This window comes from Deinococcus marmoris (assembly GCF_001949125.1).
GTDB lineage: Bacteria > Deinococcota > Deinococci > Deinococcales > Deinococcaceae > Deinococcus > Deinococcus marmoris_A.
This window is the reverse complement of sequence record NZ_MSTI01000044.1, coordinates 1-56,689: the sequence shown is the minus strand read 5'-3', so window position 1 is coordinate 56,689 and position 56,689 is coordinate 1. Positions and strand designations below refer to the sequence as shown.

Sequence of the window (56,689 nt, the reverse complement as noted above, 5' to 3'; positions counted from 1 at the left end):
CTCGTCCGGCCCCAGCTCGAAGCGTTCGCCCGTGGGCGCAAGCACCTCGAATTGCTTGCCGTCCCGCACCGCCCGCGCGATCTCGGAGGCGTCCGCCGCTGCCAGGGCTGCACGCACCTGCGGCACCGCCTTGCCAAATTTCTTGCCCAGCAACTGAAGGTTAGGGCGCAGGGCGTAGCTGACCAGTTCGGCGTACTGATCCAGGAGTTCCACCTCCTTGACGTTCAGTTCCTCTCTGATCTGCTCACCGAAACGTCCCAACGCCGCCGTCATCTCCGGCGTGCGGGCGCGCAGCATCACGCGTGGCAGGGGCTGACGCTGGCGCATACCGCTCCTGGCGCGCACCGCCCGGCCCAGGCTGACCACCCGCAGCACGGCGTCCATCTCGCCCACCAGCGACGGCGCGGCCAGGGCCTCGTCCACCACCGGCCAGGGTGAGAGATGCACGCTTTCTGGCGCGCTGTCGTCCACACTCCGCACCAGATTCTGATACAGCGTCTCGGCCAGGAAGGGCGTGAACGGCGCGGTCAGTTGCGTGACCGTGACCAGCGCGTAATGCAGCGTGGAATAGGCACTCAGATCCACCTGTCCATCGCCGCTCCAGAAGCGCCTGCGGTTGCGGCGCACGTACCAGTTGCTCAGGTCCTCGGTCACGAAGTCCTGCAAAGCCCGGCTCGATCCGGTGGGATCGTAGTTTTCCAGCCGCTCGGTCACGGTCTCGATCAGCGCCTGCACCTTCGCCAGCAGCCAGCGGTCCACTTCCGGGCGGTCTTCCAGCGGCGGCGCGGCCCGCAGGTCCGGTTTGTCCAGATTGGCGTACAGCACGAAGAAGCTGTAGGTGTTCCACAGCGTCAGGAAGTAGCTGCGGAACGCCTCGCCCACCAGATTCATCCCAAAGCGGCGGCTCAGCTCAGGCGGCGCGGACACGTACATGTACCAGCGCGCGGCGTCGGCCCCGTACTGCTCGAACACTTCCCAGGGGTCCACGATGTTGCCCTTGCTCTTGGACATCTTGAAGCCCTTCTCGTCCAGGATGTGACCGGAGCAGATCACCGACTTGTAGGCCACCGAATCGAAGACCATCGTGCCGATCTGGTGCAGGCTGTTGAACCACCCGCGCGTTTGATCGATGGCCTCCGCGATGTAGTCGGCAGGAAAGCCGCCGTTCTCGAATTTCGCCCTGTTCTCGAACGGATAGTGATGCTGCGCGAACGGCATGGAACCGCTGTCGTACCACACGTCCATCACGTAGGGCACGCGCTTATAGGTCTCACCGTCCAGCTCGAAGGTGATGTCGTCCACGAAGGGGCGGTGAGGGTCAAAGTCCGGCCCGGTCAGCTCTGGCCGTCCGCTGAGTTCCGCCAGTTCGGCGTAGCTGCCCACAACTTTGTATTTGCCGCCGTCCGCCGTTTCCCAGATCGGCAGCGGCGTGCCCCAGTAGCGGTTGCGCGACAGGTTCCAGTCGATCAGGTTTTCCAGCCAGCCGCCGTAGCGCCCGTTCTTGATGTGCGGCGGGTGCCAGTCGATGGTCTGGTTCAACTCGATCAGCCGCTCTTTCATGGAGGTGTTGTTCAGATACCAGCTCTCGGTGGCGTAGTACATCAGCGGCGTGCCGCAGCGCCAGCAGTGCGGGTACGAGTGCATGAAATTCTTGTCGCGCCACATCAGGCTGCGCGCCTTGAGGTCACGGATGATGTCCTGGTTGGCGTCGCGGAAGAACACGCCCTTCCAACCGTTTTTTCCTTCTGGCCCGTAACGGTGTTTCCCTTCCGGGTCCACGCCCACGATCACCGGGAAGCCGTAATTCTTTGCCAGCCGCATGTCGTCCTCACCGAAGGCCGGGGCAGTGTGGACGATGCCGGTGCCGTCGCTGTCGGAAACATAAGTATCCAGGCCACTCATCCAGATGGGTGCGCCGTCGCCCTCAGTCTCATACGCCTCGGTATAAAGAGGTTCGTAGCTCAGCCGGTCCAGTTCCGTCCCTTTAAACGACCTCACCACTTCCGCGCCCTCGCCCAGCACCTCGTCCAGCAGCGTGCGGGCCAGGATCAGCACCTTGCCGTCCTTGTCCCTGGCGGCTACGTACTCGAACTCCGGGTGGATGGCGACGCCCACGTTGTAGGGCAGCGTCCACGGCGTCGTCGTCCAGACCAGAAACGCCGCGCCCGCCTCCAGCCCCAGCTTTTCCGGCTGTTTCAAATCAAAGGTGATGTAAACGCTGGGGTCCTGGATGTCCTTATAGCCTTCGCTGACCTCGGCATTGCTCAAAGTGGTGCCGTCTTTCGGGCAGTAAGGCGCGACGCGGAAGCCCCGGTACAGCAGTCCTTTCTTCTCCAGCTCGGCCACACTCCACCACACCGACTCGATGTAGTCCTTGTGCAGCGTCATGTAGGCGTCGTCCAGATCCACCCAGTAGCCCATGCGCTCGGTAAACCTGCGCCAGTCGGCCTCGTACACGAACACGCTCTGGCGGCATTCGGCGTTGAATTTGTCGATCCCGTACGCCTCCACCTCGCGCTTGGAATTCAGCCCCAGCTTCTTCTCGACGCCGATTTCCACGGGCAGGCCGTGGGTGTCCCAGCCCGCCTTGCGCGGCACATGGTAGCCCTGCATGGTCTTGAAGCGCGGAAACAGGTCCTTGAAACTGCGCGCCTGAACGTGGTGGATGCCCGGCTGACCGTTGGCGGTGGGCGGCCCCTCGTAGAAGGTGTAGACCGGGCCATCCTGCGTGCCTTCCAGGCTGCGCTCGAAGATTTTCTGCTCGTTCCACCACTTGAGGGTGGTTTCTTCCATCAGGGGAAATTTGGGATTGGGTTCGACGGGATTAAACATGGACATGGGGAAACCTCGGTGGGGGAGAGTGGGGAGGGAGCGGTGCTAGTCGACGATAAAAAGTTTTGCCCCACTTGCCGTGCTGGAGCGGTGGGCCTCGGCGTGATCGGCCACCTGATAGCTCTGGCCGGGGAGAAGGGTGAAGGTGCGGCCATCTTCCAGTTCGGTGTCCAGTTGGCCGTCCAGCACCAGCAGGATGTGGCCCTTGCTGCACCAGTGATCGGCCAGATAGCCAGGGGAATACTCCACCATGCGGACGCGAATGCCGCCGAAGTTTTGGGTGCGCCAGTGGGCCACACCCGTCACGCCGGGATGTTCGGTCACCGGCACCGCAGACCAGTCGGTGACGCCAAACGGAATGTCCTGCATCTGCATAGCTTTCCCTCCCAACCACAACGAGAAACGAAAAAAGACGACACGCCTCAGCTTCACTGCTGGGACGCGCCGCCTCTTAAAAGCGTCTGCGTGGTACCACCCAACTTCGCCGCATCCTGCTCCGGCCTCGTTGCAAGGCCCTCTGTCGGGGGGCGTCCGGGCGGGTCTAATCGGCCTGTGTGGGCCTTTCTTCCGTCTGCGCGGGAGGTGATTTTCGCTTGCGGTGGCGGTGTCTGTCAGGCTTCCACCATCCCTGACTCGCTGTTTATCGACTGCCCTGCCGAAGCTACTGTCCTCGCGTTCGCATCTGTCTGCTCACCCCGTTTTCAGGAGTGGGGACATGGTAGGGCGGCGGGACCGTGCGGGTCAATGCGCCAGATGACAGATCGAAGAAAGAGACGTCCCGTCGAAGGAGGGGACGTCTCCAGGTACATCTGCCCGGAATCTCCACAAATTCGCGTTATGCTGTGGGTTGATCCGTCCGCCGCCGCCCGTTTTGCCCACGATGCCCTGTGCCCGGGGCGCTTATATTCCTTGCCAGGAAGTGCCACATGAACCTTTTGTTCCCCGTTTTATCTCAATTCATCCAGAAGACCTCGCCATACTTAGCGGGAGGCGGGCGGCTGTGACGGAAATGAGCGGAATCAACGCCTACACCGCCACGCTGCCGTTTCAGGAGCTGCAGCAGAAAATTCTGCCAGAGCTGCACCTGATCGCCGCCGGGTACGGCATCGACAACTACCGAAAGCTGAAAAAAGATGCCCTGGCGCTGGCGATCATGGAGCATCAGGCCGATGCCGAAGGCCAACTGCTGGCGCGCGGCTACCTGGAAATCAGCGCTGACGGCTACGGCTTCCTGCAATCGGACCTGCTGGACCCCAACAGCCGCACGGTGCTGGTGACGGCGGGACTGATCAAGGCCAACCACCTGCGAACGGGTGACGACGTGATAGGCCGCGCCCGCCGCCCGCGCGAGAACGAGCGTTTCGGCTCGCTGGTGCAGGTGGAGGCAGTCAACGGTCTGGACCCCGAAGCCGCCCGCCGCCGCCCCCGCTTTGATGACCTGACCCCCACCTTTCCAGAACATCAACTGGTCCTGGAAGACCCCGGCAACACGGATGGCCTGAGTCTGCGCGTCGTCGATCTGCTGGTCCCCATCGGACGCGGGCAGCGGGCACTGATCGTCGCGCCGCCGAAAGCTGGGAAAACCACCCTCCTGAAGCAGATTGCCAACTCCATCGTCAAGAATTACCCTGACGTGACCGTGATGGTGCTGCTGGTGGACGAGCGCCCGGAGGAAGTGACCGATTTCCGCGAGAGCGTGCAGGGCGCGCAGGTGGTGGCCTCCACCTTCGACGAGCCGCCACAGCACCACGTCCGTGTGGCCGAATTCGTCCACGAACGCGCGCGCCGCATCGTGGAAGACGGCGGCCATGTGGTCATTTTGCTGGACAGCATCACCCGTCTGGCCCGTGCCAACAACCTGGTCACGCCGCCCACCGGGCGCACCCTCTCGGGCGGCCTGGACAGCAATGCGCTGCACTGGCCCAAGCGTTTTCTGGGCGCGGCCCGCAATATCCGCGAGGGCGGCAGCCTGACCATCCTGGCCACGGCGCTGGTAGAAACCGGCAGCCGCATGGACGACGTGATCTTCGAGGAATTTAAGGGCACCGGTAATGCCGAACTCGTTCTCTCGCGCCGCCTGGAAGAACGCCGAATTTTCCCCGCGCTGGACATCATCAAATCCGGCACCCGCCGCGAGGAGCTGCTGCTTCAGCCCGAAGTCCTGAAAAAGATGTGGCTGCTGCGAAAGGTCATCAGCGACATGGACCCCGCCGACGCGATGGAAATGTTGCTCACGCGCATGGGCAAGACCCGCAACAACGTGGAATTCCTGCAAAATCTGGCGGGCGGCTGAGCTTTTTTCTCTGTAGAAAGCTGACACTTGTTTTTTCTTTTCTGACCCTGGATGGCTCCTGCTATCGAGGGTCTTTCTTCCTGTGTCGGGCCTTCCGCCACAAGTTCAGGCTGCCAACCCTGACCTGAACTGACCCCATTCAATATTCATTTCTGGCCCTATGCAGGGGGTCAGTCGCGGCCTATGCTGCCGTCATGAGCGATTCACAGAACGGTATGCCCCAGCAGACAGATCTCAACTTCGGTTTCGCCGAGATGTTCAAGGGCGGCGTGATCATGGACGTGGTCACCGCAGATCAAGCCCGCATTGCCGAGGCGGCGGGCGCAACTGCCGTGATGGCGCTGGAGCGCGTGCCAGCCGACATCCGCGTGGACGGCGGCGTGGCCCGCATGAGCGATCCGAAGATGATCAAGGAAATTATCGCGGCGGTGACCATTCCGGTGATGGCCAAGGTCCGCATCGGCCACATCGTCGAGGCGCAGATCTTGCAGGCCCTGGGCGTGGATTTTATCGACGAATCGGAAGTGCTGACCCCCGCCGACGAGCAGTTTCACATCCTCAAAACCGAATTCAAAGTTCCGTTCGTCTGCGGAGCAAAGAACTTGGGCGAGGCGTTGCGCCGTGTGGCCGAGGGAGCCAGCATGATTCGCACCAAGGGCGAGGCGGGGACCGGCAACGTGGTGGAAGCCGTCCGGCACGCCCGCACCATCCTGGGCGAGATTCGCAGCATCCAGGCCCGCCCCGTCGAGGAACTGATGACGGTGGCCCGTGACCTGCAAGCCCCCTACGAACTGGTGAAATATGTCCACCAGCACGGCAAGCTGCCTGTGGTGAACTTTGCTGCTGGAGGCATTGCCACGCCCGCCGACGCCGCGCTGATGATGGTGCTGGGGCTGGACGGCGTGTTCGTGGGCAGCGGCATCTTCAAGAGCGACAATCCCGAGCGCCGCGCGCAGGCCATCGTCAAGGCCGTGACCCACTATCAGAACCCCGAATTGCTGGCCGAGATCAGTGAGGATCTGGGCGCGCCCATGACCGGTATCAACATCGACGATCTGATTCCTGCCGAACGTCTCGCTTCGCGTGGCTGGTAAACCGCTCAGAATTGGCGTCCTTGCCCTTCAGGGCGCATTCCGTGAACACTGCCGCCTGCTGGACTCGCTGGGGGCGGCAGTGCGGGAGGTGCGCCTGCCCGCCGATCTCGCGGGCCTCAATGGCCTGATCCTGCCCGGCGGGGAGAGTACGACGATGGCCCGCCTGCTGAGCGAGTATGCCTTGTGGGAGCCGATCCGGGACTTTCATACGAGTGGGAGAGCCATCTGGGGCACCTGCGCCGGGGCCATCCTGCTGGCCCGCGAGGTTCAGGGTGCGCCGCCGCAATTTGGCGGCAGACAGCAGAGTCTGGGGCTTCTGGACACCACTGTGCAGCGCAACGCCTTTGGGCGTCAGATCAATTCCTTTGCCGCTCCCCTGACTGTTCAGGGCCTGGATTTGCCCTTTCCCGCCGTCTTCATTCGCGCCCCAGCCTTTAGCGGTGCTGGGGCAGATGTAACGGTTCTGGCCGAGTGGGACGGTCAGGCCGTGATGCTGCGCCAGGGCCGAATTCTGGCGACAGCATTTCATCCTGAATTGAGTGGAGATGCCCGAATCCACAAGCTCTTTATAGAAATGGCACAAGAAGCTCAAGCCGCAAATACGTAGCAAATACAAATTTCACGAATAAGATTTATCGTGAAATTATTCACTTTCTCGTTCCAAACTGTAAGCATCTGGGAATTCAGACAACTCAGCGAAGCCGGGAGCGCTCGGCAGCAGACGCCATCCGGTGGGAATCCAGCGATTCGGAGAGAGGACTGGGAAGCCCCGCCTCGCCTCGCAGAAAGGCCAGCCAGCCGCGCACCAGCCCCACATCGCCGCCACCATGATTGCCATCCGCCGCCACCGTCCAGCGCTCCACGGTGCCGTGCCGGAAATCGTGGAGTTCCAGCTCACCGCGCTCCATCTGCCCGCGCAATTCGCCGTGTGTGCCGAGCAGTTTGAGGGTGCGGGTGTTGTTGTGCGTGAAGGCGCTAACCGTCAGATCGGCAGTCACACCATTGGCAAAGGTGACAGTGACGGCCTGGTGATCGGCCACGTTGTTCAGCCCCAGGTACACGCATTGGCCATATGGACCAGTCTCCAACGCTCCAGCCAGACTCTGTCCCCCGGCGGTCAACACCGTGTTGGGCCAGCTTTCCAGCGGGCGACTGCCGTAAATCTGGCGCGCGTCGTAAGGGCAATCCACTACCGGGCAGGTTACGCAGCGGTCAGACGCTGCTGCTGGCGCGTTCTCGGGGCGAAAGTGAAACAGGCCGCCCTGACTCTGCACCCGCAGCGGCGGCGCGTCCGCGAACCAGCGCAGCAGATCCAGATCATGGCAACTCTTGGCGAGAACAAACGGTGCCGCCGGGGGAGAGGCCCGCCAGTTACCCCGCACAAACGAGTGCGCGTAATGCCAGTACGCCACGTTTTCCGCATGCTGGATGCCCACCAACTGACCCAGCCGCCCGGAATCCAGAACCTGCTTCACCTCCCGAAAGAACGGCGTGGCCCGCAGCACATGACAGACCGTCACACTCCCAGCCGACTGGGCCTCGGCCTGGAGCAACAGGTCCAGTTCGGCCTCGGCCAGACAGATCGGCTTTTCCAGCAGCACGTCGTAGCCCAGCGCCAGAGCTTGCAGGCACGGCTGAACATGCTGATCATCGGGGGTAGCGATCACCACGGCGTCGGCCACCCGCCCCAGCGTGAAGAAGTTATCCCAGTGGGAGAAACAGACTTTCGGCCCGAGGGCATGACGCCCGGCCACCTCCGCGAGTCTGCTGGCGCGGGGGTCCACCAGATGCGTGATGCGTGCGCCCTGTGCAGCCAGATGCCGGGCATACACATCTGCGCCCCGGTTGCCGCAGCCGATGACGGCGACGGTGACCTCCTTCATCCGCGCGTCACGCCCCAGCCCACGCCCTGCGGCCTTGCCAGTTCGCCCGCCGTCCACTCCAGGCCGGTAAACGGATCGTCGGCCAGCAGCAGCGCCCCGTCCAGATCGGCCCAGTCGCACAGTCCGGCCAGATGCGCGGCGGCAGAGATGCCCAGACTGCTTTCAATCATGCAGCCGATCATGACGCTCAGGCCGTGGGCGCGGGCCAGTCGCAAGGCCGCGAGCGCCTGAAGCGGGCCACCCAGCTTGGCAAGTTTGAGGTTCACGCCGTCAAAAGCTTCAGCCAGAGCAATCACGTCGCGGACATGGTGCAGGCTCTCATCGGCCACCAGGGGCACGCGCGACAGGCGGCGCAGTTCGGCGTGGCCCGCCAGATCGTCCGCCGCCAGGGGCTGTTCCAGGAGTTCCACACGGGCGGCGTCCAGCACGCCCAGCATGCGTTTGGCCTGTGGGCGCGTCCAGGCGGCGTTGGCGTCCACACGCAGGGCCACCTTTGGGGCTTCCTCGCGCAAGGCTTCCAGAATTGCCGTGTCCCGCTCCGTCCCCAGCTTGACCTTGAGAACCGTGTGCCCAGCGGCCACGGCCTCACGCGCCTGCCGCCGCATATCGGGGATGTCGGCCAGGCTGACCGTGTAACTGCTGCGGGGCAGTGGGGCGGGGGAGAGGCCCAGCAGTTTCCAGACGGGTAGGCCCACCGAGACCGCGCACCATTCCAGCGCCGCCATCTCCAGCGCGCATTTGACCGAGGGGTGATCGTGTGGCATCCGTGCCGTGAGGCCCGCGCGCAGGCCATCCCAGTCCCAGGGATCGGTCAGCGCTTCGGCCAGCAGCGGCAGCACCGCCTCCACCGTGCCGTGCGTCTCGCCGTAAAAGGCGTTGGGAGCTGCCTCGCCCCGGCCCACGATTCCATCCTGAGTGAACGTGACGATGGTACGCGGATAGACGCTGTGCGTCCAGCGGGCGATGCCGAAGGGCTGGGCGGTGTGTAGTTCCAGCGTTTCCCAGGAGACGCTCACGCCGTCCACCGTCCGAAGCCCGTGCAGCCTTCCGCCAGCTTCTGTCCGTACTCGCCCTCGCCCAACGTCTCCACCGTGACGCGCATGTGGGTGGCGTTGGCGTGGACCATTCGCCGCTCGTCCAGCATCAGGCCGACGTGGCCGGGGAAAAAGGCCAGATCGCCGCGCTGGGGCCACTCCACCGCACTCAGAAATTCCTGCTGCTGATCGGCGTCACGGGGAATGAGCTGCCCGAACGCACCGAACACCAGTTGCGTCAGGCCCGAGCAGTCCAGACCCCAGGCGCTGCGCCCGCCCCAGACATACGGCGTGTCCAGAAAGCGCATGGTGAGCGCCGCCGGATCGGCCTCGGGGATGGGGGAGAGCGTGGCCTCGCCCATCCAGCCGTCCTTGCCCCCAGGAAGCGAGACTGGCAGCCAGGGCCGCCCACCCTCGGTCACGGCTTCGCCCGACGCGCGAATGATCCTGGCCCCCAGACACAATTCCCCGACAATCGGCTGGCTGACCTTTGGCCCGGCGTAAGCGTGGGCACGCAGGGCAGTCACCGTCAGTAAATCGCCGTGCTGTGGTTCGGTCAACCCCGCTGCCGGAGTCCACCCCAGATAGCGGTCATGGACGGTGCGGACATAGGCCCAGCCACCCGCGTCGTCCCACAGCAGTTCCAGTGCCTCACCGGGCAGCGCCTCCGAGACCTGGGCCGCGTCGGCGCGGGGTCCAGAGCGCAGACTTAAACGGCTGGTGGCAGCTATTGGACGTGGAGTGATGTAGGTCCATTCGCCCTCTGAAAGCTGGCCGCGCAGGGCGTCCTCAGCCAGCCGGGAGTCGGGCTGATAGGCGTGGGTACGGGAATCGGGGAGGTGCATGTCCGACAGGGTAGCGGGAAACGGGGGTTACAGGTACGCCGTCAGCCAGCGCAACCAGTTGTTGGCCGCCACCGCCGCGCGATGTTCTTGGGGCACTTCATCCAGAAAACGCGGCAATTCCGAGTATCGCCCGATGCCCACGGGCGTCTTCTCGGATCCGAAACCGCCGTCCATGTCGCTGCCCAGCGCCACCCGGTCCCAGCCGACAAGTTCGGCGTAATGGCGGGCGTGGGCGGCCAGATCGTCCAACGTCGCGCCATTCTCCGCCCCCTGTTTGATAAACGAACTCAGGAAAACCAGCCCGATCACGCCGTCCGCTGCCGCAATGGCGCGGGCCATCTCGTCGCTCAGATGGCGGTTGCCAGAGACCAGGGTGCGGGAATTGGAGTGGGAGGCGATCATCCTCGGCCCAATTTCAGCCGCGTCCCAGAACGCGGCGTCGTCCAGATGCGAGGCGTCCAGCGCGATGCCTAGATCGCGCATGGCCGTCACCAGCACTTTGCCCACGTCCGTCAAAGGTCCCGGCGCACCCGTGCCGCCCGCATACCGTGTCGCGCCCCACGCCGGACCGATGAGCCGCACGCCAGCATCCACCCAGAAGCGCAGGTCATCAGCGTCCCGCAGCGGGTCCGCCCCTTCCATCAGCAGCACGACACCCAGCGGGGCATCTGCCTGGGCCAGATGGGCGCTGACCTCGGCCCCAGAGCGCAGCAGCCGGAGAAAACCCCCGTCCTCCCAGCGGCGGTACACGTCCAGTTGGGCCAGCGCCTGTGCCCGCGCCCCGGCATGATCGGTGTAGCCCTGCGGCGAGTCGGGCGTGCGTGGCAGCGCGAACAGCGTGCCGAAACAGACCCCCACGCCCGCTGCCCGCAACTCCGTGAAAGTGGTGGTGGCGGTCTGGCCCTCCACCGGATCAACGCGCCGCAACTCTTCCGGCGTCAGCGTCAGATCGCGCCCGCTGACCGCGTTGTAGGCGAGATCCAGATGCCCGTCGATCAGTCTCACGCGCGCACCAATTCGCCCACCAGCTCCAGCACCGCGCGCAGATCGTGGATGGCGTTCCGGTCCTGACCTTGCAGATCGATCACGGTGGCCTGCATGCCCAGCGCGCGGGCCGCCTCCACATTCTCGACCTTGTCGTCCACGAACAGCACCTCCTGCGGGCGCAGTCCCAGCGCCCCCGCCGCGTGCAGGAACGCACCCACGTCCGGTTTATGGATGCCCACCGAACACGTCGCCACCGCCACGTCCACCAGATCGGCCAGCCCCACCTCTTCCAGCGTGCGGGCAATGCTGGGCAGCGTGTTGCTCAGCACGCCGATTTTGAGGCCACGGGCGCGCAACTCCTGCAAGACCTCGCGGGCGTGCGGCACGGGCTTCATGAACCGCTCGTAGGGATAGGCGGCCATGAAGGCGGCAGCGTCGGAGGCGGGCAGGCCCAGCCGTTCCATCAGCTCCAGGCCATAGCTGTCCCAGAAGGCCGTCTCGTCGTCCTCGGTTCGCAGGTCCCACCACGTCAGCGCCCGCTCCTGCCACTGCCCCAGCATCGCCGTGCCCACTGCGCGGGCGTCCAGGCCGTACTTCCCGGCAGCCCAGCGCGCGGCCTCGGCGTAGACCTCGCGGTCCGTGTAGGCGATGGTGTCGTCCCGGTCAAACAGAACGGCTTTCAGGGGAGTGGATTCAGTCGGCGGCGTGGCGGTCATAACGTCAATCCTAATGACTTTGCACGCCGGGGAGGTGACGGCGGACTGAATCGAGCCTGAATTTGGAGGCGGGCAACCGTATTGCTCAGTTATGGCAATTCTGACGCAATAAAATTGTTTTATCTGAGTTAGAAATCTAATCTAGCGCAATAAAGTTGCTAAACTGGCTTCAAAACTCTATTCTCCTGCCATGCCCCTGGACGCCTATCCCGAACACATCCTGCTGACCCCCGGCCCCACCCCGATCCATCCGCGCGCCATGCACGCCATGACCCGCCCGATGCTGGGCCACATGGACCCGGAGGTGTTCGCCCTGAACCGCGAGATTCAGGACGATCTGCGCGTGATGTACGGCGCGGAACCCGAGGGCTTTACGGCGCTGCTGGCAGGAACGGGAAGCCTGGGCATGGAGGCCGGCTTCGCCAATCTGGTGGAGGAAGGTGACGAGGTGCTGGTCTGCGCCAACGGCAGCTTTGGCCGCCGCATGGCCGAGATGGCGGCCCGCTACGGCGCGCGGGTGCGGCTGGTCACGGCCCCACTGGGCGAGGCGATCCGCCCTGAGGATGTGGCCGCACAACTGGCCCACGGCGGCGATATCCGCATGGTGGCGGTGGTTCACGGCGAGACGAGTACCGGCGTGCTGAACCCGGTGCCCGAGATTGCCGAACTGGTGCGCGGCACGGGAGCTTTACTGACCGTGGACGCCGTGACCACCGCCGGAATGGAACCCTTCCATATGGCCGAGTGGGGCGTGGATTACGCCTACACCGGCGCGCAGAAGTGCCTGAGCGCCCCCCCCGGCGTGGCCCCGGTGGCCATCAGCGAACGGGCGCTGGCGCGCTATGCCGCCCGCCGCACGCCCACCCCGCTGTGGTACTGCGATTTCGAGGGCCTGCGCGACTACTGGACCCGCCACACCTATCACCACACCGTTCCGGTCAACCTGCATTTCGCCTTTCACGCTGCTTTACAGGCCGCGCTGGAGGAAGGCATGGAGGCCCGCCAGCGCCGCGTACAGCAGGTGGGCGAGGCGATTGTCAGCGCGCTGAAGCCGCTGGGCTTCTCGCCCTACGTGCGCCGCCCAGAGGACCGCCTGCCCACCGTGCTGGCCCTGCGGCTGCCCGAGGGCTTTGACGACGCGGGCGTGCGTCAGGCGCTGCGAAAACGCGAAATCAGCGTGACCGGCGGCCTTGGCCCCACGGCGGGCGTGATCTGGCGGCTGGGCCTGATGGGCGAGGCGGCCCGCCCCGGCCCCTACCGCGCGCTGATGACGGCCCTGGAAGACATTCTCGGCGAACGCGGGCTGGTGGGCAGGTTCGACGAGTCACTGGACGGCGTGCTGGTCTGATCTCCAAAACGAGAGGGGGCAAGTCAGAACGACTTGCCCCCTCTCGTTTCCGCCCCGCTACCCCATCCGCCCCGTCTTGATCACATCCGCAATAACGGGCGGCAGGTTCCAGGCCATGATGTCGAAGGCGCTGGAGGCGTAGTCGTAGGTCACCTTGTGCAGCGACACCTTCGGCTTGCGCCCGACGCAGTCCACGATCACCACATCTGCGCCCGGCTCATGGTTGAGGCTCAGGCCCACGCTGCCCGGATCGACGAAGGTGGTCTCGCCGATGACGCGGCTAAACGGCACATGCGAGCCGCCCACCACGATCACCCGCGCGCCCAGCGTCTCGGCCAGCTCCTCCAGTTCCCGCTCGGAGGACATCAGGTCCAGCCGCTGTTCGGGGTCATGGGGGCTGCCGTGGAAGTAGCGCACCCGGCCCACTGGGGTCACGATCCGTCCGCCCGGCGGCAGGCGGCGCAGGAAATCGGTCTGCTCGGGTGCCAGCATCTTCTTGGTCCAGGTCAGCACCTGATCGGCCACGCCGCGCCGTCCCTCGCGGTCTCCCAGATCGATGGCGACGCGCATGTCGCTGGACCCCAGGCCGGTGGGCCAGCCCTCGCGCTTGACGAAATCGATCACCGGGCCGGGGCTTGCGCCGTAGCCGACCAGATCGCCCACCACGATCACCTGATTGACGATGTTCTCGGTCAGAAACCGTTTGACTGCCGTCAGGGCATGGATATTTCCGTGAATGTCGCTGATGAAAGCCAATCTCAAAGTGCCGTCATCTTAACCCACAGCCCGCGTGAGGGACAGGCACACCCCCTGACCTTTTCATCCCCTGCCCCCTATCATGGCGGGCGTGCCATCTGTTCCCCCACCCGTTCTGGCCCTGCTGCTGGGCGCGCTTCTCGGCCTGTGTGGCCTGCCGCTGCCGTGGAGTGTCCTGAGCATTCTTCCCCTGACGGGGGTACTGGCCTACGCCGCCAGCGCCCGCACCACCGAAGGCGTGCCGGGGCGGCTGTTCTGGTCCGGCGTGGGCTACTTCACCGTGCATCTGTGGTGGCTGACCGCCTTCCTGGGCAAGCTGTTCAGCTTTCCTCCAGCGGGCGTGCTGGCCTTTGCCTTGTTCATTCTGGAAGGGATCTTTCTGGCGGTCATGGCCTATCCACTGTCCCGGCTGGTCCGCTCGCCCGTGGCCCGCGTCTGGGCGCTGGCAGGCGGCTGGGTGGTGCTGGAGTGGACGCGCTTCCTGGGGCCGCTGTCCTTTCCCTGGCCCACGCTGGGCTACACGTTGCTGCCCACCCCTGCCATTCAGATCGCAGACCTGGGCGGCGTGCTACTGGGCAGTGTCCTGGTGGCGGGCACGGCGGCGGCGCTGGCCGGAGTCGCCCTGCAAGGATGGGGGAGAGGCCGCCCAGTCTTGCTGGCTGCCGTGTGCTGGATGGCCGCCCTCGCCTACGGCCTGACGCGCACAGCAGGCGAGGGACCAGTGCAGCCGATGCTGGTGCTGAGGACCGACTTCGATTCTTTTGGGCGGGCGGTGGGCAGCCTGACGGCGGGCGAGCAGCTTCAGGTTCAGCGGGAAGCCTCAGCCCGCCGCAGCCCCGGCGAGGTCCTGGTCTGGAGTGAAACGGCCCTGACTGCCCCAGCCACCGAAGCTGTGCTGTCGGAATTTCCAGGACCGGGAATCAGTGGGCTGGGGGTTCCGCCCACCCAGACCGAGAAAGAACAGAACACGGTGGTCTCCATCGACGCTGGCGGTCAGATCACGTCTCGCAACCGCAAGGCCAAGCTGGTGCCGTTTGGCGAATATTTCGTGCTGTACGACAGTATTCTGCGCCCCGCATATGGCCTGATCGAGAATGTCATCGGCTTCAGGCTGCCCGCCGTGGAACCGGCCCAGTCCATCGCCCCTTTGACGCTGAACGGCGTGCAGTACGGCGCGTACATCTGTTACGACAGCGTGTTTCCCTGGGTGGCCCGCAGCCTGACCCGGCAGGGTGCCCAGCTTCTGGTCAATCCCAGCAACGACGGCTGGTACGACGGCTGGGGCGTGCAGCAGCACTTCATGATGGGCCGGGTGCGCGCCATCGAGAACCGCCGCTGGCTGGTCCGTAGTGTGAATAAAGGGGTGGCAGGGGCGGTCAACGATCTGGGGCAGCCGGTAGATGTGATCTCCAGCGGCGACACGACCCAGGCGCTGAGCGTGCGGCCCAGACTGCTGAGTGGGCGAACGTTGTTCAATCGCCTGGGGGACTGGCCTGCGCTGCTGCTGGCGCTGGGGATGATCGGGTATGGGGTGCGGGTGGACCGGCGGGAGGAGTGGTGATCAGTCCTGTGGCTCACGCAAGCGTTCCATCGCTTCCATCGCCTCGCGCCGCACTTCCGTGTCCATCTTGGCGTAGATGGCCGAGGTGTTGACCGACGCGTGGCCCAGTACGTCGGCAACAACGTGCAGATCACGCGTGGCGCGGTAGAGATGGGTGCCCGCCGTGCGCCGCAGGGTATGCAGGCCCCACAACTCGGGGGCCAGGCCCAGCTCCTGATAGTACGTGGCAGCAATCGTGCGTGCGCCCTTGGTGGTCAGCCGTCCTCCATAGTTGCGTCCACTCAGCGAGACCAGCAGGGCTGACGTACCCAGCTTGTTCAGGGCTTGCAATGACGAGCGCGACATCAGCCACAGACGCAGGCTGCGTTCCACCCGCGCGGTCAGGGGCACCGTCCGCCCCTTGCCACCCTTGCCCAGCACCCGCAACTGACGTTCGTTGAGGTCTATGTCTGTGGCATTCAGCCCCACCAGTTCTGCCGCGCGCAGGCCCAGGCTGCCGCCGAGTTCCAGCAGCAGCATGTCCCGGTGGGCGCGCAGGGTGTCGGCAGGGTGCATGGAGGCAGGCAGGGTCAGCAGTTCCGCATACCGCGCCACGGACAGCGCCTGTTTCTTGGCATGGGCGGGTGTCGTGTCACTGGGAGGCCGTACCCCGGCACTGGGATCGCTGGCAATCGCCCCGGCCCAGACCAGCGCCTTCATCAGGTTCCGCACACCGTAAAGATGGCGTTTGATGCTGGACGCGGCCAGACTCGCCTGCTGCATGGTCAACATCCAGACCTCGAAGTCCTCGGCGGCCAACTGGTTCAGTGCCCGTTCGGGCGTTTCCGGCGGTCCGGTGAAGGCCAGAAAGCGCCGGACCGATTCGCAGTAGTGGTCCAGCGTCATCTGACTGACCCGCGCGCCCCGGCTGGATTTCAGGCGCATATAGGTCACCAGCAGATCGGTCAGGGCGTCGGCATTCTGCTCGTGCGCCGCTCGTAAACCTTCACGCCTACGGTTGGCGGCGTTTGACCAGCGTGAGGCCAGGACCAGGGCACCCTCGGTCATTGTTGGCCCATCTCCAGGCTTCTACTTCTCATAAGTGAAATTATAGGACATAAGATTATTCTTTGGCGACGCTGGTCAATCTTGCCGCCGCCTCACGCAGCCAGTCCAGATATTCGGCCTCTGTGGAATCCCACTTGGCACGGTTGCAGCGGTCACAGCACAGCGCGATGTTGCTGAGTTCATGTGGGCCGCCCCTGGACAACGGAATGACGTGATCGAGTTGAAAGCCGCGCCCCGAATTGCCATTGGGGAGACCACAGTAGCGGCAGGTTCTCGTTGTCACCATGATCTCGACAAGTTGCTCGGGCGGTAAACGCTCCAGATCTGGAAAGCGCCGTTCCACACTTCCGTTCATGCTGTAGGCAACCTGAAGGGCGCGCCTTCGGTCATCCTGGTGGTATCTCGTCTTATATGCGGTGGCCTGACAGTCCAGACAGCGAAAAAACCGACTTCCATCAGGGCGGTTCTTTGGAAAAAGTTGCAGGAGCTTGGTCTGGTGGCAGACCCGGCAGCTTCTCTCGTCTTCGGTCACGAGAATGGAGTTCGCCACCCCTGAAACATAACGACTTGTGCTTACGTCTCCACCTCTTCCTTCCTGGCCGCCGTGATGAACCGCGCCGCGCCGGGCAGAATGCGGGCCGTGAACGGCGTCGTCTCCTCCATCAGCTCGCCGTCGTATTGCAGCGGGAAGGGATCGGCGGCCTCTACCGTGATCTCGCAGGCGTGCAGGGTCTCCAGATTGCCGCTGAACAGAGGGTCTCCCAGGTTCAGCTTGGCCCGCAGCGAGTCGATCAGGTTGGGAATCAGGCGCAGCAGATTGCCCGCTTTCAGCAACACCACCGTGAGCTGTCCGTCCCCCGGATCGATGTCAGTCGTGATCGGCATGCGGTAATTGGCCATCCCGAAGTTGGCGGCCATCACGCCGATGCCCTCGAATTCTCGCGTCTTGCCGTCGATGGTCAGCGTGAACGTCGTCTTTTTCGGGTTGAGCTGCTTCATGGCGCTCAGGACGTAGGCCATCACGCCAAAGTGTTCCTTCAGATCCTCGCTGTCGCGGATCATGGCAGCGTCCGCCCCGGCCCCGGCCAGCATGGCAAACCCGTTCTTCTTGCCGCCCACTTCGATTTCTCCCAGATCGACGGTGATGCAGTGCCCAGCCAGCACCAGATCAGCCAGTTCTGGCGCGGTGGTGGGCAGATCCAGATTCTGCGCGATCAGGTTGGCGGTTCCGGCGGGAAAGGCCAGCAACGGCACGCCACTGTCGCGGATGGCGTAGGCCAGGCTGCTCACGGTTCCGTCTCCCCCAGCCGCGACCAGGATGTCAAAGGCGTGCAGGTCATTGACCTGTTCTGCCAGCGGCGTGTCCTTTTTGGTTTCCCGCTGCACCACCTCGGCCCCGCCTGCCCGCAGCAGACGCACGAATTCCGGCAGATCGCTGTCGCCGTTGCCGCTCTTGGGATTAAAGACGACCAGCACGCGCACGGCCTTGGGAGTGTTGGGGGGGACGGGGGGGGAGGTTTGACCTGTCATCTGACCTTTCATTAGACTGTGAATTCGGAGGCTGTTGCTATGCTGCGTTTCTTGGTTGCTTCTTCACTCATGGTAGGCGCTCTGGCGTCCTGCGCGCCCTCTCAATCCACAGACCGCTTCGTGACGGTAACGCCTGTGCTGATCAAAGTCTCGGAAGCCGCCACGCGCGGCGGTTCACTCACCGTTCAGGGCCGTTATCTGGGTGGCCCTGGCACCGGGCAGGTTCGCCTGGGGGCCGATGAAACCGGGAAAGGCGGCTACGTCTTCCCGGCCTCGGCCATTCAGTCCTGGACCGACAGCGAGATCGTTCTGACCATTCCCGCCGACGCCCCGGTGGGCGGAAGCTGGCTGTTTGTGGAAGTCGCGGGTAAGCAGTCCACCGGCCTGCCCTACAGCGTCCGCCAGTAAGTCCTCTTTCCGGGGGCCGCCTTTCCTGAATGGGAGAGGCGGCCCCTCCCCTGTTTGCGCCTCCGTCTTTGACCCTTTGACCTTCAGACCCGTAGACTCCCCTCTGTTATGGCGATTACCCGCCCCAAGGGGACCAACGATCTGCTGCCACCGGGCAGTCCCAAACTCTCACCCGTCACCAGTGCCGCCGCGCATATCTGGCTGACTGAAACCGCGCGGCGCGTGCTGGAGCGGGCCGGAGCGCAGCGCATCGATACGCCCGTCTTCGAGGAAGCCGAACTGGTCAAGCGCGGCGTGGGCGACAGCACCGACATCGTCCGCAAGGAAATGTTTACTGTGTACTACTTCGGGGACCACGGCGGGTTCATCCTGCGCCCGGAGGGCACGGCGGCCATCGTGCGGGCCTACCTCCAGAACGGCCTCAAGCAGTTGCCCACGCCGCTGAAACTGTGGACTTCCGGGCCGATCTTCCGCGCCGAGAACGTGCAGAAGGGCCGCTACCGCCAGTTTCATCAGGTGGATTACGAGGTGCTGGGCAGCGCCGATCCCCTCGTGGATGCAGAGGCGATTGCTCTGATGGTGGACGTGGTGCGCGAGTTGGGCCTGAAGGAAGTGCGCGTCAAGCTGGGGAGTATCGGCGATCCAGCAGATAGAGAGGCTTACAACGCCTATCTGCGGGAGTTGTTCACCGCGCATCTCGACAGGCTTTCCGACGACTCTAAAGACCGCCTGACCCGCAACCCGATGCGGATTCTGGATTCCAAGAGCGAGGGCGATCAGGACTTGATTGCCGAGTTGAGCGTCAAGCCGATGCTCGATTTTCTGGGAGACGAGGCGCGGGCACACTTTGAAGCCGTTCAGGGCTATTTGAAGGACTGGGGCGTGCCGTATGACCTCGATCCCAGCATCGTGCGCGGGCTGGACTATTATCGCCGCACGGCCTGGGAACTGCACCACGAGGGCGTGGGGGCAAAATCCGCGCTGGGTGGGGGGGGACGCTACGACGGTCTGGCCGAGATTCTAGGCGGGCAGGCCACACCAGGGATCGGCTGGGCTTTTGGTGTCGAGCGGCTGTTGCTGGCGCTGGAGGCCGAGGGTGTTGAACTCCCTCAGACCGAGGGACCACTCCTCTATGTCGTCGCACTGGATGAGGCGAACGTGCCGCACGCGGCGAAGATCGCGATAGATGCCCGCGCCGTGGCCCGCACCGAGTTCGCCTACCGTGCCATGAAACCGGGCAGTGCTTTCAAGGACGCCGAACGCCGGGGCGTGCGCTGGATCGCTTTACTTGGTTCGCAAGAAATCGAGAACGGAACCCTGAGTCTCAAGAATTTGCAGAGTGGCGAACAGCGCGTGATTGGGGTTTCGGAGCTTGCGGCCTTTCTCGAAGCCGAGAAGCAAACCTCGAACTTTTCCCACAACCCACAACCCACGCCCCACAACCCAACTCCACAGGAGTCCCCATGAAACGCACCGCCATGATCGGCCACCTCTCCCCCACCCACGCCGGGCAAAATTACGCCGGGCAGACCGTCACCGTACAGGGCTGGGTCAACCGCCGCCGCGATCTGGGCGGATTGATCTTTCTGGAATTGCGGGACCGCAGCGGCCTGATTCAGGTGCAGGTGGAGCCAGATTCCCCCGCCTTTGCCGAGGCGGATCGCCTGCGCGCCGAGTACGTGACCGAGGTTGAAGGCACCTATCAACTGCGCCCGGAAAGCCAGCGCAAGGGTGGCGCGGCAGATTACGAGGTGATTGCCTCTCGCGTGAAGGTGCTGAATACGGCCAAAACTCCACCCTTCGAGCTGGAAAAAGGCGCGGACGTGGCCGAGGATATCCGCCTCAAGTACCGCTATCTGGACCTGCGCCGCCCGGAGATGCAGCGCTCTCTCATGCTCCGCAGCAGGGCGACGGCGGCGGTCACGGCCTTTCTGGACGCTGAGGGCTTCGTGGCCGTCGAAACCCCCATGCTCACCAAATCCACCCCGGAGGGTGCGCGGGATTTTCTGGTCCCCAGCCGTCTGAACCCCGGCGAGTTTTACGCCCTGCCCCAGAGTCCGCAACTGTTCAAGCAACTGCTGATGATCGCCGGATTTGACCGCTATTACCAGCTCGCCCGTTGTTTCCGCGACGAGGATCTGCGCGCGGACCGCCAGCCAGACTTCACGCAGCTCGATATGGAGATGTCCTTCGTGGATCAGGAGGACGTGCTGGAATTGCAGGAGCGTTTGCTCTCACACGTCTTCAAGACCGTATTAAATGTGGACCTGTCCCTCCCCTTTCCCCGCCTGAGTTATCAGGACGCGATGGACCGTTACGGCTCCGATAAGCCTGACCTTCGCTTTGGCATGGAGTTTGCGGACGTGACAGAGTTGTTTGCGGGTGGCGAGTTCGCTGCTTTCGCCAGTGCCCAGACGGTCAAGGTGCTGGCCACATCGGAACTGTCCCGCAAGCAGATCGACGAACTGGAGCGGGTGGCCAAGCAGAACGGCGCGAAGGGTCTGGCCTGGGCCAAGCGCAACGGGGAAGGATTCACCGGGGGCATCAGCAAGTTCCTGGGCGATCAGACGGCGGCGCTGCTGGAGAAAACGGGCGTGCAAGACGGCGGCACCCTGCTCTTCGCGGCAGGCGACTGGAAGCGGGCAGTCACGGCGCTGGGGGCCGTCCGCCTGAGCCTGCGCGATCTGTTTGCCCTGGCGGCGGCTGGCCCGCAGTTCCACGTCTCCTGGGTCATCGATTTCCCCCAACTGGAATACGACGAGGACAGCGCGAGCTGGACCTACATGCACCACCCCTTCACTGCCCCGCACCCCGAGGATGTGGCTCTCTTCGGCACCGAGCGTCAGGGCGAGATTCGCGCCCAGGCCTACGATCTGGTTCTCAACGGTTTCGAGATCGGCGGTGGCAGTGTGCGTATCCACGATCCGGCGGTGCAGGAACAGATGTTCGCGGCCATCGGCTTTACCCCCGAGGAAGCGCGGCGGCAGTTCGGCTTCTTTCTGGACGCGCTGGAATCCGGTACGCCTCCGCACGGCGGCATCGCCTGGGGTTTTGACCGTCTGGTGATGGTTATGGCCGGGGCAGGCAGCATCCGCGAGGTGATCGCCTTTCCCAAGAACAACCGGGGCGCGGACCTGATGGCCCTGGCCCCCTCCCCCGTTTCGGCGGCACAACTGGCCGAGGTGGGACTGGATCTGGCGCGAGGATAAAGAATGGGGAGGCGTTTGACCTCCCTTTTTGCAGTTTCTATTAGTGAATAGTTTCACGATAAATCCAGATCGTGAAAAATTTATGGACTATTGATTGACGGCTTTCAGAAAGTCCAGTGTGTAGCGGGCCACGGTGCGCGGAAAGACGTCAGTCAGAGCGTGCGTGCCGCCCCTGATTTCACAGACATACGCGGCAGGAATAGCTTTGCGGATGGCCTCCAGGGTCCACAGGCGGATCACAGGATCGGACGTGCCGTCCACAAGCAGCGTCGGCACATGGATGTGCGCCAACAGGGGGCCGGTGTCATGCCCATCCTGATCCTGTGCCAGCTTCAGCATTCGCCGCACGCCGCAGTGGGCGTAGGCACGCAGGCCAGGAATCAGCAACCCCAGCCTTTCGCGGGGCAGATCGACCAGCAGCCGGACAAGTTGGGCAGGGACGCTGGGGTTTTCGGGAATACCGGTGGGCGCGCAGGCGATCAATGCGCCCGCGTGCTTCGGATATCGGGCCGCCAGATCGAAGGCCACCTCTCCCCCCAGCGAATGCCCGAAGATGGGTGATCCTTTCAGTCCTGCCGCGTCCAGCCAGTGGGCCAGATGATCGGTAAGCTGCTCGATACAGTCCGGCAAGTGGCGCAGGCCCTGGCTGTAGCCGTGGCCAGGCGGGTCATAGACGTAAACCGTGCGGCTGCGCGCCAGCTCACGCGAGAGGCGCACGTACATCCACGACGCGCAGCCCAGGCCCGGGACGATCACCAGTGGCGGACCGTTGCCACGCACCCAGGCGTGTGTCCGCAGACCATCCACTTCCAGGTACAGCGCGTGTCCCTGACTCATCCGGCAGCCTGCGGACCATCCACGAAATCAAGCACGGCAGCGTTGAACGCTTCTGGCGCGTCCACCATGACCACATGCCCGGCGTGCGGGATGATCTCCAGCCGCGCCCCCGCAATCGAGCGGGCCAGCATCTGCCCCAGCGGCAGCGGCACCAGGGCGTCACGCTCGCCCCAGACCACCAGGGTTCTGGAAGTGATCATGGGCAGGCAGTCCTGCACGCTGTCCTTGAGGAGATCGCTTGCGTTGCGCCACAGGTTCAGCGGGCCGGCCAGCAGGGCGTCGGTCAGGATGCGCGGCACAAAACGTTTGCGCCCAGTGATCAGGGCACGCGGCAGGTTCAGGGCGGTGCGGTAGGCGCTGGCCTTGAGCAGACCACTGGCACACACCAGCACCAGATTCTCTATCCGCTGCGGGTGCCCCGCTGCCAGCCGGATACAGATGTGGCCGCCCATCGAGTGGCCGATGAGGGTGATGCCCCACAGGTCCTCGGCGTCCAGCCAGTCGGAGATCAGGGCCGCACTCTCGCGCACGGACAGGGCACGCTGGCGGCGGGACGAGCCGTAGCCGAGCAGGTCCAGGGTATAGACCCGGTGGCGCCCGGACAGGGCCTCAAGGTTCCTGCGCCACCAGCGCCCGGAGCCGCTCAGCCCATGCACCAGCACTATCGGCGACCCCTCCCCCGAGACGCGGTAATGCATCTTCACTCCTGAACGCTCATAGATACCGCTGGACACGCCGGGCAGGATAGCGCGCCGCTTCTGGCGGATTGCGGCGTAGCAGTGGAGATAAAGAAGATCATCAAGTGAAACTATTCACGATAAATCTAGATAGTGAAAGAAATGTTGTCTTTTACTTCAATGGGTTCATCATTTTTGCCACCAACTTAAAACAGCGTCAGCAGCCTCGGAGGAGGACTCCGGCGCTTCTCTACGGTCAGGTGTTCTAGCGCCCAAGCGAAAGAGTCACCCCGGTTCCATCCAGGTAAATCTGCACGTTGACTGCCCGCCCCACATCCACCAGAAAGGCGTTCCAGCCCTTTTTGAGTGCCACCTGATAGCCCTTGTTCGCGCTCACGGTAACATCGGCGCTGACCCAGGGAATGAACAGCGAGGCCTTGCCCACCATCGGGCTGACTTCGCGTAAAGCCTCGTTGTCGTCGTGGCGGGCGTTGCCATTCTGATCACGGTATACGAAGAATTTCAGCTCGCCTGCCTGTGCAGCGGCGCTGATCAGCACCGGATCGATCACGCCGGGCCAGGACACGTTCTGCGCGGTCAACACGGCCTGCGCGCGGGCGGGCGGCGCGGCGGCAGGGATGTCGAGCCGGAAACCACCGCCGTCCAGGGGCGCACTGACCAGTTCCTGCACGGGTTGCCCGAACGGCGTGACCGCAAAGCCCCCGATCCGGGACTCCGGGGTAACGCTGCCCTGCACCATGCCCGTGACGGTCAGGGCCGACGCTGCGGGCATGGTCAGGCCCAGCGCCAGGGACAGCAGGAGACGGGTATTCATAGGTTCAGTCTATGCCGTGCGGCTGATCTGGACGTGACTCCCACGTTTATCAAGCTGACCAGATCGAAGGCGACATGCCAGGAAAACCACATCAGGAAATAGAAAAAGAGACTGCCGATCCGCTGGCAGTCTCCCCTCAAACAACTTGAATTACTTGTTCAGTGCGGCCTTGACCAGATCGATGATCTCCGGCATGGTGTCGGCCACCGGCACATTGGCGTCCTTGAAGGCAGCCAGCTTGCTCTCAGGCGTGCCGACGTTGCCCATGATGATGGCTCCGGCGTGGCCCATGCGCTTGCCTGCCGGGGCGCTCCGTCCGCTGATAAAGGCCACCACAGGCTTTTTCATGTTGTGCTTGATGTACTCGGCGGCGGCTTCCTCGTCCGCGCCGCCGATTTCACCGATGACCACGATGGCGTCGGTGCCTTCGTCGGCCTCGAACATGGGCAGCACGTCGGCAAACGTCGTGCCGATGACCGGATCGCCGCCGATGCCCACGGTGGTGGAGGTGCCCATTCCAGCGTCGTTCAGCAGCTTGGCCGCCTCATAAGTCAGCGTGCCGCTGCGGCTGATCAGGCCGATGCGTCCGGGCTTGGTGTAGATCTTGTTGGGCATGATGCCAACCTTGGCTTCCCCGTTGGTCACCAGACCGGGGCAGTTGCCGCCGATCAGGCGCACGCCCTCACCGCCGTGTTCGCGGCTCTGGGCGTCCAGCATCTTGACTTCCTGCACGGCCCGCATCATGTCCACGGTGGGCACGCCCTCGGTAATCAGGATGACCAGGGGTATTCCGGCATGGGCGGCTTCCAGCACGGCGTCGGCAGCTCCGGCGGGGGGCACGAAGATGATGGACACGTTCGCGCCCGTCGCTTCTTTGGCCTCGGCCACCGAGTTGTAGATCGGCCAGCCCTCGAAATCCATGCCGCCTTTGCCGGGGGTCACACCCGCGACCACCTGGGTGCCGAATTCCTTCATGGCGCGGCTGTGCGAAGCGCCCTCGCGTCCGGTCATGCCCTGGACGATGACCTTGCTGTCTTTATTGACGAGAATGCCCATTACTTGTTCTCCACAGTTTTGGTCGATGCAGCGGCTGAGGCGGCGTTGGCTTCTTTCGCGGCCTCGGCGGCGGCGTCGAACATGTTGGGGTACATCTGGATCAGCGGGCTGTTGACCTCGGCCAGCAGGGCCTTGGCTTCTTCCTCCGCCGTTCCGGCGATCCGCATGCGGACGGGCTTGGTCAGGATGCCGTCCTTGAGGGCCTGAATCACGCCTTTGGCCACTTCATCGGCGCGGGTAATGCCGCCGAAGATGTTGATGAAGATCGCCTTGACATCCGTGTCCTTGCTGACCAGCTTGACCGCGTTGTAGACGATCTCGGCCTTTGCGCCGCCGCCGATGTCCAGGAAGTTGGCAGGCTTGGCCCCGGCGCGGTTGACCACGTCCAGCGAGGTCATCACGATGCCCGCGCCGTTGCCCAGCACACCCACGTTGCCGTCGTCGAGCTTGACATAGGCGAAGCCGTACTTGCTGGCCTCGATCTCCAGGGGGTGTTCGGCTTCCATCTCGCGCCAGTCGGCCAGATCCTTGTGGCGGTACATGGCGTTGTCGTCGATCTCGAACTTGGTGTCCAGGGCCAGAGGCGTGCCGCTGGCATCCACGAACAGCGGGTTGATCTCCACCAGCACGGCGTCACGCGCCAGTGCGGCCTGGCTGAGCTTGACCATCATGTCGGCGATCTTGTTCAGGTTGCCCTTGAAGCCGGCCTGAATGGCCACGGCGCGCGCCTCATAGGGGCGCAGGCCGGTGATCGGATCGACGCGGTAATGCACGATCTTCTCGGGGGTCTCGGCGGCCACTTCCTCGATGTCCACGCCGCCCTCGGCAGAGGCCATCAGGGTAAAGCTCTGGACGTTGCGGTCCACGATCATGCCGATGTAGTACTCGACGCCCGCATCGATATCGACGGCGCGGGTTACCAGGACCTTGTTGACGGTCAGGCCCTTGATGTCCATGCCCAGGATCTTCTCGCCGTTCTCATAAGCCTTGTCGGGGGTGGGGCTGAACTTGACGCCGCCCGCCTTGCCGCGTCCGCCGACATGCACCTGGGCCTTGACGACCACGGCGTCGCCGTAATCGCGCGCGATCTGACGAACCTCGTCAGGGGTCTTGGCGACCCGTCCTTCCTGCACGTTGACGCCGAACTGGCGCAGGATTTCCTTGCCCTGATATTCGTGAAGTTTCACGTTTCTCCCTCCTTGGGGCGGCCTGGGTTGGCCTGTGATCAAAAATCTGGTGTTGTCCCGATAGAGGAGTATAAGCGTCCTGTCAGATTGACGCGCACTTTCACGGGCGAAACCTTAACGGCGGGTTGTCTCCTGAACGGGGACAGGTTGCGGGCACGCCACGAACAGGGGAAGGGCAAAGTGTTAGCGTCCTGGGTGATGAGCCAATTGCAACAGGTGAGAGACGCGATGAAAGAGGCGGGCGTGACGGGGTTGTGGGTCAGCCACCCGGCCAATGTGCGGGCGCTGACGGGCTTCACGTCGCCCGAAGACGGCAAGGTGCTGGTCACGGCGGACGGGGCCACGCTGTACACCGACGCCCGTTACACCGTGCAGGCGCGCGAGGAATCGGGTGTGCCCCAGTTCATCGCCCGGCCACCGGAAACCTTCCAGCACGCGGCGGAGGGGGTCCGGGGTCAGAGGGTTGGGTTCGAGGCCGACAGCCTGACCGTGGCGGGTCTGGAAGACCTTAAGGAACACTGGCCGGACGCCGAACTGGTGCCTCTGCGCGGTCTGATTCAGGGTCTGCGGCAGATCAAGACGGCGGACGAGATCGCGGCGATCCGGGCGGCGCAGGATCTGGCAGATCAGGTGTTTTCGGAAGTCCGCCCCCTGATCGTCGCTGGGGCGCGGGAACTGGACATTGCGCTGGAAATCGAGACGCGACTGCGAAAGGCCGGGGCCGGGAGTGCCTTCGGCGTGATCGTGGCGAGCGGGCCACGCGGGGCGATGCCGCATGGACATGCCTCGGCGCGGGTGATCGAGGACGGCGAACTGGTCACGGTGGACATGGGCGCAAAGCTGAACGGTTACAACAGCGACATGACCCGCACGGTGGCGGTGGGCCAGCCTTCCGATGAGATGAAGCGGATCTACAACGCGGTGCTGGAGGCGGAAGAAGCCGCCATCAAAGCCGTCAAGCCGGGCGTGCGGGCCGCCGATCTGGACAAGATCGCGCGCGACATCCTGACCGGGCACGGGCTGGGCGAGGCGTTCGTGCATTCGCTGGGCCACGGCGTCGGCTTGGAGGTCCACGAGGGGCCAGGGCTGCGTGGAACGAGTGATGATGTGCTGGCAGCAGGCATGGTCATCACCATCGAGCCGGGCGCGTACCTGCCGGACGTGGGCGGCGTGCGAATCGAGGACCTGCTGCTGGTCACCGAAGATGGCCACGACGTGCTAAGCCACTCGCCGAAAGAGGCAATTTGAAGCGGCTTGCTCTGGCCCTGGCGCTGATCCTCTCCCCTATTGGCAGCATGAACCTGGGGACGGCCAGCGCTTCGTCCAGCGTGTTTCAGAGCGGTTCAGCCGTGTACTACGGCGGGCGGGCGGCGCGTGGAACAGTCATGACCGCCGCGCACCGCAGTCTGCCCTTCGGCACCTGGGTCCGGGTCACACATTCCGGCACGGGCCGCAGCGTGGACGTGATGGTCAATGACCGGGGGCCGTTCGGCAATTCGCGGCGCATCATCGATCTGTCGCGCGCCGCCGCCGCCTCGCTGGGCATGCTGGGCCAGGGCGTCGCACCCGTGACCCTGCGGATTCTGTCCAGACCCTGAAGGCACACCCCACGCGCTTTGCACCCCGGTTCAAGGTTTCGTGATGGCGGGGGGTGTTAGAATCGTTCGGGCTTGAATGTGCGCCGCCGCGCAACCGACGTGGCAAGAGTTGAGCTTCACCCTCAAGGAGATGATGAAATGACGATGGAAACTGCACTGCTGACCCTGGACACGCTGGCGAAGTACCTGAAGGAAAAGGAAGTCCAGCTCGATATGGAAGAGAACAACGGCCAGCGCTTCCTGCGCATGGGCTGGCGCTTCGAGATGGGCGACGCCGCCGTGCTGGTCAGCGTCAACGACGGCCCCAACAACACCTCGCGCCTGGAAGTCACCTGCGTGACCCAGAAGACCTACACCGAACGCCGCGAAGAAGTGGTCAACATGCTCAACGACCGCAACCGCGAGCGCGCTTTTGCCCGCAGCATCGACGCCGACGGCAATGTCTGGCTGGAATACGTGGGCTTTTACCCCACCCTGGCCGAGATGCCCCAGGAAACCTTCGACACGCTGTTTGGCGGCGTGCTGATGCACTTCCAGGACGATTACGCCACCCTGGAAGGCTTCGTCCCCGGACCGCAGTTACAGCAGCCTCAGGCCTGAGCTGACGGAGTAGGCGGGTTGATCCCCGCCTCTCTTTCATCTCTATCAAGTGAAAAGATTCACGATATTTCCTGTTCGTGAATCTTTTGTCCCTTTTGAACTGAAGCTGGGGAATCGTGGTCCTGAATACACGATTCCCCAGCTTCAGTTCTTTACTGCCGTTCTGCCAGCAACTCTTCCAACCGGTCCACGTACCCGGCCAGCGTGCGGAAAGTGGCCTCCACGGGTTCGGGGCTGAGCATGTCCACCCCGGCCTCCTTCAGCGCGTCGATGGGATCGAGACTGCCGCCGGACTTCAGAAAACGCAGGTAATTCTCGCGGGCGGCGTCCTCATCCTCGCCAAACTGTTCAAGGAGCTGATGCGCCGCGCTGATGCCGGTGGCGTACTGGTAGGCGTAAAAATTGGCGTACAGGTGGGTGGAAAACTGCGCCCACAGGATGCCGCTGCGCTCACGGTCCATCTTCACGCCGTCACCGTAGCCCTGCGAGAGCAGATCGGCGGTCAAGGTGTTCAGATCGGGGGCGCTGAGGGTGCCGCCCGCCTCGATGCGGCGGTAACACTCCAGCTCAAAGGCCGCCAGGGTGGGCATGATGAAGAAGTAGCGGTGGAAGTTGCCCAGCGCCTCCTCGATGATGGCAATTTCAAGCGTGGTGTCCCCAGCGGCGCGGGCCTGCTTGAGCAGATGCTGGCGGACCATCGCCTGATTGAAGTTGCTGGCGACCTCAGCATGAAACAGCGTGTAGCGCGGCACCGAATACGCGTGTTCGCGCATGGACAGCAGCGAGTGCATCGAGTGGCCGATCTCGTGGGCCAGGGTGCTGTAGCTGCCCAGCGTGCCGTTCCAGGTCATGAAGATGAAGGGCTTGACCCGTCCACCGCCGTTGCTGTATGCGCCCTGACGTTTGCCGTCGTTCTCGGCGTAGTCGGTCCAGCGATCTTCGGTGAGGCCGAAACGTAAGTCTTTGACGTAGTCCTCGCCCAGCGGGGCCATGCCATCGGCAATCCAGTCCACGGCCTGCGCGTACTCGACTTTGCGGGGCGGCACCAGGGAGGCTTTCACGTCGTACTCGCGCAGCTCTTTCAGGCCCAGCCAGTCGCGGCGCACCCGCCAGTAGCGGTGCCAGATGGGGGTGTTGGCGCGGTAGGTGTCCAGCAGCGTGGTCACGACTTCGGTGGGAATGCGGTCCGGGGCCAGCGAGGCGGTGATGGCGTCGGGGTAGTTGCGGGCGCGGGCCAGGAAAACGCTCTGGCGCACGTTGGTGGCGTACATGGCGGCCTGCGAGTGGCGGGCGGCCAGATGGGCGTCGGCATAGTTTTCCCAGGCTTCGCGCCTGACCTCACGGTCCGGGCCGCTGACCAGACTGTCCACATTGCCCTGCGTGACCGGAGTGCCGCCCGCCGTGCCGAAGCGCAGGTCCATGTTCGCCAGCGCCGGATGGATGCCGCGCTCGGAGGCGAAGGGGGCGGCCACTGCGCCCAGCAGTTCCTCGATTTCACCGCTGCGGACGTGGGGGCGGTTTCGCAGAATCCGCTCCAGCCGCACCCGCTGATCGGCGAAGTCGGGCTGAGACAGCCAGCCGGACACCGTGGCCTCGTCCAGCGCCAGCAGTTCGGGCCGGAAGAAAGCGGACACGCTGCCGTAGCGGGCGGCAATACTGCTGGCACGGTCCCGGCGGGCGGCAGCTTCTGCGTCGTGGCCGTCCACGCTGGCGGTCATGCTGGCGTAGGAGAAAAAGCGGCTCAGGCGCAATTCCACGTCGTCGGCCACCTTCAGGTAGGTCAGCAGGGACTCGGGGGTGTTCAGTTGCCCGGCGTAGGCGGCCAGGGCGTCGATGGACCCCGGCAGCGCCCCCGCCTCGGCTTCCCAGGCCCCAGGCGTGGCAAACAGCGCCTCGATGTCCCAGGTCTGTTCACGCGGCACGTCGGCGCGGGCGGGAAGGGGGCGGGGCTGGCCACTGGACTGTGGGCCGCTGGACTGGGTTGCTGTCATGCTCCCGAGGCTAGAGCATCCAGGATGAAAAGGTCAGCAGGGACGGGCATGGAACGTGAATCAGACGTTCAACCAATTATCCAAGTAGTCCAATCGCGTATTCGCCCATCTTGCGGGGAATGTCCACGCCCGTGGTGGACACGCTGTTCTTGAATTCCATGGTGTGGTTGATCTCGATGACCAGCAGGCCGCCCCACTCGTTCTGGCGCTGCGGGTCTTCTACCAGGTCGATGGCGACGATTCTGCCGTCCACGGCGGCGGCGGACCGCACAGCAAGGTCTGATATTTCGGGCGTAACTGCACAGTTGCTGGCCTTCGCGCCGCGCGCCGTGTTGGTGATCCAGTGTTCAGAGGTGCGGTAGATCGCGCCGATGCACTCGCCACCGATCACGAAGGCGCGGATGTCGCGTTCGGGCTTGTTGATCAGCTCCTGCACGTAGAAGATGCCGTGCTGCGGGCCGCCCAGCACTTCCTTGTGTTCAATCACAGCCTCGGCGGCGTCGCGGTCATTGAGCTTGCTGACCATGCGCCCCCAGGAGCCGACGGTGGGCTTGAGCACCAGCGGATAACCCAGAGATTCGATCTGTTCCAGCGCGGCGTCGCCGTCGAAGCTGACTCCGGTGCGCGGGGTGGGCAGGCCAGCGGCGTACAGGCGGGCATTCGTCGCCAGCTTGTCGCCGCACAGTTCGATGACGTGACCGGGGTTGATCACCTGCACGCCGAAGCCTTCCAGCGCGCGGGTCACCGCATGGCCGCGCGTCTGGCTGACGCAGCGCTCGATCGCCACCTTCCACGGCACGGCGGCTGCGCCCGCGTCATCGAAGGTCAGTTTCAGGTGGGGAACGTAGACCTTGTCGTAGGGCGTGCCCAGGGCGTCCAGCGCCTCAAACAGCATTTTTTCGTCGGGGCGGATGCGGTCATAGAGAACGGCGAGTTCGGCCATAGCAAAAGCAGGGAGAGAGCCTCTCAGCAGAGGGCGGTCAGCGCAACACTGCTCTGACCGCCCTCTGCTGAAAAAGGTTCTACTCTCCCCAGTCCTCCGCTTCCTGCGGGGCGGCTTCCAGGCGGGGTGGGTCCACCGAAACCACTTCGTATTCCACGCCAGTTTCGTCGTCGATCACCAGTTCGCCCAGTTCGGGGTTGTTCAGTTCGATGGGTGCGCCCGTATCCGGGTTTTCAAATTGAATGGCAGTCATAGTTTCTCCTCTCGTTTGATAGGTTAAAGCGTATCAGTCTTTTCGGTTGCTATTGGCTAGACAGAGGATTGGTGTCCGGCCCGTCCTCGAACTCCAGTTCGATCCCCGCCTGACAGTGCGGGCAGCTCACGATGCTGACCTCGGAGCCGTCATCGGCCTGCACGGTGGGCGCGGTGGCGAGCATGTCCTCGGTGACCTCGAACTCCTCGCCGCAGTTGGGGCAGGTGGTCAGGATGCCCAGCAGTTCCAGCTCGAAGTCCTCGCCGCCGCCGCTGCGGGTCACTTCCATCTCGGCGTTGCACGAGTCGCACACGATCACGTCGCCCGGCTGCAATTCGGCGCGGTCCTGATCGCTCAGTTCCAGCACCTCGCCGCAGACGGGGCATTCAATTTCCAGCGTTGCCATAAGGCACAGTTTACGGGGTCTGGTTACGGGGTCTGGTCTGAAGTGGGCTTCTCGCCCGGAAAGCGTCCGTGCTTCTTGAAGAAGGCCAGAATGCTGCCCTCGGCCAGTGCCTCGCGCAGAAATTCGGGCGGGGGCGGAAGCTGCACGGTGCCGCGCGGGTAGGTCAGGACGCCCGTGTCGATGTTCAGCGTGACCTCTTCCCCGTCTTCCAGCACGCCGGTCAGGTCAGCCTCGAAGGCAGGGATGCCCAGATTCAGCAGGTTGCGGTAATGGATGCGCGCGAAGCTGGGGGCGACGATGGCCCCGATTTGCAACTTCTTGAGGGCCTGCGGAGCGTACTCGCGGCTGCTGCCCAGGCCCCAGTTGCGCCCACCGATCAGGAGGTCACCGGGCCGCACCTCTGCGGCAAATTCGGGGCGGGTGTAGTGGAAGGCGAAGGTCTGGAACACGTCCTCACCGGCCATGAACGGCGCGAACTTGCCGGGCAGGATGTCGTCGGTGTTCACACTGTCGCCAAATTTCCAGACGCGGGGCATGGGGAAGTATGGCGCGCGGCAGGGATACGGGGGAATAAAGGTCTAAGCGGAGGCTGGGCTACGGCTTTTCCCACTCGATCACGTCGCGGTGGCGCAGGAAGAACAGGAACTGCGAGCCGAGCAGAATAATATTGAACAGCACCGCCGACAGCACGCGCCCGGACAGGTCATACAGCTTGTCGATGGGCGTGTAGGGGCGGATGGGCGTGATCAGCAGCACCGCCGAGAGCGCGATCACGAAAACAATCAGAATCGCGGTCACGGCGTACTTGTTGTTCTGGTAAAAGTCGCCCCAGGCGCTGCCATGCCCCGCGCGGATGCGTCCGCTGGTCAGATCGGCGCGCACGCCCTCCACGCTGACGGTCAGATTCACGCGTGAGCCGGACTGGAAGGCGAAAGCCTCTTCCCTGAGCAGGCGCTCGATCAGGCGGGCCGTCTTGTCCTGCACCTCGGTCAGGTAGACGCCAAAGACGCGCAGCACCACGAATCTGCCGCCGTCCAGGGTGCTGATCAGGGCGGGCAGATCGTGGCCCGATTGCGGCCAGGAGGTCAGCACCAGTGCCCCGGCACGCACCTCGGCGCGGTCCTGCGAGATCACCAGATCGGTGACGGTCTCGGCCTGGGGGGTCAGCGCACCATCCACTTCACGGACGGGCAGATGCCGCCAGCCCGCAAACACCCGCTCCCACAGCGCCGGATCGTGGATGTCCGCGCCCGACGTCACGGGAATCACGCAGATCGAGCGGAGGTAACTGGCAGCAGGCATGGACTGGAGGTTACTTTACGCCGCCCACGTCTGCGGCCATCCAGGCTTTCTGTGACATCCGCATTGGGACTGATATCTGAGCAGTCATTCATATATACTGGCGACTATGGATTCCTCTTCCCCAACCTCCGGTGCCGCTCCTCTGGTGTATTTCGTGGATGGCATGGACTGTGCCACCTGCGTGCAGAAGGTAGAGGGCATGGTCAACCGCCTGCCCGGCACGGCAGACGTAAAGACCAGTTTCAGCAAGCAGACGCTGAGGCTAGAACTGGACGAGACCAAGACGCCGCGCACTGTGCTGGAGAAGAACCTGCTGGCGCTGGGCTATACGCCCACGTTGCAGCAGTCGGCGCAGAGCAAAGCCGCCTCCTCACACGCGGATCATGGCGGCGAGGGACACGACCACGCTGGACACGTCCATGAGTTGCTGTCCGCCGGAACGCCGTGGTACGCGGGCAAACAGGGCAAACTGGTGATCTTTTCGGGGGTGCTGCTGGCGCTGGCCTGGGGCTTCGGATTTATCGAGCCGGGGCTGTCGGTGTACGGCTATGTCGCGGCCACGATTCTGGGGGTGTGGCCGCTGGCGAAGCAGGCGTGGGCCAGCGCGCGGCTGGGCGATCCGTTCTCGATCAACATGCTGGTGTCGCTGGCGGCCATCGGCGCAGTGGCCATCGGGCAGGCGGCAGAGGGCGCGGTGGTGGTCTTCTTCTTCGCTATCGGGGAACTGCTGGAGGGCGTGGCGGCGGGCCGGGCGCGGGCGGGGATTCAGGCGCTTGCGGCGCTGGCCCCCAAGACGGCTTTGCTGGTGGAGGGCAGCGGAACGCGCGAGGTTCCCGCCGACTCGCTCCAGATCGGGCAGACCGTGCAGGTGCGCCCCGGCGGACGGGTTCCGGCAGACGGCACCATCACGGCAGGAACCTCCAGTCTGGACGACAGCCCGGTGACCGGCGAGAGCATGCCCGTGACCAAGACCGTGGGCGACAGCGTCTTTGCGGGCAGCATCAACACCGACGGCGTGCTGAGTATCCAGGTGGACAAGGAAGCCAGCGACAACACCATCGCTCGGATTATCGAGCTGGTGGAAGAAGCCGAGGGCAGCAAGGCAGCCACCGCACGCTTTATTGACCGCTTCAGCCGCTACTACACGCCGGGGGTGGTGCTGGTCTCGGCGCTGGTGGCTGTCGTTCCACCGCTGCTGTTCGGCGCGGAGTGGTATCCGTGGCTGTACAAGGGCATCACGCTGCTGCTGATCGGCTGCCCCTGCGCGCTGGTGCTGAGCGTGCCTGCGGCCATTACCAGCGGCATCAGCGCGGGCACGCGGCGCGGGTTGCTGATCAAGGGCGGCGCGGCGCTGGAAACAATTGGCACGGTCAAGACGGTGGCCTTCGACAAGACGGGCACGCTGACGGCAGGCAAACCGCGCGTGACGGACGTGCTGGGAGCGGGCGTCTCCGACAGTGAAGTCCTGCGGCTGGCTGCGGCTGTGGAGGCGGGCAGTTCTCATCCGCTGGCGCAGGCGATTGCGAAGGAGGCCGCACGGCTGAACGTGACCGCCCCCGCCGCGCAGGACGCCAAAGCTATTGCAGGGAAAGGCGTGACCGCGACGGTGGAGGGGCGCGCCCTGTTCATCAGCTCGCCCCAGCATGCGGCCAGCACACTGAGCGTGGCCCCTGATCTTCAGGGCAAATTGACCGCGCTGGAGGAGGCAGGCAAGACGGCGGTGGTCTTACACAGCGCAGACGAGATTCTGGGCGTGCTGGCGATCCGCGACGAACCCCGCGCGGACGCCCGCGAGGCTATTGCCCGCCTCAAAGCGATGGGCGTGAATACCGTGATGCTGACGGGAGATAACGCGCGCACGGGCCGGGCTATCGCCGCCGGGCTGGGGCTGGACGTGCAGGCGGAACTGCTGCCCGAGGACAAGCTGCGCCTGATTGCCGAGCTGAAGAAACATGGCGGCGTGGCAATGGTGGGCGACGGCATCAACGACGCCCCCGCGCTGGCGCAGGCCGATGTGGGCATTGCGATGGGCGGCGGCACCGACGTGGCGCTGGAAACGGCGGACGCGGCCCTGCTGCGCGAGCGGGTGGGCGACGTGGCCGATCTGGTGCAACTGTCGCGCGACACCATGAGCAACATCAAGTGGAATATCGCCTTTGCGCTGGGCCTCAAGGCCATCTTTCTGGTCACGACGCTGCTGGGCTACACCAACCTGTGGATGGCGATTCTGGCCGACACCGGGGCGACGGCGATTGTCACGGCGAACGCGCTGCGGCTGCTGGGCTGGAACGGCGGCCCGGTCAAAAAAGCCTCAGCGCCGTCCGGCCTGCCCGCTTCCGGGAGCGTTTAACCCATGCTCGACATCACTGTTTACACCGTGCCCAACTGCGCCGATTGCGAGGCGGTCAAGCGGCTGCTGAAGAGCAAGGGAGCCGCCTTCACCGAGAAGAACGTGCAGGAAGACCCGGCGGCGCTGGCGGAGATGCAGCACAAGGCGAACGTGCGAATCGCGCCCGTGACAGTCATTGGTGATCAGGTCTTCTACGGCTTTTTTGGTGACCAGCGGCCCGGCATTCTGGCGGCGCTGGAACCTGCACAATGACGGGCCTGCGCTACACTGAACAAATGATAATCGCCTCTCAAGAAGGCACAGTTCCGCAAGAAGGCACAGTTCTGCAAGCAGGCACAGGTCCAGAGGGCATCTGCGAGGTCAATTGCGTCCATCCCGAAGCGGTGGCGGAGGCGCGGGCCGCCTTGCCGGACGGGCGCGACGTGGAAACCGCCTCCGCGTTTCTGAAACTGGTGGCCGATCCCACGCGCTTGCGGCTGCTGAGTGCCCTGAACACCCGTGAGCTGTGTGTCTGCGATCTGGCGGCGGTGGTGGGCCTGTCCGAGAGCGCCGTGAGCCATCAGCTCCGGCTGCTGCGGGCCGGGCGGGTGGTGGCCTTTCGCAAGGCGGGGCGGGTGGCCTATTACCGCCTGCTGGATCACCACGTCACCATGCTGATCGACAGCGCGCTTGAACATGCCAGGGAATAGAACTGGCCAGTGGCTCAGGCTGGGCGCATTTCTGGCTGCGTTCGCCTTGCTGGGTGCATTCGCGGGCGGCTGGCTGGCGCGGCAACTTCAGGCGCGGGGGCCGCTGTACTGCATCTCGCAGACGGGAAAACTCTGGAACGGCGTTGCCCCCGTTCCAACCGGTTTTCAGCCTGAATGCCCGCAGAGCGGGAGCTACCGGGCCGAGGTTCGTTCGGGCGATACGCGCGTGGAGCAGTACCGCATTCAGGGCTGGCAGCCCCGCGCCCTGCTGGCGGCCATGAAAGCCGGGGGCTACCTCCAGATCACCGATGATCCCATTGGACCGGGCAATTACTCGGCGTTCCTGGGCCGCGCGGGCGTACCGGAAATTCAGTATCTGGCGAATCAGGAAGGCGACACGACGCTGATCACGCTGAGCGGACGGCCTTAATTACCTTCGCCACCACGGAATTGCGGCAGACTCGGCGCGAATGACCCGGCCACCCAGATTCGATACAGCTCTAAAAACTCCAATTCAAAGTGAAAATCTGCCCCTCTCGCACCGTCTGCGTGATCTGGCCGACACGCTGGGGCTGGTGTGGCGGGCCAGCCCCCGGCACAGCGTCATTTTTGCGGCCACCACATTGATCGCAAGCGCCCTGCCTGCCGCCAACCTCTACGTGGGCAAGCTGCTGCTGGACGAGGTGGCGCAGGCGGCGGGCGGCGGCGTGACCTACGCGGCGCTGCTGACCCTGCTGGCCATTCAGGTGGCGCTGGGCGTGTTCGGCAGCCTGCTGAGTACGGTGGGCACAGCCTCGCAGCAACTGCTGGGTGACAGCCTGCAACACAGCGTCAGCCGCCGAATTCTGGACAAGGCTTCGGGCCTCTCGGTGGAAGCCTTCGAGAACGCCGAGACATATGACCGGCTGCAACAGGCGTACCGCGAGGTGGGTTCGCGTCCACTGGGCGTGGCGACGCAACTGGTGGGGCTGGCGGGGGCCGCCGTCACCCTGATCTCGGTGGGCGCGCTGATGGCCCGGCTGGGGGTGTGGGTGCTGCCCCTCGTGCTGCTGGCAAGCGTGCCGGGGGTGATCGTTAGCAACCGCTTCGGCATCCAGGGCTACCAGATGTTGCGCCGCCAGACCCACGACGCCCGCGTGCAGAACTACCTGGGCAGCCTGCTGACCTCCGACACGCTGGTCAAGGAAGTGCGCCTCTTCGGCTTCGAGGGCCATCTGCTGGAGCGCTGGCGCAGCTATTACCTGGGCTTCCGCAAGACGCTGGAGGATCTGGTGCGCCGCCGCTCGGCGTGGGGCTTCGGCGCAGCGCTGGCTTCCGCGCTGCTGATCGGGCTGGCCAGCGCGCTGATCCTGCGGCGGGCGGCGGACGGACAGATCAGCGTGGGGGACTTTTCCATCTTCGTGCTGGGCATCGCGCAGGTGCAGGCCACGGTGAGCAACCTGCTGAATGGCGTCAGCGGGATTTACCAGAACCTGCTGTACATGCGAAACCTCTTCGGCTTTCTGGAACTGCCCAGCCGCGATCTGGACGCCGGGGAAGTCTGGGCCGGGCCAATCGACACCATTGAATTCAAGGAGGTGGGGTTCCGCTATCCGCTGACGGACCGCGACGTGCTGCGCGGCGTGAATTTCACCGTGCGGCGCGGGCAGGCGCTGGCGCTGGTGGGCGAGAACGGCGCAGGCAAGACCACCCTGGTCAAGCTGCTGACGCGGCTGTTCGAGCCGAGCAGCGGCACCATTTTTCTGAACGGCATGGACGCCGCGCGCTTCAGCCCGCGCAGCGTGCAGAAGCAGATGAGCATCATCTTTCAGGATTTCGGCCAGTACCAGATGAGCGCCCGCGATAACGTCGCGCTGGCCGAGGTGGCGCGGCTCTCGGAGGAAGGCGTCGTGGAAAGTGCCGTGGAGCGGGCCGGGGCAGAGTTCGTGGACGATCTACCGGAAGGGCTGGACACGCCGCTGGGCCGACTGTTTCAGGGCGGACGGCAACTGTCGGGCGGGCAGTGGCAACGGCTGGCGCTGGCGCGGCTGTACTTCCGGGACGCCTCGGTGCTGGTCTTCGACGAGCCGACGGCGGCGCTGGACGCCCGCGCGGAATCGGAGACCATCGAGGCGCTGCGGGCACAGACCACGGACCGCATCACGCTGCTGATCTCGCACCGTTTTTCCACCGTGCGGCTGGCCGATCAGATCGTGGTGCTGGACGGCGGCGTGATCGTGGAGTCGGGCAGCCACGCCGAACTGATCGCGCGGGGCGGGCAATACGCGGCGCTGTACAACTTGCAGGCGCGGGGCTACGGCGTCACGGAGCAGGGGGCGGCGGAGGTCAGCGGCCCGGCTTGACGTCGTTGCGGGTGTCTTCCTCCTTCCATTCTGTGGCAATTTCGGCGGCCTTGCCCGTGACCCAGGTCAGCGCGTCGCTGTTGGGAAACGAGATGGCGCTGTGGTCCTCGCGCGAGGAGATGAAGCGCTCGATGCCCGTGCGGGAGCCGTCCAGGCGCACATTGGGTGTCAGCTCGAACAGGTAGTTGACCGGCCAGCCGCCGCTGACGCCGGGGCGGGCGGGCAGGCGTTTGCTCTGCACCTCCAGATCGCGGGCGACATTGGGCCAGACGATGTCCTTGACCCCCACCGTGCGCCCGGCCACCGAGAAGGCGTCGCAGGCGTGCATCGGGGAAGGCTCGCTGCCGTACACGTCGCCCAGCGCCCGGATGCCGTTTCCGAAATCGCCCTTCCAGGCCACGCAGATGCCGTCCAGATCGACTTGCAGGGCAATCGGCACCCCCGGATTGACGCGGCTCAGGTGATGCAGCCACACCGATCCCTGCGAGTGGCCCAGCAGCACCAGCCGGGGCGGGTGGGCCGATTTCATCCAGGTGTTTTTGACCCTCTCGAAATCTGAACGCAGCGCCTCGTAGCCACGCTGCGGGCCGCCGATGTACTCGGAGGAAAACGCGGCGGCGGCATTGCTGGCATACCCCGAAACCTCGACGCGGTAGCCCGCCGCTGTGAACACGTCGGCCAGACGGTCCAGCGTGCCACGCGATCCCAGGTAATCCCAGTTGTCGCGCGGGGCCAGACAGGGCGGCGCGCAACGGCCCGACATGGCAAAGATCACCACGTCCGGCGGCGGGCCGTTCAGATTCAGGGCCGGGGTGCGGGCCGGGTGGATCACGTACAGCGGTGTGCAGCCCACCAGCGCCAGCACGCACAGCAGCGGGGCCAGCAGACGGACGGGCAGGCGCAGGGACACCTTCCAGTTTAGGCACGAACAGGCAGCCTGGATACGGGCGCGGCTTCCCTTTGCGGTCACACCCGGCGGGGGCAGACCGTTCCCACGGCCCCCGGACGGACGCTCCCTCTTTCTCGGAAGTGCGCGTTGCGGGTATTCTGGAGGGCAATGACGCTCGATCAGGCCGAACCTTCCACACTTTCCACCGAACCTTCCACCGCCCGCCGGGGCCTGCTGATCGTGATCACGGGCGCGTCCGGCGTCGGCAAGGGCACCCTGCGCGAACGCTGGCTGGCCGGGCAGGACGTGTTCTACAGCACGTCGTGGACCACCCGCGAGGCCAGGGCCGGGGAACGTCATGGCGTGGATTACGTCTTCGTGCCGCCGGAAGTTTTTGAGAGCAAGGCCAGGGCGGGCGGTTTTCTGGAACACGCCGCCTTCGTGGGCAACCGCTACGGCACGCCCATCGAACCCATCGAGGCTGCGCTGGCACGCGGGCAGGACGTGGTGCTGGAAATCGAGGTCGAGGGGGCCATGCAGGTCAAGGCCCGCATGGGCGCTGAGGCCGTGCTGGTCTTCATCATGCCGCCCAGCCTGACCGAGTTGCGCCGCCGTCTGGAGGGCCGCGCCACCGAGACCCCCGAGCGCGTCGAGAAACGCCTGCGCCGCGCCCGCGAGGAGATTCAGGAGGCCCACGCCTTCCGCTACGTGATCGTGAACGACGATCTGGACCGCGCCGTGGCCGAGTTGCTGGCCGTGCAGCGTGCCGAGCGGGCCGCACAGGTGCCGCGTGAAGAGTGGAGCGAAGAGGACCGGGCGGCGGTGACGGCGGCGCAGGCCGTGAAAAGTGAGGGGCTGAACGCGGCACACCTGCAACGCGTCGTGGATTCTTAAAAGGGGAAGGCATGCCGCTTGAGATTGTTCAGGGCGACATCGCCGCGCAGGAGTGCGCCGCCGTCGTCACAGCCGCGAATAAGGAACTGATGGGTGGTGGGGGCGTGGACGGCGTGATCCACCGCGCCGCTGGGCCAGGGTTGCTACGGGCCATTCGCCAGCTTGGGGGGACGCCTACCGGGACGGCAGTGATTACCCCGGCGTTTGAATTGGAAGAACGCGGCGTGCAGTACGTGATTCACGCCGTCGGCCCGATCTGGCGCGGCGGCAGGAGCGGAGAGGCCGAGTTGCTGGCCGGAGCGTACCGCCGCAGCCTGGAACTGGCTTCCGCGAACGGCTGCGCGTGCGTGGCCTTTCCCTCGCTCAGCACGGGGGTGTATGGGTATCCCATCGAGAAAGCCGCGCCCGTGGCCCTGGCGACAATTCTGGAATTTCTGAGTGGGCATCCAGAGCTGGAGGTCCGCATGGTGCTGTACGACGTGGGCAGTCTGCATGTCTTTCAGCGGGCGCTGGCACGGCTGGCGGGCTAGTCGGGCAGCGCAGTCAGCCGCCTCAAAGTAGACGCTCATGCGCGGCGCATAGCATGCGGCCATATGTCCCCGCACTCCAGACTGCCCCACCTGTCCTTCCGGCGAACCCCCGCGCGGGCGCTGCTCCTCAGCGCGGCCCTGAGCCTCGGCGTCCTGCTGCCGGGGACTGCCTCCGCGCAGACCGCTGCACCTGCGCCCAAACCCGCTGCGTCGTCCGCCGCCACCACCGAAGCGGCCAGCGCGATTGCCATCGAGGTCAGCGCCGCCGTGAAGGGGCAGATCGTCAGTTGCCCGACTGGCCTCAAACTCAGCCCGCGCGCGGTGTGCCTGTACGTGCCCAGCAGCGTGGCGTCGTTGCGTCCGCTGATCGCGGGCAAGCTCAGCGGGCGCACGGCGGGCGGCTGGAAGACCAGTGGCAAGGCCAGTACCCTGCTGGTCAGCCAGAAGGCGGGCGGACCGCTGGGGGCCTTCGTGCTGCTCAGCGCCCTGAACGACAAGGAAAGTCTGGTGGTGGTGGACGCCGCGCAGGCCAAAGTGGCCGCCGCCAAACCCGCCACCCCGGCAGGCGTGACCAAGGGACAGCCTTACGTGCTGGGCCGCGATCTGGCCGGAGTGGTGAACGTGACCAGCCAGGGCGGCGGCAACTACCGCCTTACCACCGAGGAAGGCTCGGTGCTGGCCGTCACGGTGGGGCGCAAGTCCGCGCAGACCAGTAGCGGCACGGTGGAACTGCCCCTCGCGCCCGCCACCGACGGCACCAACCTGATCTTCCCGCTGGACGGCCTGCGCTCGCTGGGCTGCACCGTCACCCCCGCCGGGACCAACCTGACCGTGGCCTGTGGGGCAGACAGCGTCGGGTTGCGGCCCATCGTTTTCTAGGTTGAGTGGAAAGAGGAGGCGGGCGTGTCAGACACGGTTCCCGCCTCCTCTTCTATTTTCCAGACGGCCCCAAAAAACCTTCAGATGGTCTTAGGGTCCGGCTCATGACGCCTGTGGGGGCAACCCGGCGGGCGTGAAGTGCGTAATCATAGCTGCAATCGCCCGCCACACAGAGGGGCGTTGTCCGCACTCTCAAGGAGGATTTACCCATGAGCATTCTCGACCGACTGTCCCGGCTGCTGCGCTCCAATGTCAACGACATGATCAGCAAGGCCGAAGACCCTGGCAAGATCATCGAGCAGGCCCTGCGCGACATGCGCGCCGCCTACGGCGAGGCCCGCAGTGAAGTGGCCGACGCCATGAGCCAGAACGCCAAGCTGGAGCGCGAGGCCGACACCAACCGCCGCCTGGCCGACGAATACGGCAAGAAGGCCGAGGAAGCCCTGCGCGGCGGCAACGAGGACCTGGCCCGCGAGGCGCTGCGCCGCGCCCAGAACTCTAAGGATCTGGCGACGGGCTTCGACGAGCAGCGCGCCACCCAGACCAGCACCGTCGATCAGCTCAAGACCCAACTGCGGGCGCTGGAAGCCAAGATCGACGAGATGGAGTCCAAGAAGTCGCTGCTGGCGGCCCGCCAGAAGACCGCGCAGGCCAGCGAAACCCTGGACCGCGCCACGGGCTTCAACAAGGCCGGGGGCGCGATGGACGCCTTCGAGGAAATGGAGCAACGGGTGTCGGGCATGGAAGACCGCAACAAGGCCATGACCGAGCTGCGGACCGACAACGACATCGACGCGCAACTGAAAGACCTGGGCCGGGACCGCGATATCGACGACGCGATGGCGGCGCTGAAGGCCAAGGTTCAGGGCGATTCGGGGGCCAAGAGCTAAACCCGCAATTCCGCTCACCTCTCCCCTGCTGAACATGGCGGGGGAGTTTTTTTATTGGGCGCGTGACCTCGCCGTAACGCCGGGCCGCTAGACTGGGCGGCACATGAATAAAGTGTTTCCCAGCGCTGCCGAGGCGCTTGCAGATGTGGTGGCCGACGGGCAGACCGTGGCCGTGGGCGGCTTCGGCCTGTGCGGCATTCCCGAGGCGCTGATCCTGGCCCTGCGAGACAGCGGCGCGAAAAACCTGACCGCCGTGAGCAACAACGCGGGCGTGGACGGCTTCGGCCTGGGCCTGCTGCTGGAAACGCGGCAGATCAGCAAGATGGTCAGCAGCTATGTGGGTGAGAACAAGGAGTTCGAGCGCCAGTATCTGGCCGGGGAACTGGAACTGGAATTCACGCCGCAGGGCACGCTGGCCGAGCGGATGCGCGCAGGCGGAGCGGGTATTCCCGGCTTCTACACGAAGACCGGCGTGGGCACGGTGGTGGCCGAGGGCAAGGAAGAAAAGGAGTTTGACGGCGAACGTTACATCCTGGAACGCGGCATCGTGGCGGATGTCAGTCTGGTCAAGGCGTGGAAGGCTGACACCAGCGGCAATCTGGTGTACCGCAAGACGGCGCAGAACTTCAATCCGGTGGTGGCGACCTGTGGGCGGGTGACGGTGGCCGAGGTGGAGGAAATCGTGGAAGTCGGCCAGCTCGATCCCGACAGCATCGATACGCCCGGTATTTACGTGCAGCGCGTCGTTCTGAATGCCACACCCGAGAAACGCATCGAGCAGCGGACGGTGCGGGCAGCAGCTCCGGCCTCGTCCGCCGCTGGAGAGGAGGTCTAGAGATGCCCTGGAACCGTGACGAGATGGCGGCCCGCGCAGCAGCGGAATTGCAGGACGGCTTTTACGTGAACCTGGGCATCGGTCTGCCCACGCTGGTGGCCAACCACATCCCAGATGGCGTATCGGTGATGCTGCAATCCGAGAACGGCCTGCTGGGCATCGGCCCCTTTCCCACGGACGATCAGGTGGACGCTGACCTGATCAACGCGGGCAAGCAGACGGTGACGGCGCTGCCAGGGGCGAGCTTTTTTTCCAGCGCCGACAGCTTCGCCATGATCCGGGGCGGGCACGTCAACCTCGCCATCCTGGGGGCCATGCAGGTCAGCCAGACTGGTGACTTGGCGAACTGGATGATTCCCGGCAAGATGGTCAAGGGAATGGGCGGCGCGATGGATCTGGTGGCCGGGGTGCAGCGCGTGGTGGTGCTGATGGAACACACCGCGAAGGGCGGCGCGCACAAGATTCTGGAGGCTTGCAACCTGCCGCTGACCGGCGTGGGCGTGGTAGACCGCATCATCACCGATCTGGGCGTGCTGGACGTGACTGAAGGCGGCCTGAAGCTGGTGGAACTCGCGCCGGGCGTGACGTTGGAGGAAATGCAGGAAAAGACCGGCGCGCAGCTTCAGGGCTGAGATTGGCCTGACTAAAATTCAGAACCAGAGAAGGGTGCATGCCGCGTAAATCGACGCGAGGAACTTATGCTCTCGCTTATTACCTCTGTTGACGATCGCCCTGAAGTGCTTGGGGCGATTGCAGCCGCATGCGAGGACGTTTCTACAGACAACATTCACTGCATTGGCCCCCGAGATGACACCAGATGCCTGTAATTTCACGTCCGAGTACGGCTTGAGAAGGTAGGGTCAGAGGCCAATGACTCCGTATCCGGTTGGACAACGCCCTCTTCCGCGATCTGCCGCGCTGTTCGCCGGGACACCCTAAGCCGCGTGTCATGATTCCACCGAACGATCTCCCCTTTCTGCGCCTGCTCAGCAGGAGTGTCGAGCCACTTGCTGTCGTTGACGCCCAGACGCTGCTGATTCTGGCTGCCACCCCAGCGCTGGGGCACATGTTCGGGCAGCCGCCCCAGGCCCTGACTGGCCTGGCCTTCTCCAGCCTGCTGGCCCCACACGAACAGACCGGCGTCACGGCCCTGCTGCTGGCCTTTACTGCCGACGGAGTGCTGCCGCCCCGGCGCAGTTACCTGTTCGTCCGCGCAGACAATATGCCCCTTCCCAGCGACATCCGGGGTCTGCGGTTCACCCTTCCGAGTGGGCGGCCAGTGGCCCTCATGACCCTGCGTCCGGTGCAGGAGTTGCTCGGCAGCGTGTCGTTCTACCAGCAGGTCCTCGAAGAGCTGCCCCTGGCACTGACGGTGCAGGACGCAGAAGGCCGTTACGTCTATATCAACCCGTATGCCCTGGCCGACCCGGAACTGCGTGGGCGGGCCATCGGCCTGACCGTCCGCGAGGTCATGGCCGCCGAGGGCCGGGCTGAAAGCACCGCCCTGGAACGTGAGGCCCAGTTCCGACTGGCCGCTCAGACGCGCACGCGGGTCGAGTGGCAGGAGCAGTCCACCCGCCCGCGCGGCGACATCCCCCGCCTGACCCACCGGGTCGCGGTGCCCATCTTCGAGGAGGACGGTGGGCCGCTGAGCCTGATGTTGTGTTTTGCGCGGGACATCACCCTCACGGCCTGGCAGGCCGAACAGATTCAGTTGCTCGACAGTCTGATCCAGGCGACGGAAGACCCGATGGCCATCCTGGACGTGCGGCCTGGACCCACCTACCAGCAGGTCATTCACGCCAATCTGGTCCTGCGCCAGCTCGACGACGCCCCACCCGACGCCCACACCCGTCCATTTCATTCCGATCCACTGGCCTGGGTCAGTGGACCGCGTGACCGGCAGGCGATCAGGGCCGCGCTGGAGCAGCTCCGTCATCACACCACCGCCACCCGGATGGAAGAGGTTCATCTGCCGGACCTCGACATCTGGTTCGAGGTGTCGTTCACGCCGGTCTACCTGACGCCGGATCAGCTCACGCACTGGGCCGTGGTGCTGCGCGACGTGACCAGGCGCAAGCGGGAGCGGGCCTTCCTCCAGGAATTCATGGCGGCCACCCTGCTGGCGCTGCGGGACGCCCCGCTGAGGGTGGTCGTGAGCCAGATGCTGCGGGGCATGGAGCAGATCCTGCCGTCCTGGACTGCCGTGCTGATCCTGCCTGAAGGTGAGGCGCTTCAGGTCTACGGTGACCGGCTGCCTGCCCCCCTGCGTGACTGGCTGGAGAACCGCTCGGCGGACCAGTTGCGAGACCTGTGGGCACAGCGCGATCCACAGCGCCTGGGCCGCGCCTTGACCCTGCAAGATCCCTTCGGCCCCCACCAGCAGGACGCCGGGGCGCAGACACGGACCTCTGTCGAACTGGCCCTGTATGACCCACAGCAAACGCTGCTGGGGGTGCTGGCACTCCTGCATCCCAGCCAGACGGTCCTTCCCACCGAGGCCACCGAAACGCTGGGGGCCAGTGCGGGCCACATCGCGCTGGTGATCGAACGCCACCATCAGCGGCAGCAGCTTCAGCAGCTGGCCTACCACGATTCGCTCACCGGGCTGCTGAACCGGGACGGCTTTTCACGGGACGTCTCGCTGGCGCTGACCGGGGCGGCGCGGACCGGCGCTCCACTGGCCCTCGGTGTCCTTGACCTCAACCGGTTTAAAACGGTCAACGACAGCCTGGGGCACGCTGCCGGAGACCGACTGCTCCAGGCGTTCGCGCGGCGCTTGCAGGCGGTGGGAGAAAAGCTGAGCCTGCACCTCCTGACCCGGCTGGGCGGCGACGAATTCGCCTTTGTGCTGGGCGACCCCAACCAGATGGACGAGGTCGACACCACGCTGTCACAGATGCTGGCCGAGCCGTTTGCGCTGGATGGCCGTTCGGTCCACATCGGTCTGGCCCTCGGCTGGAGTGTCTATCCGTACATGGCGGCAGACCTCGACACGCTGCTTCAGCAGGCCGACAGCGCCATGTACGTCGCCAAGCGCACGGGCCGCCCCTTTGGGGTGTATGCGCCCACCACCCGTCCGTGTATCTCCGGCTTCGAGCTGGAAAGCGCGCTCCAGACCGCTATTCAGGACGGTCAACTGTCCCTGGTCTACCAGCCGCAGGTGTCGGTCACCGAACGGCGGATCGTCGGCGCAGAGGCCCTGTTGCGCTGGTGCCACCCGCAAATCGGCAACATTGCCCCCTCGGAATTCATTCCCCTGGCCGAGAGTCTGGGGCTGATGGACCGACTGGGCAACTGGGTCATCGAACGCGCCTGTCGGGACGCCGCCAGATGGACCGATCCAGAACTGACCGTCAGCATCAACGTCTCGGTCCTGCAATTGCAGCATCCGCATTTTCTGGCCGCGCTGGAAGACGCCGCCCTGCGCCACGGCCTCGGTCCACAGCGGCTGGTCATCGAACTGACCGAAACGGTCATGATCAGCGATGTGGCGGGCTTGCATTCCACCCTCGAACAGCTCCGGTCCTGGGGCGCGCGGATCGCGGTGGACGATTTCGGGACGGGGTATTCCACGCTGCTCTCGCTGCGCCAGTTTCAGGCCGACGAACTCAAGATCGACCGCTCGTTCATTCAGGATCTGGGACAGCCCGGCAAACCGGGGCGGGACAGCCGCGCCATCGTCGAGGTGACCCTGACCCTGGCCGCGACCTTCGGGCTGGGTGTGGTGGCCGAGGGAGTGGAGACCGAGCAGCAGGCGGCGCTGCTCCGGGAAATGGGCTGCCCGGTGATGCAGGGTTGGCTGATCGCGCCCGGGCTGACCCAGGACGAGTTTCTCCGGCGATTTGGCAGCGCGCAGCCCGACAGTGTTCAGCTCCAGTGACGGCTAGACCAGAGCGGCGACTGGAACTGATCTTTGAGACCTGCCCCATTGCCCGGCAGGCCACGTTCGAGGACATCAGCAGCAGTGAGACCGGGCAGCGCCGCCCCCCGAAACTCAACTGGGCGACTTGACACCCCATGCGTCAGGACGGCAGGCTTTCGGAGCTGCATGCCAGTTCAGCCCATAGACCAGCGTTCATGCCCTTCGCCAAACCGCCGGAATGGTGTGCGGCACCGTCCAGGCCGACACATTCAGACACGACATTCTCTTCCCCCGAGAGGTTCGCACATGACACCCACCGAAGCGCACGACCTGTCCACCGACGCCCTGCTCGATCAGTTGACCCTGGAGGAACAGGTCCTGCTGCTGGCCGGGGCCGATTTCTGGCGCACCGTGCCCGTGGAGCGCCTGAACATTCCCGCCCTGAAAGTCAGCGACGGCCCCGCTGGAGCGCGCGGCGGCGGCCCCCTGGTGGGCGGCACCCCCACGGCGGCCTTTCCGGTGGGGATCGCGCTGGGGGCGAGCTGGAACGTGGAACTGCTGCGCGAGGTGGGCGTGGCCCTGGCCCGTGAGGCGCACGACAAGGGCGCGGGCGCGCTGCTGGCCCCCACCATCAACCTGTTCCGCAGCGCCGTGAATGGCCGCAACTTCGAGAGCTACGCCGAGGACCCGTACCTGACGGGCGCACTCGCCACCGCCTACGTTCAGGGGCTGCAATCGGCGGGGGTGGCGGCCACCGTCAAGCATTTCGTGGGCAACGAATCCGAGTACCAGCGCAACAGCATCAGCTCCGATATCCCCGAACGCGCCCTGCGGGAACTGTACCTGCGGCCCTTCGAGATGGTGGTCCGGGACGCGCAGCCGTGGGCCATCATGAGCAGCTACAACAAGGTGAACGGCACCTATGTCAGCGAGAGTCCACGCCTGCTGACCGACATCCTGCGCGGGGAATGGGGCTTCGGCGGTCTGGTCATGTCCGACTGGGGCGGCACCTACAGCTCCGGCGAATCGCTGCGGGCCGGGCTTGATCTGGAAATGCCGGGGCCGAGCCGCGCCCGCACGGGCCTGCTGGAAGAAGCGCAGCGTGACCCGGCCACCCGCGCCGCCGTGCGTGAATCGGCCCGCCGGGTGCTGCGCCTGATCGGGGTCACGGGCACCCTGGCCCAGCCCCGCGACGTGAGCGATGGGGCCGAGCAGGGCGTGGAGTCTGCCGAAACCCGCGCCCTGATTCGCCGCGCCGGGGCCGAGGGAACGGTGCTGCTCAAGAACGACGGTGGCCTGCTGCCGTTGCCCGCAGGCGCGACAGTGGCCGTGATCGGCCCGAACGCGGCCCACGCGCAGGTCATGGGCGGCGGCAGCGCCCAGATGAACGCCCACCGCAAGGTCTCGCCGCTGGAGGGCCTAAGCGCCGCGCTGGGCGAGGACCGCGTGACCTATGCACTGGGCTGCGACAATGACCGCTACCTGCCCGCGCTGGACGTTCCGATCAGGATCGACTATCTCGGCATGGACGGTGCGGTCATCACCTCCGAGGACAAACAGGGCAGCGAGGTGATGTGGTTCGCCTTTCCCGAAGGCGTCCAGCCCGAATCGTTCCGCGCCCGGCTCAGCCTGACCCTGAGCGTTCCCGCAGACGCGGAGTATGACCTGAGCCTTTACAGCGCGGGCCTCAGCCGCCTGACGGTGGACGGCCAGGAAGTCATCGACAACTGGACCAACTGGCAGCCCGGCGACACCTATTTCGCCTTTGGCAGCAACGAGGTGCGCTCACAGCGGCTCCTCAGCGCCGGGGAACACTCCGCCGTCATCGAGTTCATGCCCAGGGCGGTGGAGGGCAGCGTCGCCGGGTTCAGCGCCGTGCGGCTGGGCTTCCGCGCCCCCTTGCCAGCAGGGGCGATCCATGAGGCCGCCAGGGTTGCGGCGCAGGCCGACTACGCCGTGGTCTGCGTCGGCACCACCGGGGAGTGGGAAACCGAGGGCGTGGACCGTGCGGGGCTGGACCTTCCCGGCCAGCAGGATGAACTCGTCGCGGCGGTGCTGGCCGCCAACCCACGCACCATCGTCCTGCTGCAAACGGGCGGCCCGGTGCTGATGCCGTGGCTGGACGGCGTGCCCGCGCTGCTTCAGGGCTGGTTCCCCGGTCAGGAGGCTGGACATGCCTTTGCAGACGTGCTGCTGGGCCATGCCGCTCCCGGCGGACGGTTGCCCCAGACCTTCCCCGCCCGCCTGGAAGATGACCCCACCCACCCCGAAACGCCGGACCTCCAGTACCCCGGCGTGGACGGCCATGTGGAGTACAAGGAGGGGCTGTTCATCGGCTACCGCCATGTGGACCACGCCGGAACGCAGCCGCTGTTTCCCTTCGGCTTCGGGCTGAGCTATTCCAGTTTCGAGCTGAGTGACGCCCGTCTGAGCGCGGCTGAGATTGAGCCGGGCGGCCAGATCAGCGTGCAGCTTCAGGTGCGGAATACTGGCGAACGGGCCGGACAGCAGGTGGTCCAGCTCTATGTCCGCGACGCGGAAGCCCGCGTGGAAAGGCCCATCAAGGAACTCAAGGCGTTCGCCAAGATGAGTCTGGAACCGGGAGAATCAGGAGCCGTGACGCTGCCGCTGGACATGCGCGCTCTGGCGTACTTCGACGACAAGCGCCGGGCCTGGGTGGCCGACGCGGGCCAGTTTGAACTCCTGATCGGCACCAGCAGCGTGGACCTTCCCCTCAGCCTGTCTGTGGCCCTGACCGGGGAATGGAGTGAGCCAGTGGGTCAGGGCTGAGGCGTTCTGCGCTCCACCTGTAAATCCGGGCGGGAGTCAGCGAGACGAGATCGGGCAGGAGAACGATGGGGTTGGGACGCTCAGTGGACGCAGGAGAGGCTCTCCCGATCTGAGCGCATGACGCGCGAAATCCATATGAAAAACGCGCCAGTCTCGCCTACACACCGCTGGCCCAGCCAGATCATTCCTGCGTGAAAACCTGCGGAGATCATCGAGGAGACGGCAGTGTCCGGGGTGCTGGGGCCGGGCTGCGCCGCCGGAACCGGGCCGGGCCATCACCAGAATCCGCAGCAGCCGGACCTGTACCCTCCCCTACGGGTGACCCTGGCCCCGGCGCGTATCCTGGCCCCGCGTGGCCGGATTCCGCAGAAGCTCTGGGCTGACCCGCAGAGGTGTCCCATGCCCCCCACTCAGCCGTCCAGCTCCACAATCCGCCGTCTCTACGCACTGCTGTGGCCGTACCGCGCCACCATCGGCCTGGGCATGCTGCTGCTGGTGGGCAGCGTCGGGGCCGAACTGTACCCACCGTTGGTCTGGGGCCGGGTGGTGGACGTGGGTCTGGCGCGGCGCGACTGGAATTTCGTGGCGTGGCAACTGGCCGTGCTGGTGGGGGTGTATGCCCTGCAACAGGTGCTTTCCGCCTTTCAGGGGCTGCTGCTGGAGCGCACCGGGCAACAGCTTACGCTGGACCTGCGCCTGAGCCTGTACGACAAGCTGGCCGGGCAATCGGCGGCGTACTTCGAGGGCCAGCGCACCGGGGACCTGCTGGCGCGGGTGACGGCGGATGTGGACGGCATTCAGGACGTGCTGCTGCGCGGCATCAACACGGTGCTGGGCAACGCGCTACGGGTGGCGGGCGTGATCGGTATCTTCATCGCGCTTCAGCCGTTGCTGGGCGTGGTGGTGGTCCTGCCGATGATCGCCGTGGCCCTGCTGTTGACCCGCTACAACCAGACCGTGCGCCCGGCCTACCGCGCGGCCCGCAACCGTCTGGGAGACCTCTCGGCCACCGTGGCGGACCGGCTCTCGGGCATCCGGGTGGTGCAGGGCTTCGCGCGGGAAGGGGCCGAGGCGCGCAAGGTCGCCGCCATCGGACAGGAGTTGTACGCCCAGGGGATGAAGGCCGTGGTGATCCGCAACCGGGCCTTTCCGCTGGTGCGTTTCATCGCCAACTTCGGCAACATCCTGATGCTGGGCGGCGGGGTGGTGCTGATCGCGCGCGGCCAGTTCACGTTGGGCGGCCTGCTGGCGTACCGGGGCTACGGACGCTACTTCTACGGTCCCATCGACGATCTGGTGGGTCTCAACGACCTGCTTCAACGTGCTGAGGCCAGTGGGCGGCGCATCTTCGAGGTGCTGGACGCCCCGGTCACGGTGCTGGAACGCCCCGACGCCCTGCCGTTGCCACAGCCGGCCATGGGCGAGATCGTGTTCGAGAACGTCACCTTCGGCTACGATCCGGCCCAGCCGGTGCTGCGCGGCCTGAATCTGCGGGTGCGGCCCGGGGAACGGGTGGCGCTGCTGGGCGCGTCCGGGGCGGGCAAGAGTACCCTGATCGGGCTGCTGACGCGCGTGTACGATCCGCAGTCGGGCCGCGTGACCCTGGACGGCCACGACGTGCGGGACCTGACGCTGCCCTCGCTGCGGCGCGCCGCCGCCGTGATGCCGCAGGACACCTTCCTGTTCTACGACACCGTGCTGGAGAACGTGCGCTACGCCCGTCCCGACGCCACGCCGCAGGAAGTGGATCTGGCCCTTGAGCGTGCCGGGGCGGCCTCTTTTGTCGCGGGGCTGCCGCAGGGGCTGGACACCATTGTGGGCGAGCGCGGCGTCAAACTCTCGGGCGGACAGAGACAGCGGCTGGCCATTGCGCGCGTGCTGCTCGCAGACCCCGCCGTGCTGCTGCTGGACGAGCCGACGAGCGCCGTGGACGCCGAGTCCGAGGCGCTGATCGTGCGGGCGCTGGAGGAAGCGATGGAGGGGCGCAGCGCCCTGATCGTGACCCACCGCCTGTCGCTGGCCCGCAGTGCGGACCGGGTGGTGGTGCTGGAAGGCAGCGTGATCGTGGAGGACGGTCCGCCCGCCCTGCTGCGTTCCAGGGGCGGCAGATATGCGGCGCTGGAACGCGCCCAGACGCCTGGCCTGACCGAGCAGATATAGCCTGATCGGATTTCGCTGGTGTTTCCAGCACCTCCCAGTCGGAGTCCGTATAGAAGCTTGCAGGCGTTCTCCGTATTTCCCGCCTGCCCGACGGGCACGGCAGAGGCCCGCTGCCGTAGAGCGTTCATCCGGTGGCCGTGGCCGACTGACCCTGTCTCCAGCGTGACAGTCATACCAGCATAAATACGGGAAAGATCAATCCCCCTGCGGTTCCAACTCCCCCCTGGCCTCTTCCTGCATGGTGCGCCAAGCGACCTTGCCTGTCGGGCCACGCGGCAGGGCGTCTACGAACCGGACCTCGCGCGGGGCCTTGTAGTGGGCCATCTGCTCGCGTGCCCAGGTGATCACCCCGGCCTCATCCGGGCGCTGGCCAGGGCGCAGCACGATGACCGCGCGCACCCGCTCGCCAGTCCGCGTGTCCGGGACGGCGATCACGCAGCCTTCCTGCACGGCGGGATGGGCGTGCAGCAGCGCTTCTACCTCGGCGGGCCACACCTTCATGCCGCCCACGTTGACCATGCGTTTGAGCCGGTCCACGAAGAAAAAATAGCCCTCGTCATCCACGTAGCCCAGGTCCCCGGTGCGGAAATAGCGCTGGCCGCCCAGCTCCAAGAACGCCTCCGCCGTCGCTTCCGGGCGGTTCCAGTAGCCCTGGAACACCTGCGGCCCGCGCGTCACGATTTCCCCGACCTCGCCCTGCGGCACTTCCTGGCCCGACTCCGGGTCCACGATGCGCGAATCCACGTCAAAGACCGGCAGGCCCAGGCATTGCAACTTGGGGCGGTTCATGGGATTGAAATGGCTCTGCGAGATGGTCTCGGTCAGGCCGTAGCCCTCCACGAAGGTCAGGCCGGTCAGGTCACGCAGTTGCCGCGCCAGGGCCTCGGGCATCGCCGCGCCGCCGCCCACGATCATGCGCAGCGTGGGCATGTCGGCTGCCGACAGGTCAGGCAGGCTCAGCAGGTCCACCACCAGCGTCGTGATGGCGAACCACACGGTCACCCCCTGCATGCGGGTCAGCTCGCGGGCCAGCGCCTTGTCCCAGCGGGCCATCATTACTACCCGGTTGCCCAGATACAGGCCCATCAGCATGTCGTGGATGAACGCCGAGACGTGAAACAGCGGCAGGGTCATCAACAGCACGTCGGCGGGGTTCGCGCCGCGCATGACCGCGCTGCCGGTCACGTTGGCCTGCACGCTGCCGTGCGTGTGCATCGCGCCCTTGGGCTTGCCGGTGGTGCCGCTGGTATACGGCAGCGCCGCCAGATCCCCCGCGCCCACCCTGGCCTCGGGTGCGGGCGCGGCGCGCAGGGCCGTTTGCCAGTCCACGTCCCCGGCCTGAAGTTCGGGACGGCTGTCCAGCCCGGAAGGCAGCGGCAGAGTGGTGCCTTCCGAGAGGTCCGCGACGACGGCATGTTCCAGCCCTGCCGCCCTGAGCGCCGCGTACTGCTCGCCCCCCACCAGGCCGACGGTGATCCCGGCGTCCCCCAGGAAATAGCGGTACTCGTCTGGGCCGAGCATGGGCGGCAGCGGCACCAGCACCGCGCCCAGCCGCCAGATCGCGTGCGCCGCCGCCACCCACTGCGGGCTGTTCTGCATGGCGATCAGCACGCGGTCTCCCTGCCCCACACCTGCTGCCGCCAGATGACCGCTCAGCGCGTCGGCCTCGGCCAGCAGTTCGCGGTACAGCACCTCGCGTCCGTAGTACCACAGGGCCACCTTGTCGGGATAACGCCGGGCCGACACCCGCAGGTTGTCGTACAGGCTGGTCTGCGGCACGTCCAGACTGAACGGCTGCCCGGGCGGCCAGTAGCGGGTGCTGGGGCTGAGGGGCTGGCTGGGGCTGGGAAGCTGAGTAGAACGGGCGGATGAGGACTGGGTCATGTGCTGTTCCCCCTGAACGGCCAGCGCGGACGGGAGCCGCTGCCACGAATTTTTGACGGTGAAGACGGTGTTCAATCTATCCCATGCCGACACGGAGATTTGACGTGGGGGCGCGTCCCCGGCCATGATGGGCCATCTCCAATCCAGCCTCCCGCCAGATGGACGCGTCTGTCTGCGCGGTTCCTTCTCGCCCCGTAATCCCTGCCGCGCAAAGGAGTTCCACATGACCGCACAGACCGTCACTGGCCCCGTTCCCGCCGATCAGATGGGCTTTACCCTGCCACACGAACACGTCATCTTCGGCTATCCCGGCTATCAGGGGGACGTGACCCTGGGGGCGTTTGACCACGCCGCCGCGCTGGACGAATGTGTGCGGGTGGCCGGGACCCTGCGCTCGCGGGGCGTGCAGACCGTCGTGGACGCCACCCCCAACGAGTGCGGGCGCAACCCGGCCTTTCTGCGCGAGGTCAGCGAGCGCTCCGGCCTGAATATCCTGTGTTCCAGCGGCTTTTACTACGAGGGCGAGGGGGCCACCGCCTACTTCAAGTTCCGTTTCTCGCTGACCGACGGCTTCTCTGAAGTTTACGAGATGATGCTGCGTGAGGTCACGGAAGGCATCGGGACGACGGGCATCCGGGCGGGGGTCCTCAAGCTCGCCAGCAGCCGCGACGAGATCAGCCCCTACGAGCGGGTCTTTTTCCGGGCGGCGGCCCGCGTGCAACGCGAGACGGGCGTGCCGATCATCACCCACACCCAGGAGGGCCGCCAGGGGCCGCAGCAGGCCGAACTGCTGGTGGGCGAGGGCGCTGATCCGGGGCGCGTCATGATCGGCCACATGGACGGCAACACGGACCCGGATTACCACCGGGAGACCCTGAAACACGGCGTCAACATCGCCTTTGACCGGCTCGGGTTGCAGGGTCTGGTGGGCACGCCGATGGACACGGACCGCCTGCGGGTGCTGGAAGCGCTGCTGGGCGACGGGCACGCCGGGCGCATCCTTCTCTCGCACGACAGCATCTGGCACTGGCTGGGCCGCCCGCTCCCGCTGCCGGAGGCCATCCTGCCCGCCATCAAGGACTGGCACCCCACCCATCTGATGGACGACATCCTGCCCGAACTACTGCGGCGCGGCATTTCACAGGAGCAAATCGATCAGATGACGGTGAAAAACCCTGCACGCGTCTTTGGTTGAGAGGCCCGGATTGCGGCGTTTGACTGCCATCCCGCCCCACCCCGTGCAGGATGGAGGTCAGAGGCGCCATCCCGGACCAACTCCCATGCTCAGGATCCGGGCAGGCTGTCGCCCAGAAATCCGCCATCTTCGGGGTGCCGCGTTCACCACATACGGCGTCCCCCGCATACCCCTTGCCATTCGCACCCGCCATCTGCTAATCTGCGCCCCGCTGAGGGGGCTTAGCTCAGCGGGAGAGCATCCGCTTTGCAAGCGGAGGGTCTGGGGTTCGAATCCCCAAGCCTCCACCAAAGAAAACACCGTCTAGTACGGTGTTTCTTTTTTTGACTTATCTCGATTGTCGGGGCGCGTGACCAGCGCGTGACCAACCGCTCCATAAAGCTTTCGCAAGATGGTCAGATCAAGCGGGCTTAAATCCCTTCCCCTGCCCTGTGTCCCGCCTCATTCAGACGGTACTCGCCCCACTTAAGCCATTCAAAATACTGATGTGGGGAAGAGTCGCGGGTATCGCACATCTGGTCGATAACGTGGTGTCGGATAGTTTCAGGATTCTTCGGCCACCCCAGGCGCACTGCCTCTTCCATAACCTGTTTTGGACTGAAGTTCTGTTGCCCTTGTGCATCCAAGTTCTTTGCCGCTTTCAATGCAACCTCCCAGGCATATTTCATACCTTCAGTTAACCACCTCAGCCTGCTGCCCAGGGCCAACTTACGTTGGGGGGATGAGGAGTAAAGCCATGAGCCGATCCCGATAGGCATCGTCCCATCCAACTCGCTTGCGATTTTTTGCCATTCCTCCAGATGTGCCTTCGGTTCGCATCAGATTCAAAGCCCAGCGCCGCACGACGGCCATATTCTCCGCACCGTGATCTTTCACGGTGCGCTGGGCGTCCTCATCGAAGGCAACGTCCAGAACCCAATGCAGCTTGTTCTCAACGTGCCAATGCGTCCTGATGCCTTCCAATGTGCGCTGTGCATCGCCAGCGAGTGAGCTGAGGTAATAGCGATCCTGTACGCTTTGTACGCCTTTGATGGTGCGTTCAGAACGCACCATGACCACGCTCTGGAGTCCAGGCCAGCGGTGATCATCCAAATCTGGCGTCGCGGGGAGTGTCCAACAGGTTCGGCGTTCTCCACGCCCATGTTTGGTGTCGCTTGTGGTCAGAGTCTCGAGTTCGGTCTGACTCAATGGACGACGCAAGGCGTCGTCAAACATCTCTTGCACATCCTCAAACAGCGTCGGCTGATTCTTCTTGAGTGCCAAGAGATA

53 protein-coding genes and 1 tRNA gene (1 of these 54 cut by a window edge) are annotated in these 56,689 nt (G+C 65.0%); 28 read left to right on the top strand and 26 right to left on the bottom strand.

The features are described 5' to 3' along the window. Together ileS and BOO71_RS06775 are read right to left on the bottom strand one after the other, a co-directional pair. A protein-coding gene (ileS, locus tag BOO71_RS06780; RefSeq protein ID WP_254843064.1) for an isoleucine--tRNA ligase crosses the window boundary here: on the bottom strand, positions 1 to 2,838 show its 5' portion. Its footprint begins 357 nt before the window's first position; only the first 2,838 of its 3,195 coding nucleotides appear in the window; the start codon lies at positions 2,836 to 2,838; its stop codon lies off the left edge, out of view. Between the two features lie 39 nt (positions 2,839 to 2,877). Continuing rightward, positions 2,878 to 3,207, bottom strand: coding sequence for a DHCW motif cupin fold protein (locus BOO71_RS06775; protein WP_075831193.1), 330 nt, complete (start codon positions 3,205 to 3,207; stop codon positions 2,878 to 2,880). Between the two features lie 634 nt (positions 3,208 to 3,841). Here BOO71_RS06775 and rho point away from each other — a divergent pair. From rho to pdxT, 3 genes are all read left to right on the top strand, one after another. Beyond that, on the top strand, positions 3,842 to 5,125 hold the full coding sequence (rho, locus tag BOO71_RS06770; protein WP_075831217.1) for a transcription termination factor Rho: 1,284 nt from the start codon (positions 3,842 to 3,844) through the stop codon (positions 5,123 to 5,125). 194 nt (positions 5,126 to 5,319) lie between these two features. Next, positions 5,320 to 6,219, top strand: coding sequence for a pyridoxal 5'-phosphate synthase lyase subunit PdxS (gene pdxS, locus BOO71_RS06765; protein ID WP_075831192.1), 900 nt, complete (start codon positions 5,320 to 5,322; stop codon positions 6,217 to 6,219). Continuing rightward, positions 6,209 to 6,826 (top strand): pyridoxal 5'-phosphate synthase glutaminase subunit PdxT, encoded by a 618-nt coding sequence (gene pdxT / locus BOO71_RS06760; protein ID WP_075831191.1) that lies wholly within the window; start codon positions 6,209 to 6,211, stop codon positions 6,824 to 6,826. Before pdxS ends, pdxT begins: the two co-directional genes overlap by 11 nt. 85 nt (positions 6,827 to 6,911) lie before the next feature. Here pdxT and BOO71_RS06755 read toward each other — a convergent pair whose 3' ends face one another. From BOO71_RS06755 to BOO71_RS06735, 5 genes are read right to left on the bottom strand one after another with little or no spacing between them, the layout of a single operon-like run. Next, complete coding sequence (locus tag BOO71_RS06755; protein WP_075831190.1) at positions 6,912 to 8,102, bottom strand: Gfo/Idh/MocA family protein; 1,191 nt, start codon at positions 8,100 to 8,102, stop codon at positions 6,912 to 6,914. Next, positions 8,099 to 9,127 carry a dipeptide epimerase gene (locus BOO71_RS06750; protein ID WP_075831189.1) on the bottom strand — a complete coding sequence of 343 codons (1,029 nt, stop codon included), beginning with the start codon at positions 9,125 to 9,127 and terminating at the stop codon, positions 8,099 to 8,101. Before BOO71_RS06750 ends, BOO71_RS06755 begins: the two co-directional genes overlap by 4 nt. Beyond that, on the bottom strand, positions 9,115 to 9,981 hold the full coding sequence (locus BOO71_RS06745; RefSeq protein WP_075831188.1) for a C40 family peptidase: 867 nt from the start codon (positions 9,979 to 9,981) through the stop codon (positions 9,115 to 9,117). Before BOO71_RS06745 ends, BOO71_RS06750 begins: the two co-directional genes overlap by 13 nt. Before the next feature lie 27 nt (positions 9,982 to 10,008). Further along, the gene (locus BOO71_RS06740) at positions 10,009 to 10,986 is read right to left on the bottom strand and encodes a dipeptidase (protein ID WP_254843063.1); all 978 of its coding nucleotides are present in this window, start codon (positions 10,984 to 10,986) and stop codon (positions 10,009 to 10,011) included. Continuing rightward, positions 10,983 to 11,684 carry an HAD family hydrolase gene (locus BOO71_RS06735; protein WP_075831186.1) on the bottom strand — a complete coding sequence of 234 codons (702 nt, stop codon included), beginning with the start codon at positions 11,682 to 11,684 and terminating at the stop codon, positions 10,983 to 10,985. Before BOO71_RS06735 ends, BOO71_RS06740 begins: the two co-directional genes overlap by 4 nt. 190 nt (positions 11,685 to 11,874) lie before the next feature. Between BOO71_RS06735 and BOO71_RS06730 the strand changes: the two genes are divergently transcribed. Then, complete coding sequence (locus tag BOO71_RS06730) at positions 11,875 to 13,032, top strand: alanine--glyoxylate aminotransferase family protein (RefSeq protein ID WP_075831185.1); 1,158 nt, start codon at positions 11,875 to 11,877, stop codon at positions 13,030 to 13,032. 57 nt (positions 13,033 to 13,089) lie between these two features. Here the strand turns inward: BOO71_RS06730 and BOO71_RS06725 are convergent, their stop codons facing one another. Then, positions 13,090 to 13,794, bottom strand: coding sequence for a metallophosphoesterase family protein (locus BOO71_RS06725; protein ID WP_075831184.1), 705 nt, complete (start codon positions 13,792 to 13,794; stop codon positions 13,090 to 13,092). 85 nt (positions 13,795 to 13,879) lie between these two features. On the opposite strand from BOO71_RS06725, the gene lnt reads away from it, so the two are divergent. Beyond that, positions 13,880 to 15,349 carry an apolipoprotein N-acyltransferase gene (gene lnt / locus BOO71_RS06720; protein WP_254843062.1) on the top strand — a complete coding sequence of 490 codons (1,470 nt, stop codon included), beginning with the start codon at positions 13,880 to 13,882 and terminating at the stop codon, positions 15,347 to 15,349. Here lnt and BOO71_RS06715 read toward each other — a convergent pair whose 3' ends face one another. The 3 genes from BOO71_RS06715 to BOO71_RS06705 form a co-directional block, all read right to left on the bottom strand. Further along, complete coding sequence (locus BOO71_RS06715; protein ID WP_075831182.1) at positions 15,350 to 16,396, bottom strand: tyrosine-type recombinase/integrase; 1,047 nt, start codon at positions 16,394 to 16,396, stop codon at positions 15,350 to 15,352. It abuts the gene before it with no gap. Between the two features lie 55 nt (positions 16,397 to 16,451). Next, positions 16,452 to 16,751 carry an HNH endonuclease gene (locus tag BOO71_RS06710; protein ID WP_075831181.1) on the bottom strand — a complete coding sequence of 100 codons (300 nt, stop codon included), beginning with the start codon at positions 16,749 to 16,751 and terminating at the stop codon, positions 16,452 to 16,454. Between the two features lie 218 nt (positions 16,752 to 16,969). Further along, the gene (locus tag BOO71_RS06705) at positions 16,970 to 17,926 is read right to left on the bottom strand and encodes a diacylglycerol/lipid kinase family protein (RefSeq protein WP_075831180.1); all 957 of its coding nucleotides are present in this window, start codon (positions 17,924 to 17,926) and stop codon (positions 16,970 to 16,972) included. Between the two features lie 39 nt (positions 17,927 to 17,965). On the opposite strand from BOO71_RS06705, the gene BOO71_RS06700 reads away from it, so the two are divergent. From BOO71_RS06700 to aspS, 3 genes are all read left to right on the top strand, one after another. Next, positions 17,966 to 18,334 carry an IPT/TIG domain-containing protein gene (locus BOO71_RS06700; protein WP_075831179.1) on the top strand — a complete coding sequence of 123 codons (369 nt, stop codon included), beginning with the start codon at positions 17,966 to 17,968 and terminating at the stop codon, positions 18,332 to 18,334. 108 nt (positions 18,335 to 18,442) lie between these two features. Beyond that, complete coding sequence (gene hisS, locus BOO71_RS06695; RefSeq protein WP_075831178.1) at positions 18,443 to 19,801, top strand: histidine--tRNA ligase; 1,359 nt, start codon at positions 18,443 to 18,445, stop codon at positions 19,799 to 19,801. Continuing rightward, a complete protein-coding gene (aspS, locus tag BOO71_RS06690) occupies positions 19,798 to 21,543 on the top strand; it encodes an aspartate--tRNA ligase (protein WP_075831177.1) in 1,746 nt (581 codons plus the stop codon). The genes hisS and aspS overlap by 4 nt, the downstream gene beginning before the upstream one ends. Before the next feature lie 87 nt (positions 21,544 to 21,630). On the opposite strand, the gene BOO71_RS06685 is transcribed toward aspS, so the two are convergent. The 5 genes from BOO71_RS06685 to sucC all read right to left on the bottom strand — a co-directional run bounded on the left by BOO71_RS06685 (position 21,631) and on the right by sucC (position 26,135). Next, positions 21,631 to 22,380: an alpha/beta fold hydrolase gene (locus BOO71_RS06685; RefSeq protein WP_075831176.1), complete on the bottom strand. Its 750-nt coding sequence runs from the start codon at positions 22,378 to 22,380 to the stop codon at positions 21,631 to 21,633. Continuing rightward, positions 22,377 to 23,114 carry an alpha/beta fold hydrolase gene (locus BOO71_RS06680; protein ID WP_254843061.1) on the bottom strand — a complete coding sequence of 246 codons (738 nt, stop codon included), beginning with the start codon at positions 23,112 to 23,114 and terminating at the stop codon, positions 22,377 to 22,379. Before BOO71_RS06680 ends, BOO71_RS06685 begins: the two co-directional genes overlap by 4 nt. Before the next feature lie 208 nt (positions 23,115 to 23,322). After that, the gene (locus BOO71_RS06675; protein ID WP_075831174.1) at positions 23,323 to 23,892 is read right to left on the bottom strand and encodes a hypothetical protein; all 570 of its coding nucleotides are present in this window, start codon (positions 23,890 to 23,892) and stop codon (positions 23,323 to 23,325) included. 150 nt (positions 23,893 to 24,042) lie between these two features. Next, the gene (gene sucD, locus BOO71_RS06670; protein ID WP_075831173.1) at positions 24,043 to 24,948 is read right to left on the bottom strand and encodes a succinate--CoA ligase subunit alpha; all 906 of its coding nucleotides are present in this window, start codon (positions 24,946 to 24,948) and stop codon (positions 24,043 to 24,045) included. Next, entirely contained in the window at positions 24,948 to 26,135 is a 1,188-nt protein-coding gene (gene sucC, locus BOO71_RS06665; protein ID WP_075831172.1) for an ADP-forming succinate--CoA ligase subunit beta, read from the bottom strand. Before sucC ends, sucD begins: the two co-directional genes overlap by 1 nt. Before the next feature lie 198 nt (positions 26,136 to 26,333). On the opposite strand from sucC, the gene BOO71_RS06660 reads away from it, so the two are divergent. The 3 genes from BOO71_RS06660 (at position 26,334) to BOO71_RS06650 (ending at position 28,333) form a co-directional block, all read left to right on the top strand. Next, the gene (locus BOO71_RS06660) at positions 26,334 to 27,383 is read left to right on the top strand and encodes a M24 family metallopeptidase (protein WP_075831171.1); all 1,050 of its coding nucleotides are present in this window, start codon (positions 26,334 to 26,336) and stop codon (positions 27,381 to 27,383) included. Beyond that, a complete protein-coding gene (locus BOO71_RS06655) occupies positions 27,380 to 27,733 on the top strand; it encodes a septal ring lytic transglycosylase RlpA family protein (RefSeq protein ID WP_075831170.1) in 354 nt (117 codons plus the stop codon). The genes BOO71_RS06660 and BOO71_RS06655 overlap by 4 nt, the downstream gene beginning before the upstream one ends. Before the next feature lie 138 nt (positions 27,734 to 27,871). Then, on the top strand, positions 27,872 to 28,333 hold the full coding sequence (locus tag BOO71_RS06650) for a YbjN domain-containing protein (RefSeq protein WP_029480715.1): 462 nt from the start codon (positions 27,872 to 27,874) through the stop codon (positions 28,331 to 28,333). Between the two features lie 152 nt (positions 28,334 to 28,485). Here the strand turns inward: BOO71_RS06650 and pepF are convergent, their stop codons facing one another. The 6 genes from pepF to BOO71_RS06620 form a co-directional block, all read right to left on the bottom strand. Then, on the bottom strand, positions 28,486 to 30,324 hold the full coding sequence (gene pepF, locus BOO71_RS06645; protein ID WP_075831169.1) for an oligoendopeptidase F: 1,839 nt from the start codon (positions 30,322 to 30,324) through the stop codon (positions 28,486 to 28,488). Positions 30,325 to 30,400: 76 nt separating this feature from the next. Continuing rightward, on the bottom strand, positions 30,401 to 31,267 hold the full coding sequence (gene lysX / locus BOO71_RS06640; protein ID WP_075831168.1) for a lysine biosynthesis protein LysX: 867 nt from the start codon (positions 31,265 to 31,267) through the stop codon (positions 30,401 to 30,403). Between the two features lie 79 nt (positions 31,268 to 31,346). After that, positions 31,347 to 31,520, bottom strand: coding sequence for a lysine biosynthesis protein LysW (gene lysW, locus BOO71_RS06635; RefSeq protein WP_029476825.1), 174 nt, complete (start codon positions 31,518 to 31,520; stop codon positions 31,347 to 31,349). Between the two features lie 49 nt (positions 31,521 to 31,569). Then, a complete protein-coding gene (locus tag BOO71_RS06630) occupies positions 31,570 to 31,926 on the bottom strand; it encodes a hypothetical protein (RefSeq protein ID WP_075831167.1) in 357 nt (118 codons plus the stop codon). A 23-nt stretch (positions 31,927 to 31,949) separates the two neighbouring features. Next, the gene (locus BOO71_RS06625; protein WP_075831166.1) at positions 31,950 to 32,462 is read right to left on the bottom strand and encodes a homoaconitate hydratase; all 513 of its coding nucleotides are present in this window, start codon (positions 32,460 to 32,462) and stop codon (positions 31,950 to 31,952) included. A gap of 58 nt (positions 32,463 to 32,520) precedes the next feature. Continuing rightward, positions 32,521 to 33,228 (bottom strand): hypothetical protein, encoded by a 708-nt coding sequence (locus BOO71_RS06620; protein WP_075831165.1) that lies wholly within the window; start codon positions 33,226 to 33,228, stop codon positions 32,521 to 32,523. 106 nt (positions 33,229 to 33,334) lie between these two features. On the opposite strand from BOO71_RS06620, the gene BOO71_RS06615 reads away from it, so the two are divergent. From BOO71_RS06615 to BOO71_RS06595, 5 genes are read left to right on the top strand one after another with little or no spacing between them, the layout of a single operon-like run. Next, entirely contained in the window at positions 33,335 to 35,578 is a 2,244-nt protein-coding gene (locus tag BOO71_RS06615) for a heavy metal translocating P-type ATPase (protein ID WP_075831164.1), read from the top strand. A gap of 3 nt (positions 35,579 to 35,581) precedes the next feature. Further along, complete coding sequence (locus BOO71_RS06610) at positions 35,582 to 35,830, top strand: glutaredoxin family protein (RefSeq protein WP_075831163.1); 249 nt, start codon at positions 35,582 to 35,584, stop codon at positions 35,828 to 35,830. A 23-nt stretch (positions 35,831 to 35,853) separates the two neighbouring features. Further along, entirely contained in the window at positions 35,854 to 36,267 is a 414-nt protein-coding gene (locus BOO71_RS06605; protein WP_083653134.1) for an ArsR/SmtB family transcription factor, read from the top strand. Further along, positions 36,254 to 36,697 (top strand): hypothetical protein, encoded by a 444-nt coding sequence (locus BOO71_RS06600; protein WP_254843060.1) that lies wholly within the window; start codon positions 36,254 to 36,256, stop codon positions 36,695 to 36,697. Before BOO71_RS06605 ends, BOO71_RS06600 begins: the two co-directional genes overlap by 14 nt. Positions 36,698 to 36,737: 40 nt before the next feature. Continuing rightward, positions 36,738 to 38,609 carry an ABC transporter ATP-binding protein gene (locus BOO71_RS06595; RefSeq protein WP_075831162.1) on the top strand — a complete coding sequence of 624 codons (1,872 nt, stop codon included), beginning with the start codon at positions 36,738 to 36,740 and terminating at the stop codon, positions 38,607 to 38,609. Here BOO71_RS06595 and BOO71_RS06590 read toward each other — a convergent pair. Beyond that, complete coding sequence (locus tag BOO71_RS06590; RefSeq protein ID WP_254843059.1) at positions 38,593 to 39,519, bottom strand: hypothetical protein; 927 nt, start codon at positions 39,517 to 39,519, stop codon at positions 38,593 to 38,595. The genes BOO71_RS06595 and BOO71_RS06590 overlap by 17 nt on opposite strands. A gap of 147 nt (positions 39,520 to 39,666) precedes the next feature. On the opposite strand from BOO71_RS06590, the gene gmk reads away from it, so the two are divergent. The 10 genes from gmk (at position 39,667) to BOO71_RS06545 (ending at position 52,341) form a co-directional block, all read left to right on the top strand. Next, entirely contained in the window at positions 39,667 to 40,392 is a 726-nt protein-coding gene (gmk, locus tag BOO71_RS06585; protein WP_075831161.1) for a guanylate kinase, read from the top strand. Positions 40,393 to 40,403: 11 nt separating this feature from the next. Further along, positions 40,404 to 40,922: a macro domain-containing protein gene (locus BOO71_RS06580; protein WP_075831160.1), complete on the top strand. Its 519-nt coding sequence runs from the start codon at positions 40,404 to 40,406 to the stop codon at positions 40,920 to 40,922. A gap of 63 nt (positions 40,923 to 40,985) precedes the next feature. Beyond that, positions 40,986 to 41,801, top strand: a complete 816-nt coding sequence (locus BOO71_RS06575) for a hypothetical protein (protein WP_254843058.1) — start codon at positions 40,986 to 40,988, stop codon at positions 41,799 to 41,801. A gap of 209 nt (positions 41,802 to 42,010) precedes the next feature. Then, on the top strand, positions 42,011 to 42,691 hold the full coding sequence (locus tag BOO71_RS06570) for a PspA/IM30 family protein (protein WP_075831159.1): 681 nt from the start codon (positions 42,011 to 42,013) through the stop codon (positions 42,689 to 42,691). Positions 42,692 to 42,794: 103 nt separating this feature from the next. Beyond that, a complete protein-coding gene (locus BOO71_RS06565; protein WP_075831158.1) occupies positions 42,795 to 43,526 on the top strand; it encodes a CoA transferase subunit A in 732 nt (243 codons plus the stop codon). Between the two features lie 2 nt (positions 43,527 to 43,528). Continuing rightward, entirely contained in the window at positions 43,529 to 44,158 is a 630-nt protein-coding gene (locus BOO71_RS06560; RefSeq protein ID WP_075831157.1) for a CoA transferase subunit B, read from the top strand. Positions 44,159 to 44,475: 317 nt separating this feature from the next. Continuing rightward, complete coding sequence (locus BOO71_RS06555) at positions 44,476 to 47,409, top strand: sensor domain-containing protein (RefSeq protein ID WP_139322796.1); 2,934 nt, start codon at positions 44,476 to 44,478, stop codon at positions 47,407 to 47,409. Next, on the top strand, positions 47,406 to 47,540 hold the full coding sequence (locus BOO71_RS29040) for a hypothetical protein (protein ID WP_303046720.1): 135 nt from the start codon (positions 47,406 to 47,408) through the stop codon (positions 47,538 to 47,540). Before BOO71_RS06555 ends, BOO71_RS29040 begins: the two co-directional genes overlap by 4 nt. 157 nt (positions 47,541 to 47,697) lie before the next feature. After that, a complete protein-coding gene (locus tag BOO71_RS06550; protein WP_075831155.1) occupies positions 47,698 to 50,181 on the top strand; it encodes a glycoside hydrolase family 3 C-terminal domain-containing protein in 2,484 nt (827 codons plus the stop codon). 225 nt (positions 50,182 to 50,406) lie between these two features. Then, positions 50,407 to 52,341 (top strand): ABC transporter ATP-binding protein, encoded by a 1,935-nt coding sequence (locus BOO71_RS06545; protein ID WP_254843057.1) that lies wholly within the window; start codon positions 50,407 to 50,409, stop codon positions 52,339 to 52,341. A 195-nt stretch (positions 52,342 to 52,536) separates the two neighbouring features. On the opposite strand, the gene BOO71_RS06540 is transcribed toward BOO71_RS06545, so the two are convergent. Then, positions 52,537 to 54,225 (bottom strand): long-chain-fatty-acid--CoA ligase, encoded by a 1,689-nt coding sequence (locus BOO71_RS06540; protein WP_075831211.1) that lies wholly within the window; start codon positions 54,223 to 54,225, stop codon positions 52,537 to 52,539. A 223-nt stretch (positions 54,226 to 54,448) separates the two neighbouring features. Here BOO71_RS06540 and BOO71_RS06535 point away from each other — a divergent pair, with 223 nt between their 5' ends. Both BOO71_RS06535 and BOO71_RS06530 read left to right on the top strand, forming a co-directional pair. Continuing rightward, positions 54,449 to 55,420, top strand: a complete 972-nt coding sequence (locus BOO71_RS06535; protein WP_075831154.1) for a phosphotriesterase family protein — start codon at positions 54,449 to 54,451, stop codon at positions 55,418 to 55,420. A 215-nt stretch (positions 55,421 to 55,635) separates the two neighbouring features. Continuing rightward, positions 55,636 to 55,710: transfer RNA gene (locus BOO71_RS06530), tRNA-Ala, on the top strand. A gap of 120 nt (positions 55,711 to 55,830) precedes the next feature. Here the strand turns inward: BOO71_RS06530 and BOO71_RS06525 are convergent. Together BOO71_RS06525 and BOO71_RS06520 are read right to left on the bottom strand one after the other, a co-directional pair. Further along, positions 55,831 to 56,088: a hypothetical protein gene (locus BOO71_RS06525; RefSeq protein WP_075831153.1), complete on the bottom strand. Its 258-nt coding sequence runs from the start codon at positions 56,086 to 56,088 to the stop codon at positions 55,831 to 55,833. Positions 56,089 to 56,128: 40 nt separating this feature from the next. Beyond that, positions 56,129 to 56,689 (bottom strand): ISAs1 family transposase (locus BOO71_RS06520; RefSeq protein ID WP_139322795.1); only part of this gene is annotated, 561 nt, incomplete at its 5' end.

Bases quoted from the DNA above. Each gene is read 5' to 3' on its own strand.
- BOO71_RS06775 (WP_075831193.1), bottom strand. From the start codon at position 3,207: ATGCAGATGCAGGACATTCCGTTTGGCGTCACCGACTGGTCTGCGGTG.
- rho (WP_075831217.1), top strand. From the start codon at position 3,842: ATGAGCGGAATCAACGCCTACACCGCCACGCTGCCGTTTCAGGAGCTG.
- pdxS (WP_075831192.1), top strand. From the start codon at position 5,320: ATGAGCGATTCACAGAACGGTATGCCCCAGCAGACAGATCTCAACTTC.
- BOO71_RS06755 (WP_075831190.1), bottom strand. From the start codon at position 8,102: ATGAAGGAGGTCACCGTCGCCGTCATCGGCTGCGGCAACCGGGGCGCA.
- BOO71_RS06745 (WP_075831188.1), bottom strand. From the start codon at position 9,981: ATGCACCTCCCCGATTCCCGTACCCACGCCTATCAGCCCGACTCCCGG.
- BOO71_RS06735 (WP_075831186.1), bottom strand. From the start codon at position 11,684: ATGACCGCCACGCCGCCGACTGAATCCACTCCCCTGAAAGCCGTTCTG.
- BOO71_RS06730 (WP_075831185.1), top strand. From the start codon at position 11,875: ATGCCCCTGGACGCCTATCCCGAACACATCCTGCTGACCCCCGGCCCC.
- BOO71_RS06715 (WP_075831182.1), bottom strand. From the start codon at position 16,396: ATGACCGAGGGTGCCCTGGTCCTGGCCTCACGCTGGTCAAACGCCGCC.
- BOO71_RS06710 (WP_075831181.1), bottom strand. From the start codon at position 16,751: ATGAACGGAAGTGTGGAACGGCGCTTTCCAGATCTGGAGCGTTTACCG.
- BOO71_RS06705 (WP_075831180.1), bottom strand. From the start codon at position 17,926: ATGACAGGTCAAACCTCCCCCCCCGTCCCCCCCAACACTCCCAAGGCC.
- BOO71_RS06700 (WP_075831179.1), top strand. From the start codon at position 17,966: ATGCTGCGTTTCTTGGTTGCTTCTTCACTCATGGTAGGCGCTCTGGCG.
- hisS (WP_075831178.1), top strand. From the start codon at position 18,443: ATGGCGATTACCCGCCCCAAGGGGACCAACGATCTGCTGCCACCGGGC.
- aspS (WP_075831177.1), top strand. From the start codon at position 19,798: ATGAAACGCACCGCCATGATCGGCCACCTCTCCCCCACCCACGCCGGG.
- BOO71_RS06685 (WP_075831176.1), bottom strand. From the start codon at position 22,380: ATGAGTCAGGGACACGCGCTGTACCTGGAAGTGGATGGTCTGCGGACA.
- BOO71_RS06675 (WP_075831174.1), bottom strand. From the start codon at position 23,892: ATGAATACCCGTCTCCTGCTGTCCCTGGCGCTGGGCCTGACCATGCCC.
- sucD (WP_075831173.1), bottom strand. From the start codon at position 24,948: ATGGGCATTCTCGTCAATAAAGACAGCAAGGTCATCGTCCAGGGCATG.
- BOO71_RS06660 (WP_075831171.1), top strand. From the start codon at position 26,334: ATGAGCCAATTGCAACAGGTGAGAGACGCGATGAAAGAGGCGGGCGTG.
- BOO71_RS06650 (WP_029480715.1), top strand. From the start codon at position 27,872: ATGACGATGGAAACTGCACTGCTGACCCTGGACACGCTGGCGAAGTAC.
- pepF (WP_075831169.1), bottom strand. From the start codon at position 30,324: ATGACAGCAACCCAGTCCAGCGGCCCACAGTCCAGTGGCCAGCCCCGC.
- lysX (WP_075831168.1), bottom strand. From the start codon at position 31,267: ATGGCCGAACTCGCCGTTCTCTATGACCGCATCCGCCCCGACGAAAAA.
- lysW (WP_029476825.1), bottom strand. From the start codon at position 31,520: ATGACTGCCATTCAATTTGAAAACCCGGATACGGGCGCACCCATCGAA.
- BOO71_RS06630 (WP_075831167.1), bottom strand. From the start codon at position 31,926: ATGGCAACGCTGGAAATTGAATGCCCCGTCTGCGGCGAGGTGCTGGAA.
- BOO71_RS06625 (WP_075831166.1), bottom strand. From the start codon at position 32,462: ATGCCCCGCGTCTGGAAATTTGGCGACAGTGTGAACACCGACGACATC.
- BOO71_RS06620 (WP_075831165.1), bottom strand. From the start codon at position 33,228: ATGCCTGCTGCCAGTTACCTCCGCTCGATCTGCGTGATTCCCGTGACG.
- BOO71_RS06615 (WP_075831164.1), top strand. From the start codon at position 33,335: ATGGATTCCTCTTCCCCAACCTCCGGTGCCGCTCCTCTGGTGTATTTC.
- BOO71_RS06610 (WP_075831163.1), top strand. From the start codon at position 35,582: ATGCTCGACATCACTGTTTACACCGTGCCCAACTGCGCCGATTGCGAG.
- BOO71_RS06605 (WP_083653134.1), top strand. From the start codon at position 35,854: ATGATAATCGCCTCTCAAGAAGGCACAGTTCCGCAAGAAGGCACAGTT.
- BOO71_RS06600 (WP_254843060.1), top strand. From the start codon at position 36,254: ATGCCAGGGAATAGAACTGGCCAGTGGCTCAGGCTGGGCGCATTTCTG.
- BOO71_RS06595 (WP_075831162.1), top strand. From the start codon at position 36,738: ATGACCCGGCCACCCAGATTCGATACAGCTCTAAAAACTCCAATTCAA.
- gmk (WP_075831161.1), top strand. From the start codon at position 39,667: ATGACGCTCGATCAGGCCGAACCTTCCACACTTTCCACCGAACCTTCC.
- BOO71_RS06580 (WP_075831160.1), top strand. From the start codon at position 40,404: ATGCCGCTTGAGATTGTTCAGGGCGACATCGCCGCGCAGGAGTGCGCC.
- BOO71_RS06575 (WP_254843058.1), top strand. From the start codon at position 40,986: ATGTCCCCGCACTCCAGACTGCCCCACCTGTCCTTCCGGCGAACCCCC.
- BOO71_RS06570 (WP_075831159.1), top strand. From the start codon at position 42,011: ATGAGCATTCTCGACCGACTGTCCCGGCTGCTGCGCTCCAATGTCAAC.
- BOO71_RS06565 (WP_075831158.1), top strand. From the start codon at position 42,795: ATGAATAAAGTGTTTCCCAGCGCTGCCGAGGCGCTTGCAGATGTGGTG.
- BOO71_RS06560 (WP_075831157.1), top strand. From the start codon at position 43,529: ATGCCCTGGAACCGTGACGAGATGGCGGCCCGCGCAGCAGCGGAATTG.
- BOO71_RS06555 (WP_139322796.1), top strand. From the start codon at position 44,476: ATGATTCCACCGAACGATCTCCCCTTTCTGCGCCTGCTCAGCAGGAGT.
- BOO71_RS06550 (WP_075831155.1), top strand. From the start codon at position 47,698: ATGACACCCACCGAAGCGCACGACCTGTCCACCGACGCCCTGCTCGAT.
- BOO71_RS06540 (WP_075831211.1), bottom strand. From the start codon at position 54,225: ATGACCCAGTCCTCATCCGCCCGTTCTACTCAGCTTCCCAGCCCCAGC.
- BOO71_RS06535 (WP_075831154.1), top strand. From the start codon at position 54,449: ATGACCGCACAGACCGTCACTGGCCCCGTTCCCGCCGATCAGATGGGC.
- BOO71_RS06525 (WP_075831153.1), bottom strand. From the start codon at position 56,088: ATGAAATATGCCTGGGAGGTTGCATTGAAAGCGGCAAAGAACTTGGAT.